At 68.7% G+C, this 44,419-nt stretch carries 41 protein-coding genes, 4 tRNA genes and 1 pseudogene; 31 read left to right on the forward strand and 15 right to left on the reverse strand.

The window, feature by feature from the left end; translation table 11 throughout:
- Positions 1-234: 234 nt before the first annotated feature.
- Entirely contained in the window at positions 235-1,257 is a 1,023-nt protein-coding gene (locus P2P98_RS15920; RefSeq protein ID WP_275801178.1) for a sugar-transfer associated ATP-grasp domain-containing protein, read from the reverse strand.
- Between the two features lie 45 nt (positions 1,258-1,302).
- Between P2P98_RS15920 and P2P98_RS15925 the strand changes: the two genes are divergently transcribed.
- A complete protein-coding gene (locus tag P2P98_RS15925) occupies positions 1,303-1,938 on the forward strand; it encodes an alanine racemase C-terminal domain-containing protein (protein WP_275801180.1) in 636 nt (211 codons plus the stop codon).
- The gene (locus P2P98_RS15930; RefSeq protein ID WP_275801182.1) at positions 1,935-2,975 is read left to right on the forward strand and encodes an alanine racemase; all 1,041 of its coding nucleotides are present in this window, start codon (positions 1,935-1,937) and stop codon (positions 2,973-2,975) included. Before P2P98_RS15925 ends, P2P98_RS15930 begins: the two co-directional genes overlap by 4 nt.
- A 63-nt stretch (positions 2,976-3,038) precedes the next feature.
- Here P2P98_RS15930 and P2P98_RS15935 read toward each other — a convergent pair whose 3' ends face one another.
- Positions 3,039-3,257 carry a hypothetical protein gene (locus P2P98_RS15935; protein WP_058595658.1) on the reverse strand — a complete coding sequence of 73 codons (219 nt, stop codon included), beginning with the start codon at positions 3,255-3,257 and terminating at the stop codon, positions 3,039-3,041.
- Between the two features lie 163 nt (positions 3,258-3,420).
- Here P2P98_RS15935 and P2P98_RS15940 point away from each other — a divergent pair, with 163 nt between their 5' ends.
- Complete coding sequence (locus P2P98_RS15940) at positions 3,421-5,493, forward strand: DNA topoisomerase IV subunit B (protein ID WP_275801234.1); 2,073 nt, start codon at positions 3,421-3,423, stop codon at positions 5,491-5,493.
- A 90-nt stretch (positions 5,494-5,583) separates the two neighbouring features.
- Here P2P98_RS15940 and P2P98_RS15945 read toward each other — a convergent pair whose 3' ends face one another.
- Positions 5,584-8,037 (reverse strand): DNA topoisomerase IV subunit A, encoded by a 2,454-nt coding sequence (locus tag P2P98_RS15945; RefSeq protein ID WP_275801185.1) that lies wholly within the window; start codon positions 8,035-8,037, stop codon positions 5,584-5,586.
- A 71-nt stretch (positions 8,038-8,108) separates the two neighbouring features.
- On the opposite strand from P2P98_RS15945, the gene P2P98_RS15950 reads away from it, so the two are divergent.
- Positions 8,109-9,236: a nucleotide pyrophosphatase/phosphodiesterase family protein gene (locus P2P98_RS15950; RefSeq protein WP_275801187.1), complete on the forward strand. Its 1,128-nt coding sequence runs from the start codon at positions 8,109-8,111 to the stop codon at positions 9,234-9,236.
- A gap of 6 nt (positions 9,237-9,242) precedes the next feature.
- On the opposite strand, the gene sepH is transcribed toward P2P98_RS15950, so the two are convergent.
- Entirely contained in the window at positions 9,243-10,298 is a 1,056-nt protein-coding gene (gene sepH / locus P2P98_RS15955; protein WP_275801189.1) for a septation protein SepH, read from the reverse strand.
- 221 nt (positions 10,299-10,519) lie between these two features.
- On the opposite strand from sepH, the gene P2P98_RS15960 reads away from it, so the two are divergent.
- On the forward strand, positions 10,520-10,813 hold the full coding sequence (locus tag P2P98_RS15960; RefSeq protein ID WP_013586557.1) for a DUF4193 domain-containing protein: 294 nt from the start codon (positions 10,520-10,522) through the stop codon (positions 10,811-10,813).
- Here the strand turns inward: P2P98_RS15960 and P2P98_RS15965 are convergent.
- On the reverse strand, positions 10,788-11,279 hold the full coding sequence (locus P2P98_RS15965; RefSeq protein ID WP_058614638.1) for a DUF3093 domain-containing protein: 492 nt from the start codon (positions 11,277-11,279) through the stop codon (positions 10,788-10,790). The two genes, P2P98_RS15960 and P2P98_RS15965, sit on opposite strands and share 26 nt — an antisense overlap.
- A gap of 12 nt (positions 11,280-11,291) precedes the next feature.
- On the opposite strand from P2P98_RS15965, the gene dut reads away from it, so the two are divergent.
- From dut to dxs, 5 genes are all read left to right on the forward strand, one after another.
- On the forward strand, positions 11,292-11,747 hold the full coding sequence (gene dut, locus P2P98_RS15970; RefSeq protein WP_058614637.1) for a dUTP diphosphatase: 456 nt from the start codon (positions 11,292-11,294) through the stop codon (positions 11,745-11,747).
- Complete coding sequence (locus P2P98_RS15975) at positions 11,744-12,373, forward strand: DUF3710 domain-containing protein (RefSeq protein WP_275801193.1); 630 nt, start codon at positions 11,744-11,746, stop codon at positions 12,371-12,373. The genes dut and P2P98_RS15975 overlap by 4 nt, the downstream gene beginning before the upstream one ends.
- Positions 12,370-13,137, forward strand: a complete 768-nt coding sequence (locus P2P98_RS15980) for a DUF3159 domain-containing protein (protein WP_275801195.1) — start codon at positions 12,370-12,372, stop codon at positions 13,135-13,137. The genes P2P98_RS15975 and P2P98_RS15980 overlap by 4 nt, the downstream gene beginning before the upstream one ends.
- 136 nt (positions 13,138-13,273) lie before the next feature.
- Complete coding sequence (locus P2P98_RS15985) at positions 13,274-16,114, forward strand: aconitate hydratase (RefSeq protein ID WP_275801197.1); 2,841 nt, start codon at positions 13,274-13,276, stop codon at positions 16,112-16,114.
- Positions 16,115-16,349: 235 nt separating this feature from the next.
- Positions 16,350-18,299 carry a 1-deoxy-D-xylulose-5-phosphate synthase gene (dxs, locus tag P2P98_RS15990; RefSeq protein ID WP_275801199.1) on the forward strand — a complete coding sequence of 650 codons (1,950 nt, stop codon included), beginning with the start codon at positions 16,350-16,352 and terminating at the stop codon, positions 18,297-18,299.
- Between the two features lie 330 nt (positions 18,300-18,629).
- Here the strand turns inward: dxs and P2P98_RS15995 are convergent, their stop codons facing one another.
- The 4 genes from P2P98_RS15995 to P2P98_RS16010 form a co-directional block, all read right to left on the reverse strand.
- Complete coding sequence (locus P2P98_RS15995; RefSeq protein ID WP_275801201.1) at positions 18,630-20,768, reverse strand: 3-hydroxyacyl-CoA dehydrogenase NAD-binding domain-containing protein; 2,139 nt, start codon at positions 20,766-20,768, stop codon at positions 18,630-18,632.
- The gene (locus P2P98_RS16000) at positions 20,765-21,973 is read right to left on the reverse strand and encodes a thiolase family protein (RefSeq protein ID WP_275801203.1); all 1,209 of its coding nucleotides are present in this window, start codon (positions 21,971-21,973) and stop codon (positions 20,765-20,767) included. Before P2P98_RS16000 ends, P2P98_RS15995 begins: the two co-directional genes overlap by 4 nt.
- Positions 21,974-22,044: 71 nt before the next feature.
- Positions 22,045-23,241, reverse strand: a complete 1,197-nt coding sequence (locus P2P98_RS16005; RefSeq protein ID WP_275801205.1) for an HRDC domain-containing protein — start codon at positions 23,239-23,241, stop codon at positions 22,045-22,047.
- Positions 23,234-23,830 (reverse strand): DUF3000 domain-containing protein, encoded by a 597-nt coding sequence (locus P2P98_RS16010; protein WP_081317253.1) that lies wholly within the window; start codon positions 23,828-23,830, stop codon positions 23,234-23,236. The genes P2P98_RS16005 and P2P98_RS16010 overlap by 8 nt, the downstream gene beginning before the upstream one ends.
- An 82-nt stretch (positions 23,831-23,912) precedes the next feature.
- Here P2P98_RS16010 and P2P98_RS16015 point away from each other — a divergent pair, with 82 nt between their 5' ends.
- Positions 23,913-25,085, forward strand: coding sequence for an alpha/beta fold hydrolase (locus tag P2P98_RS16015; RefSeq protein ID WP_275801208.1), 1,173 nt, complete (start codon positions 23,913-23,915; stop codon positions 25,083-25,085).
- A gap of 28 nt (positions 25,086-25,113) precedes the next feature.
- On the opposite strand, the gene P2P98_RS16020 is transcribed toward P2P98_RS16015, so the two are convergent.
- Both P2P98_RS16020 and P2P98_RS16025 read right to left on the reverse strand, forming a co-directional pair.
- Complete coding sequence (locus tag P2P98_RS16020; RefSeq protein ID WP_275801209.1) at positions 25,114-25,554, reverse strand: SufE family protein; 441 nt, start codon at positions 25,552-25,554, stop codon at positions 25,114-25,116.
- A 34-nt stretch (positions 25,555-25,588) separates the two neighbouring features.
- On the reverse strand, positions 25,589-26,491 hold the full coding sequence (locus tag P2P98_RS16025; protein ID WP_058595675.1) for a sulfurtransferase: 903 nt from the start codon (positions 26,489-26,491) through the stop codon (positions 25,589-25,591).
- Positions 26,492-26,611: 120 nt separating this feature from the next.
- Between P2P98_RS16025 and zapE the strand changes: the two genes are divergently transcribed.
- From zapE to P2P98_RS16070, 9 genes are all read left to right on the forward strand, one after another.
- Positions 26,612-27,649: a cell division protein ZapE gene (zapE, locus tag P2P98_RS16030; RefSeq protein ID WP_275801211.1), complete on the forward strand. Its 1,038-nt coding sequence runs from the start codon at positions 26,612-26,614 to the stop codon at positions 27,647-27,649.
- Positions 27,650-27,818: 169 nt separating this feature from the next.
- Positions 27,819-29,093, forward strand: coding sequence for an ammonium transporter (locus P2P98_RS16035; protein WP_058595677.1), 1,275 nt, complete (start codon positions 27,819-27,821; stop codon positions 29,091-29,093).
- Positions 29,094-29,216: 123 nt separating this feature from the next.
- Positions 29,217-29,726 carry a type II toxin-antitoxin system PemK/MazF family toxin gene (locus P2P98_RS16040; protein WP_275801212.1) on the forward strand — a complete coding sequence of 170 codons (510 nt, stop codon included), beginning with the start codon at positions 29,217-29,219 and terminating at the stop codon, positions 29,724-29,726.
- A gap of 22 nt (positions 29,727-29,748) precedes the next feature.
- Positions 29,749-30,264, forward strand: coding sequence for an ASCH domain-containing protein (locus P2P98_RS16045; RefSeq protein ID WP_275801213.1), 516 nt, complete (start codon positions 29,749-29,751; stop codon positions 30,262-30,264).
- Positions 30,265-30,437: 173 nt separating this feature from the next.
- Positions 30,438-31,490 carry an ATP-binding protein gene (locus P2P98_RS16050; protein ID WP_275801214.1) on the forward strand — a complete coding sequence of 351 codons (1,053 nt, stop codon included), beginning with the start codon at positions 30,438-30,440 and terminating at the stop codon, positions 31,488-31,490.
- Positions 31,487-32,131, forward strand: coding sequence for a response regulator transcription factor (locus tag P2P98_RS16055; RefSeq protein ID WP_275801215.1), 645 nt, complete (start codon positions 31,487-31,489; stop codon positions 32,129-32,131). The genes P2P98_RS16050 and P2P98_RS16055 overlap by 4 nt, the downstream gene beginning before the upstream one ends.
- 75 nt (positions 32,132-32,206) lie before the next feature.
- A complete protein-coding gene (locus P2P98_RS16060) occupies positions 32,207-32,944 on the forward strand; it encodes an ATP-binding cassette domain-containing protein (protein ID WP_275801216.1) in 738 nt (245 codons plus the stop codon).
- Entirely contained in the window at positions 32,941-33,705 is a 765-nt protein-coding gene (locus P2P98_RS16065) for an ABC transporter permease (RefSeq protein ID WP_275801217.1), read from the forward strand. The genes P2P98_RS16060 and P2P98_RS16065 overlap by 4 nt, the downstream gene beginning before the upstream one ends.
- A gap of 7 nt (positions 33,706-33,712) precedes the next feature.
- Positions 33,713-34,456, forward strand: a complete 744-nt coding sequence (locus P2P98_RS16070) for an ABC transporter permease (RefSeq protein WP_275801218.1) — start codon at positions 33,713-33,715, stop codon at positions 34,454-34,456.
- A gap of 114 nt (positions 34,457-34,570) precedes the next feature.
- Here P2P98_RS16070 and P2P98_RS16075 read toward each other — a convergent pair.
- Positions 34,571-34,646: transfer RNA gene (locus P2P98_RS16075), tRNA-Val, on the reverse strand.
- Between the two features lie 152 nt (positions 34,647-34,798).
- On the opposite strand from P2P98_RS16075, the gene P2P98_RS16080 reads away from it, so the two are divergent.
- The 7 genes from P2P98_RS16080 to P2P98_RS16110 all read left to right on the forward strand — a co-directional run bounded on the left by P2P98_RS16080 (position 34,799) and on the right by P2P98_RS16110 (position 37,065).
- Positions 34,799-34,870, forward strand: a tRNA-Gly gene (locus P2P98_RS16080).
- 65 nt (positions 34,871-34,935) lie between these two features.
- A tRNA-Cys gene (locus P2P98_RS16085) sits at positions 34,936-35,006 on the forward strand.
- Between the two features lie 27 nt (positions 35,007-35,033).
- Positions 35,034-35,105 (forward strand) — tRNA-Val (locus P2P98_RS16090).
- Positions 35,106-35,204: 99 nt separating this feature from the next.
- Positions 35,205-35,576, forward strand: coding sequence for a hypothetical protein (locus P2P98_RS16095; protein WP_275801219.1), 372 nt, complete (start codon positions 35,205-35,207; stop codon positions 35,574-35,576).
- Positions 35,577-35,641: 65 nt separating this feature from the next.
- A complete protein-coding gene (locus P2P98_RS16100; RefSeq protein ID WP_275801220.1) occupies positions 35,642-36,055 on the forward strand; it encodes a PPOX class F420-dependent oxidoreductase in 414 nt (137 codons plus the stop codon).
- 194 nt (positions 36,056-36,249) lie between these two features.
- Entirely contained in the window at positions 36,250-36,633 is a 384-nt protein-coding gene (locus P2P98_RS16105; RefSeq protein ID WP_275801221.1) for an ATP-dependent DNA ligase, read from the forward strand.
- A 39-nt stretch (positions 36,634-36,672) separates the two neighbouring features.
- Complete coding sequence (locus P2P98_RS16110; protein ID WP_275801223.1) at positions 36,673-37,065, forward strand: PPOX class F420-dependent oxidoreductase; 393 nt, start codon at positions 36,673-36,675, stop codon at positions 37,063-37,065.
- 3 nt (positions 37,066-37,068) lie between these two features.
- On the opposite strand, the gene P2P98_RS16115 is transcribed toward P2P98_RS16110, so the two are convergent.
- Entirely contained in the window at positions 37,069-38,220 is a 1,152-nt protein-coding gene (locus tag P2P98_RS16115) for an SLC13 family permease (protein ID WP_275801225.1), read from the reverse strand.
- An 82-nt stretch (positions 38,221-38,302) separates the two neighbouring features.
- Here P2P98_RS16115 and thrS point away from each other — a divergent pair, with 82 nt between their 5' ends.
- Both thrS and P2P98_RS16125 read left to right on the forward strand, forming a co-directional pair.
- Complete coding sequence (gene thrS, locus P2P98_RS16120) at positions 38,303-40,288, forward strand: threonine--tRNA ligase (RefSeq protein ID WP_275801227.1); 1,986 nt, start codon at positions 38,303-38,305, stop codon at positions 40,286-40,288.
- A 110-nt stretch (positions 40,289-40,398) separates the two neighbouring features.
- Positions 40,399-40,923 (forward strand): HIT domain-containing protein, encoded by a 525-nt coding sequence (locus P2P98_RS16125; RefSeq protein ID WP_275801236.1) that lies wholly within the window; start codon positions 40,399-40,401, stop codon positions 40,921-40,923.
- Positions 40,924-41,121: 198 nt separating this feature from the next.
- On the opposite strand, the gene pdxY is transcribed toward P2P98_RS16125, so the two are convergent.
- Both pdxY and P2P98_RS16135 read right to left on the reverse strand, forming a co-directional pair.
- Positions 41,122-41,976, reverse strand: a complete 855-nt coding sequence (pdxY, locus tag P2P98_RS16130) for a pyridoxal kinase PdxY (protein WP_275801229.1) — start codon at positions 41,974-41,976, stop codon at positions 41,122-41,124.
- Positions 41,973-43,313, reverse strand: a complete 1,341-nt coding sequence (locus tag P2P98_RS16135) for an aminotransferase class I/II-fold pyridoxal phosphate-dependent enzyme (protein ID WP_275801231.1) — start codon at positions 43,311-43,313, stop codon at positions 41,973-41,975. The genes pdxY and P2P98_RS16135 overlap by 4 nt, the downstream gene beginning before the upstream one ends.
- Before the next feature lie 118 nt (positions 43,314-43,431).
- Here P2P98_RS16135 and pdxS point away from each other — a divergent pair, with 118 nt between their 5' ends.
- Positions 43,432-44,316: a pyridoxal 5'-phosphate synthase lyase subunit PdxS gene (gene pdxS, locus P2P98_RS16140; protein ID WP_058595689.1), complete on the forward strand. Its 885-nt coding sequence runs from the start codon at positions 43,432-43,434 to the stop codon at positions 44,314-44,316.
- Positions 44,306-44,419: pseudogene (locus tag P2P98_RS16145) on the forward strand (pyridoxal 5'-phosphate synthase glutaminase subunit PdxT); the annotation flags it as partial. The gene pdxS and the pseudogene P2P98_RS16145, both read left to right, overlap by 11 nt.

Raw genomic sequence — 44,419 nt, forward strand, 5'->3', positions numbered from 1 at the left:
GTTGTGCGGCAACGACCCCTCCGACCGCCCATCTGCGGCGAACGAGCGGCTCGATGTAGTCACGCGCCCGGTGACTTGCCGCACATATGCGGCAACGGCCACCATGGGCGCCCTTCTGCGGCAAATGAGCGGGGGCTCGAGGTAGTCACGCGCGCGGCGACTTGCCGCAGTTGTGCGGCAACGGCCCCGCGAGGCCCACCCCCGTCGCGGGAGCGGGCCCCGCGGCATCCGGTGTCAGAAACCGATCGCGGCCCGATAACGCGGCTTGTGACCCGTGCGGATACCGGTGACGCTCGGCTTGTTCTCGTACACGCCCGCACCCCAGTTGCCCTCGACGAGCACGGGCCCGTCGGGGCCGACGACGATGTCCCACCCGACGTACTGCACCTGCGGCACGACGCGGGCGACCTGGTCGACGAATGCCCTGACCTCGTCGATCATCGGCAGCTGGAAGTCGGCGATGCGCACGCCCGAGTCGGGGTGCAGCTCGTGCACGTGCCCGTGCGAGTCGTAGCCGGCCCCGAGGGCGTGGCCGTTCTCGTCGAGCATCGTGTAGAAGCCGCCGAAGGTCATCTGGTCGCTGACCGCGCCGCGGCCGAACTTCTGCGCCATCGCCAGGATGTGCGTGGTCGACCCGTCGAAGAACGCCGTGACGCGGGTGGTGTTGACGGTGCCGGGGCAGACGGCCGCGAGGTCGTCGTGCTGGCGGATGACCTCTTCGACCAGGATCTCGCCGCGCTCCAGCAGACCGCGGTGGAACGCGTCCCAGTCCTCGACCTCGGCCGCGTGGTACCGGTGCACGCCGGTGCCGGCCTGACCGACCGGCTCCTTCGTCACGATGGTGCCCAGGCGCTCGGTGAAGGCGCGCAGGTCGTCGGCGTTGTCGGCATCCACGACCATCCACTCACGGCGCAGGAAATCGCTGAACCGGCGGTCGAACTCCACCTTGTCCTGGAAGATCCCGCGGTAGTCCGGGTGGTCGTACTTCTGCGAGATCTGATTCGACACCGGGTGCGTCATGTACGTCGCGCGTTCCGCGGGGGTGAGGATCGCGAAGTCGTAGTCGATGTAGTCCTGGAACCCGACGTTCTTCACTCCCGCCTGGTAGAGCATGTCGGCGACCACCAGCGGCAGGGACTTGCCGTGCTGCTCGGACGCTTCCTTCGCTCGCTCGACCACCGACCCGACGTCGATACGGCGGGCGCGTCCGGCGAGGTAGCGCAGACGGGTGACGGGGGAGAAGCCCTGCTTAGGCATGCACGCTCCGGGGTCGGGGATCACGGACCCCGTTAGTCTAGATGTGTGACCTCCACGCTCCCTGCTCGCGCGTCCGCCGCCGGGGGAGTCGCTCCGATCGCGTGGGTCTCCGAGGCTGCGTTGCGCCACAACGCACCCCTGGCCGTGGGTGGCGACGACGACGTTCTCGCCGCCGACGCGTGGGGTCACGGTGCCGAGTGGGTGGCATCCGTTCTCGCCGGACAAGGGATGGATGCCACGGCCCTCGACGCCCCGACCCTGTTCGGCCTGCCCGGAACGCACGCGCGGCCCGTGATGTCGCTCCGCGGCCGGGCGCTGGGCACGAAGCCCCTCCTCCGCGGCGAGGGCGTGTCGTACGGGTATACGCACCGCGCCCCGCGAGACACGACGGTCGCGTTGGTCACCGGGGGATACGCGCAGGGAGTCGTTCGCTCTCTCGGCAACGCCGTGACCGTGTCGATCGACGGACGGCGGCACCGCATCGTCGGTCGCGTGGCCATGGACGTCTCGGTCGTCGACATCGGCGAGACGACGATCGCTCGCGGAGCGGAGGTCGTGTTCTTCGGCGACCCCGCGATCGGCCAGCCTTCCCTCGAGGAATGGACGGATGCCACGGGCTGGACCGCGGCCGAGATCGTCGCCGCCGTGGGTGTCCGCGCCGAACGGCGAGTCGCCGCGTGAGCGCCGAGTACCGCGTCGACCTCGACGCCTTCACCCGAAACCTGCGTCGCGTGCGCGAGGCGGTGGCCCCGGCGCAGCACATGTTCGTCGTGAAGGACGACGCGTACGCGCACGGGCTCGACGTGCTCGTCCGTCGCGCCTGGAACGAGGGCGTGCGCTGGTTCGGAGCCTTCGACGTCATCACCGGCGCGGCGGTCCGGGCGGCGACGGGACCGGATGCGCGCATCTTCGTGTGGCTCATCGGCGGGGCCGATGACCTGGCCGCGGGGATCGCGGCCGACCTCGACCTGGGTATCGGAGACCAGGCGCTCCTCGACGACCTGGCCGCTCTCGACACCCGAGGCGTCGCCCGCGTGCACCTCAAGATCGACACGGGGCTCCACCGCAACGGCATCCGTCCGGAGGCGTGGGGCGCGGCTCTCGTCCAGACGTCCGCCCTCGTGGCCGCGGAGCGAGCCCGGTTCGAGGGCATCTGGTCGCATATCTCCGAAGCCTCGGATGCCGATGACGACGATGCCCGCGCGCTGTTCCTCTCCGCGCGGGAGGCGGCCCGCACCGCCGGCTTGGAGCCTCGCTTCTCGCACCTGGCCGCCAGTGCGGCGGGCTTCGCCCGTGGCGAGTTCCGCGAAGACCTGGTGCGCGTCGGCGCGTTCTCGTACGGCATCCGACCGGCGGGCGGGCCGGGGGAGACCGAGCTCGGGATCGAGCCGATCTCCACGCTCGTCGCGACCGTCACCGCGGTGGATCCGGAGCACGTGCGCCTCGATGTCGGGAGCCTGCACGGTCTGCCGAGCGCCCTGTCGGGCCGCTTCGACGTCGCGACGACCGCCGGTCCTCGCCGGGTCGAGGCGATCGGTCTCACCTCCCTCACCGTCGCGCCGTGGGACGCGGTCGTCGGCGAGACGGTCCCCGTCTTCGGCCGCGACGCACTGGCGAGCGCGACCGACCTCGCGGAGCTGATCGACACGATCGGCGAGGAGATCGCGCTCCGCGTTTCGCCCGTCGTCCCTCGCGTCTACGCGGGGCAGGTGGACTGACGGCACAGAAAAGGCCCCGTCCGCTCCTGTCGGAGCGAAACCGGGGCCCGTTCTGGGGGAGTCTCAGTCGGCGGCGTGGAGACGCGCGGTCTCGTCGTGCCACGAGGTGGCGACGCTGCGCAGCTTCTCTTCGTACTTGCGGCCGTGGTGCGCGCAGAACAGCAGCTCGCTGCCGTTGACCTCGGCAGCGATGTACGCCTGCGCGCCGCAGGAGTCACAGCGATCCGCCGCCGTCAGGCGGTGGTCGAGAACGGACGCTTCGGGTGCGGTCGTGGTGGTCATCTCGGGTGCCCTCCTCAAGTGGTCGTTGGGCGAGTCTCCATATACAACCACGCGGATGTTTCCCCTATGCCGCGGCTTGATCACATTTCGCTGTGCGCGTACGGTGACCCGACCGTGCTGTGTGTCTGGCAGGGGATGTCGGCGGCCCCGATTACGCTGGGAAATCGTGACGTCCGAGTACTCCGCCCATCATCTCCAGGTCCTCGAGGGCCTCGAAGCCGTCCGCAAGCGCCCGGGCATGTACATCGGCTCCACCGATTCGCGCGGTCTGATGCACTGCCTGTGGGAGATCATCGACAACTCGGTCGATGAAGCGCTCGCCGGTCACGGCAGCCGCATCGACATCGTCCTCCACGCCGACGGCAGCGTCGAAGTGCGCGACCGCGCCCGCGGCATCCCGGTCGACGTCGAGCCGCGGACCGGGCTCACCGGCGTCGAGGTCGTCTTCACCAAGCTCCATGCCGGTGGCAAGTTCGGTGGCGGTTCGTACGCGGCGTCCGGCGGTCTGCACGGTGTCGGCGCGTCCGTCGTGAATGCTCTGTCGGAGCGCCTCGACGTCGAGGTCGACCGCGGCGGCAAGACCTACGCCATGTCGTTCCACCGTGGCGAGCCCGGTCTCTTCGCCGGCGACACGCCCGACTCTGCCTTCACGCCGTTCGAGCGCAGCAGTGAGCTGCGCGTCGTCGGCAAAGCCCCCCGCGGTGTCACCGGTACGCGCATCCGTTACTGGGCCGACCGACAGATCTTCACCAAGGACGCGACGTTCGGCCTCGACGAACTCGTCCAGCGCGTGCGCCAGACGGCGTTCCTCGTGCCGGGACTCGAGATCGTCGTGCTCGACGAACGCGGTGACGAGAAGGTCGAGACGAGCTACCGCTTCGACGGCGGGATCTCGGAGTTCGCGGACTTCCTCGCCCCCGACGCGGCCGTGACCGACACCTGGCGCCTCACGGGCACCGGCACGTTCACCGAGACGGTTCCCGTGCTCCAGCCCGGCGGGTCGATGATCCCGACCGAGGTGCAGCGCGAGTGCGAGGTCGACATCGCGGTTCGGTGGGGCACCGGCTACGACACGACGACCCGGTCGTTCGTCAACATCATCGCCACGCCCAAGGGCGGGACGCACCAGCAGGGTTTCGAGCAGGGCCTCATGAAGGTGCTGCGCGCGCAGGTCGAGCAGAACGCGCGCAAGCTCAAGGTGGGCAACGACAAGATCGAGAAGGACGACCTTCTCGCCGGTCTCACGGCGGTGCTGACCGTCCGCCTCCCCGAGCCGCAGTTCGAGGGCCAGACCAAAGAGGTGCTGGGCACTCCCGCGGTGCGGCAGATCGTGGCATCCGTGGTCCAGAAAGAGCTCGCGGCTCGCTTCGCGTCGGCCAAGCGCGACGACAAGGCGCAGACGGCGCAGTTGCTCGAGAAGATCGTTTCCGAGATGAAGGCGCGCATCTCTGCGCGCACGCACAAAGAAACCCAGCGACGCAAGAACGCCCTCGAGTCGTCGTCGCTGCCGGCGAAGCTCGTCGACTGCCGGTCGAACGACGTCAACGACTCGGAGCTGTTCATCGTCGAGGGCGACTCCGCGCTCGGCACGGCGAAGCTCGCGCGCAACAGCGAGTACCAGGCTCTGCTGCCCATCCGCGGAAAGATCCTCAACACGCAGAAGGCGTCGATCAGCGACATGCTGTCGAATGCCGAGTGCGCCTCGATCATCCAGGTCATCGGGGCCGGATCCGGTCGCTCGTTCGATCTCAGCGCGGCCCGCTACGGCAAGATCATCCTGATGAGCGACGCCGACGTCGACGGCGCCCACATCCGCACACTGCTGCTGACACTGTTCTTCCGCTACATGCGCCCGCTCGTCGAAGAAGGGCGCGTGTATGCCGCCGTGCCGCCCCTGCATCGCGTCGTGGTGATGAACCCCGGCACCAAGCCCAACGAGACGATCTACACGTACAGCGAGCAGGAGCTGCACGGCCTCCTCACGAAGCTTCGGCGCAGCAACAAGCGGTGGCAGGAGCCCGTCCAGCGGTACAAGGGCCTCGGAGAGATGGATGCCGACCAGCTCGCGACCACCACGATGGACCGGGCGGGTCGCATGCTGCGCCGTGTCCAGGTCGAGCACATCGAGCAGGCCGCCGAGGTGTTCGACCTGCTCATGGGCAGCGACGTCGCTCCGCGCCGGGAGTTCATCATCGACTCGAGCGACCGGCTGGCACGCGAGCGCATCGACGTCTGATACCGAGACGCGCTGGCGGGTGCCGTCGGCCGGATCCGCACGACCGATCGAACCGCTTTCACGGCCCGCACCGGTGTGAGCAGCGAGACGTCAGCGGACCGAAGTCCCGATCGCGCCGATGACCGCCTCGAGATGCTGACCCGAGGCGTCGCGCTTCGCACCGCTGTCGGGCAGCGTGCGCACGGAGCCGTCGGAGCCGACCGCGCGCGGGTCTGTTCCGACCCAGGCGAGCACGAGGGCGTCCTCCCCGCGCAGAAGCCGCTGCGCGCGCACCCCACCCGTGGCGCGTCCCTTGGCGGGGTACTCGGTGAACGCCGAGACCTTCGCGCTGCCCGCGTCGGTTCCGGGAAGCGCGGCACTGGAGCCCGCGACGGTGACGACCACGGCGTCGAAAGCCGCGGCTCCGACGACCGAGAACGCGATGACGCGAGCGCCGTCGGAGAGGCGGATCCCCGCCATGCCACTCGCGGAGCGACCCTGCGGACGCACCGAGGACGCGTCGAAACGCAAGAGCTGCGCGTCGCTCGCGACGAAGACGAGCTCGGCGTTGTCGCCCGCCGGAGCGGCGCCCACGACGCGGTCTCCGTCACGGAGAGCGATGATCTCGATCTCGGGCTTGGTGCTGAGCTCGCTGGCCGCGACGCGCTTGACGACGCCCTGCTCGGTTCCCAGCGCGATGGTCGGTCCGTCGGTGAGCGGCACGAGCGCGATGACGCTCTCGCCCTTCGCCAGCGTGAGGTACTGCTCGACCTTGGTACCGGCCGCCAGCTGCACCGAGTTGGCGGGCACGGAGGGGAGGTCGACGGGGGAGAAGCGCACGAGGCGGCCGGTGGAGGTCACGGCGCCGATGTCGCCCCGCGTCGTCGTGTCGACAGCGGAGCGGATGGCGTCGTGCTTCGAACGGCGGGCGGGGGGGACCACGCCCCCCGCGGGAGCATCGGCGATGAGTTCGGCGCGGACCATCCGGCCGGTGGCCGACAGGAAGACCCGGCACGGCGCGTCGGCGATCTGCAGATCGGCGGCGGCTGCGGCTTTCGCCGAACGCGGCTGCACCGGTCCGCCGTTCAGAAGCAGCGTGCGACGCGGGGTTCCGTAGGCCTCGGCGGCCGCGTCGAGCTCTTTCGCGACCTGCTGACGGAGCAGCGTCTCGCTGCCGAGCAGCTCGACCAACTGGGCGATCTCGGCGTTCAACTGATCGCGCTCGGCCTCCAGTTCGATCCGCGAGAACTTCGTGAGACGGCGCAGGCGCAGCTCGAGGATGTACTCGGCCTGCGGGTGAGAGAGGTCGAAGACCTCTTGCAGCTTGGTTCGGGCCTGCTCGCCGTCGTCGGAGGAACGGATGACCTGGATGACCTCGTCGATGTCGAGGATCGCGATGAGCAGGCCCTCGACGAGGTGGAGACGCTCACGCTTACGGGCGAGCCGGTACTCGCTGCGGCGCGTGACGACGCGGATGCGGTGGTCGATGTAGACCCGCAGCATCTCGCGCAGGCCGAGGGTCTGCGGCTGCCCGTCGACGAGGGCGACGTTGTTGATGCCGAACGAGTCCTCGAGGGGCGTGAGGCGGTAGAGCTGCTCGAGGACGGCCTTGGGGTCGAAGCCCGTCTTGATGCCGATGACCAGGCGAAGACCGTTGTTGCGGTCCGTGAGGTCGGTGACGTCGGCGATGCCCGTGAGCTTCTTGGCCTGGACGGCGTCCTTGATCTTCTCGATGACCCGCTCGGGGCCGACGAGGTAGGGGAGCTCGGTGATGACGATGCCGGTCCGGCGGGGACCCAGCGACTCGATGGACGCCTTCGCGCGGGTGCGGAACGTTCCGCGTCCGTTCGTGTACGCGTCCTTGATGCCGTCGAGACCGACGATGATGCCGCCCGAGGGGAGGTCGGGGCCCGGGACGAACTCCATGAGCTCCTCGACCGTGGCATCCGGATTCTGCAGCAGGTGCGTCGCCGCGCCCACCACCTCGATCAGGTTGTGCGGCGCCATGTTCGTGGCCATGCCGACCGCGATGCCGGTCGCCCCGTTGACGAGGAGGTTCGGGAAAGCGGCCGGGAGCACCTCGGGCTGCTGGAACTGTCCGTCGTAGTTCGGGATGAAGTCCACGACGTCTTCGTCGAGATTCTCAGTGAGGGCCAGAGCCGGTGCGGCCAGTCGCGCCTCCGTGTACCGCGGCGCGGCAGGACCGTCGTCGAGCGAGCCGAAGTTGCCGTGGCCGTCGACGAGCGGCACCCGGAGCGAGAAGTGCTGCGCGAGACGCACGAGCGCGTCGTAGATGGGGGCGTCGCCGTGCGGGTGAAGCTTTCCCATCACCTCGCCGACGACACGGGCGCTCTTGACGTGCCCCCGGTCGGGCCGCAGGCCCATCTCGGCCATCTGGTAGAGGATGCGACGCTGCACCGGCTTCAGACCGTCGCGGGCATCGGGAAGAGCGCGCGAGTAGATCACCGAGTAGGCGTACTCGAGGAACGACCCCTGCATCTCGGCGGAGACATCGACATTCTCGATGCGCTCGGACACGGGGGAGGAAGAACGGGAATCGGGCATGGATGCGGCCTCGGGTCGGGCGGGCGTCACGTCAGGACGGGGATCGGGAGCTGTGTGGAAGACTTGCTCCGATGTCACTCAGCCTACCGGCGGACCCGCCGCGTTCCCGGAGCCTCACCGGTGTGGTGGAGCAGTCGCTCGCCGCCCTCGAGGGACGCTCGGACTGGTTTGCCCCCGCGCGCAGCGCGGTCGTCTTCGTCGTCGACGGTCTCGGCGCCCACAACCTCGCCGCCCGGCGAGGGCACGCGCGATTCCTCGGTTCGACCGGGGGTCGCCGCGACGTCGCGCGCACGGTCTTCCCCTCCACGACGGCGGCGGCCCTGACGAGCCTGCTCACCGGCACGGACCCGGGCACGCATGGGATCGTCGGGTATCGCGTCCGCATTCCCGGCACCGACGTGGCACCGAACCAACTGCACGGCTGGGAGACCGACGGTCTCGACCCGAGAGCCTGGCAGCGTAGCGAGCCGCTGTTCGAACGCGAGGTCGCGAGCGGTCGGCCCTGCTTCGTCGTGTCCCGACCGGAGTACACGGGTACGGGGTTCACCGCGGCCACCCTTCGCGGAGCCGAGTTCGTCGCGTCGAACGATCTCGCCGAGCGTGCCGCGACGGCGGCGGATCTGGCGGCGCGCCACCCCGGCGCGCTGGTCTATCTCTATGCGCCGGAGCTCGACACCGCCGGACACCGCGACGGTACCGAGTCCGATCGCTGGATCACGGCGCTCGAGCGCGTCGACGCCGCGGCCCAGTTGCTCGCGTCCGCCGCCGACGCGAGCACCGGCATCCTGATCACCGCCGATCACGGAATGGTCGACGTCCCCGCCCGTCGACACGTCCTCCTCGGCGACGGCGACCCGCTGGTCGACGGGGTCGCCCTCCTCGGCGGCGAACCGCGCATGTTGCACCTCTACGCGGAGCCCGGGCGAGAGGATGCCGTGGCCACGGCGTGGCGAGAGCGCGAGCACGCGCGGGCCTGGGTGCTCACCCGTGACGAGGCGATCGCGGCGGGCCTTTTCGGCGCCGTGGCGGATGACGTCCGCGAGCGGATCGGCGACGTCGTCGTCGCCGCGCGAGGGCGCTACGCCTACTACGACGACCGCGAGAACGACAAACGCCCGCAGAGCATGGTCGGACAGCACGGATCTCTCACCGACGAGGAGCGGACGGTCCCCCTCCTGCGCCTCGGCGCGTTCGCCTGAGCCCGCTCAGCTCTCGTCCGACCGCGCCCCGAACACGATCTCGTCCCACGAGGGCATCGACGGACGACCCTTGGCGCGGCGACCCGCGTCGTTGCCCGACGCCGAGGGGCCGGACGAAGAGGCGTTGTCGGGCTCGGGCGCCGACTCGACGGCCGGGTCGCTGTAGCCGGGTTCGACGGCGTCGAAGAGTGCGACCGGTGCTCCGACCGGGCGGGTGGCCGGCGCCTCGGGCGCGGTGGTTCCGGGCAGCGGCTCCCGCTGACCGCGCCGACGGCGAAGGGCCTCGAGAAGGTCGGCGGTCTCCGACGAGGTGACTGGCACGTCGGGTGCCCGCTTGATCGCGGCTGCCTGCACGGCTGCCGCCACGGGTCCGGTGGCCTCGACGCCCGGCTCGTCCTCGATGTCGATCTTCCGCGGGCCGAAGGAACCGCTGTCGAAGCGCGACTCGTCCTTCGGGAGAGGGCTGTCCAGGGCGCGCAGCCGCGGGATGAGTCCCTCGGGAAGCGACCCCTGCCGCGAGAGCTGGATCGCGTCGGCGTTCTGGGGCGAGAGCGTGCTGCGGCGGGGGTCGAAGCTCCAGCGGGCATCGTGGTCGATGCCGTTCGCCGTGAACTCGAGCTTGACCATCCAGCCCGACGATTCCTTCCAGCTGGTCCAGCGTTCCGCGGACGCGCCGGCCTCACCGAGCTTCGCGCGGACGGCGGTGCCGAAGGTGATGGGGGAGTCGTGTTCGAGAGCGCCCCCGAGAAGCACGGGCACGGCCAATGCCTGAGCCACGACGTGCTCGCGCTCGGCCAGCACCGGACCCTCGAATCGCTCCACGTCCTCGACGCGGGCGTTCAGCAGGGTCGCGACCTCGCGGGCGGTGAGGCCGGAGCGGATGTGCGCCTGGATCTCGCGCGGGCTGGGGCGGGGTCCACGGTCGTCGTCTTCACGGTCGCGACGGGCCCGACGCGCTTGCACGCGCATCACCTCGTCGAGGGCGAGAGCGAATCGTTCACCCGATTCGGTCGCGACGACGAGGACGTCATCTTCGGTTCCGATGACTTTGAGCTGCTCCATGCGAAACACCCCTCCGATCTGCGGTCGACGCCCATGCTGACACGGCCGTTCCCCGGTTCCGGGAATATCGCGGGCGCGCCGCGAGTTTCAGGCCTCGCCCGAAACGCAACCCGCCTCGCGAGCATTTGCTTATCGAGGTCGGGTCATGCAAACTATGGCCGCCCGATCGGGTACCCGACGGCGCACAGCACCACAATCACCGGAAGTAGAGACCAGCACGCATGGCCACCGATTACGACGCACCGCGCAAGACCGAGGACGACAGCGAGTCGATCGAGGCCCTCAAGGAGCGCGTGCCTGACAAGACGTCGGGATCGATCGACAACGAGGATGCCGACAACCCCTCGGGCTTCGAACTGCCCGGGGCCGATCTGTCCGACATCGAACTCGACGTCGTCGTCCTCCCGCCGCAGGAAGACGAGTTCACGTGCATGAACTGCTTCCTCGTCAAGCACCGCTCGCAGATCGACCACGAGAGCGGCAACGGCTTCATCTGCGCGGAGTGCGCAGCCTGAGCTGAGCACGCTGGATCGCCGCAACGAGGCGATCCGGCGTTCGGGTGGATACCACCCACGAAGGAGTCGGATCCTCGGGGTCGGTCACGGGAACCGTGACGACCCCGTCGATGCCGCCCCGGATCACATGCCACGCCCGATGGTCGAGACCACTCCCTCGGGCCGTGCGAGCGGCATCGCCCTCGACGCCGAACGGCTCGCCGAGCATCTCGACAGGAATGTGCGCGCGGCCGGCGTGCAGCTCTCCCTCACGGATCTCCACGACAGGGGAGATCGCCAGGAGGCCGACCACGATCGCGACCGACACGACCAGCCCGATGAACAGGGCGAGGGTCGTGTTCAGAGGCGAGAAGACGACGGCGGCCATGGGGCCGCAGACCGCGGCGGCGACCAGCGCCCACAGCGACGGGCTGAGGCGCTCTCGGTACTCGACTCCGGTGCGGATGCCGCACCCCCTCTTCTGCATTACCCTCGTGGGGTGACCGAAACGGTGGATGTCCTCATTGTCGCATCCGAGCCTCCGGTCTTCGCCCACCCGGGCGACGCCGGAGCCGACCTGACCTCCGCGGAGGCCGTGCGTCTCGAACCCGGTCGACGCGCGCTCGTGTCCACCGGGGTCCGCATAGCGCTGCCCGAGGGTTACGCGGCGTTCGTCGTCCCGCGCAGCGGACTGGCCGCCAAGCACGGCATCACGATCGTCAACTCTCCGGGGACGATCGATGCGGGCTATCGCGGCGAGATCAAGGTCGCCCTCCTCAACACAGACCTCGACGAGGCCTACGACATCTCCGTGGGCGACCGCATCGCCCAGCTCATCGTGATGCCCGTCCCGCCCGTGCGCTTCGTCCCCGTCGACGACCTGCCCGACAGTGTGCGCGGCGAGGGCGGATTCGGATCGAGCGGATACCAGAACCTTCAAGGGAGCACCCGATGACCGACGACGCTCAGCCCACCTCCGAAACCGACGACGCCGCCCTCGAGGTGGCGATCTCCGCGAAAAGCGCTCCCGCTGATCGCGAAAGCAGCGGGCCGTTCGACGAGGCGGAGGCGAACCCGGTTCGCCCGTACATCGATCTCGGCGGCATCAAGATCCTTCCGCGCGAAGGCCTGAACCTCCGGCTCGAGGTCGAGGAGCAGACGAAGCGGATCGTGGCCGTCGGCCTCGATTACGCCGACTCCACCCTGCAGGTGCAGCCGTTCGCCGCCCCCCGCACGAGCGGGCTGTGGGGCGAGACGCGCGAACAGATCCGTCAGCAGGTCAAGCAGCAGGGCGGTCGCGTCGAGGAGCGCGAGGGCCCTCTGGGTCCCGAACTGCTCGCCGAGGTCCCGGTCATGGGTGGCGCCGAAGGCGCGGGCAAGCGCCTCGCGCGCTTCGTCGGCGTCGACGGTCCGCGGTGGTTCCTGCGCGGCGTCATCGGGGGAGCGGCCACGATCGACGTCGAAGCCGCGGCGGCCGTCGAAGATCTCTACCGATCGATCGTCGTGGTGCGGGGCGGTTCGCCCATGCCCCCGCGCGACCTGATCCCCCTCCGGATGCCGGCGACCCCCGGCACGGCATGAGCGACGACGCCGTACGCCCGACGCGCGAGGGCGAGAACGTTCCCCTCGAACCGCCCGCCGCGGCCGACAGCCTGAGCGCCGCGCTCGGCAACGCCGCTCGACGCGCGGGCCTGGATCCGTCTGCTCACGCGTCGACCGGCTCGGCCGTGTGGTCCGCGATGGGCGGGTGGCGCGGCATCCTGGAATCGGTCCTGCCATCGCTGGCGTTCGTCGTGCTCTTCACGGTCACCATCGATCCGACGACGCGCCAGGGGAACCTGTGGCTCAGCCTCGGCGTGTCGGTGGGCATCGCCCTGGTCTTCACAATCGCGCGACTGATCGCGAAGTCGCCGCCGAGCGCCGCCATCGGCGGCCTACTCGCGACCGTGGCGGCGGCCGTCCTCGCGCTCGTCACGGGCCGGGGCCAGGACAACTTCGTGTTCGGGTTCTTCACGAACGGCGCGTACGGCACCGCGTTCCTGGTCTCCGCCCTGGTGGGCTGGCCGCTCATCGGTCTGGCGGCGGGCTACCTGACGGGGGAGGGCACCAGCTGGCGCGCCGACCGTCGCAAACGCCGGACCTACGTGTGGCTGTCGATCGCCTGGGCCGCCCTGTTCGCGGCGCGCCTCATCGTGCAGCTGCCGCTGTACTTCGCCGGCGACGTCGTGGCGCTCGGCACGCTGAAGATCGTGATGGGCCTGCCGCTGTTCGCGCCGATGCTCGCCGTGACCTGGCTCACGGTCCGCGCCCTGGGGCCTGCTCGCTCCGTTGCGCGCGAAGACTGATACATTTATCTTGATATCAAGATAAATACCCGTCTTCAGCGCGGTTAGGTCGGCCTTCCTGGCAGCGATCGGGCGGCGCGGGGAAGATGGGATTCGCGGGCTGACGCCTGCGCATTCGCCGACGAAGGAGACGATCGTGTCCACGGTTGACAGCTTCGGTGCCAAGAGCACCCTGACGGTCGGCAGCACCGACTACGAGATCTTCCGCATCGACACGGTCGCCGGTCACGAGAAGCTCCCGTTCAGCCTCAAGGTGCTGCTCGAGAACCTTCTCCGCACCGAGGATGGCGCCAACGTCACCAAGGAGCAGATCGAGGCGCTCGGTTCGTGGGTGCCCACGGCCGACCCCGACACCGAGATCCAGTTCACGCCCGCCCGCGTGGTCATGCAGGACTTCACCGGGGTGCCCTGCATCGTCGACTTGGCCACCATGCGCGAGGCCGTCACCGCCCTCGGCGGCGACCCCAACAAGATCAACCCGCTCTCGCCCGCCGAGATGGTCATCGACCACTCGGTCATCGCCGACCTGTTCGGCAGCGAGAACGCCCTCGAGCGCAACGTCGAGATCGAGTACGAGCGCAACGGCGAGCGGTACCAGTTCCTCCGCTGGGGCCAGACGGCGTTCGACGACTTCAAGGTCGTCCCCCCGGGCACCGGCATCGTGCATCAGGTCAACATCGAGCACCTGGCCAAGGTCATCTACGACCGCACCGTCGACGGCGTGCTCCGCGCGTACCCCGACACCTGCGTCGGCACCGACTCCCACACCACGATGGTCAACGGCCTGGGCGTGCTCGGCTGGGGCGTGGGCGGTATCGAGGCCGAGGCGGCCATGCTCGGTCAGCCCGTGTCGATGCTGATCCCGCGCGTCGTCGGCTTCAAGCTCTCTGGCGAGATCCCCGCCGGTGTCACCGCGACCGACGTCGTCCTCACGATCACCGACATGCTCCGCAAGCACGGCGTCGTCGGCAAGTTCGTCGAGTTCTACGGCGAGGGCGTGGCCTCCGTGCCGCTCGCGAACCGCGCCACCATCGGCAACATGAGCCCCGAGTTCGGCTCGACCGCGGCGATGTTCCCGATCGACGACGTCACCCTCGACTACCTGCGCCTGACCGGTCGCGACGAGCAGACCGTCGCACTCGTCGAGGCGTACGCCAAGGAGCAGAAGCTCTGGCACGACCCCGACCGTGAGCTGGTCTTCAGCGAGTACATGGAGCTCGACCTCTCGACGGTCGTCCCCTCGATCGCCGGCCCGAAGCGTCCCCAGGACCGCATCCTGCTCTCCGAGGCCAAGTCGCAGTTCGAGAAGGACATCCTGAACTACGCGGATGCCTCGGTCTCGGACTCGATCGTCGACCTCGAGGTCGACGGCACCTTCCCGGCATCCGACCCGGGCGCCGTCCCGGGCGAAGAGACCGAGGACGTCACCGGCAGCGATGTGCTCATCTCCTCCGGCCACCCGGTGAACGCGTCGAACCCGGTCAAGGTCACCACCCCCGATGGGCAGTCGTACCTGCTCGACAACGGCGCCGTGACGCTCGCGGCGATCACGTCGTGCACGAACACGTCGAACCCGTCGGTCATGATCGCGGCGGGCCTGCTCGCCAAGAACGCCGTCGACAAGGGCCTGAAGCGCAAGCCGTGGGTCAAGACGACGCTCGGCCCGGGTTCCAAGGTCGTCACCGACTACTACGAGAAGTCCGGTCTCGACAAGGCGCTCGAGGGCCTCGACTTCTACACCGTCGGCTATGGCTGCACGATCTGCATCGGCAACTCGGGACCGCTCATCGAAGAGGTCTCCGAGGCCATCAACGAGAACGACCTCGCCGTGACGGCTGTCCTCTCAGGTAACCGCAACTTCGAGGGTCGCATCAGCCCCGACGTGAAGATGAACTACCTGGCCTCCCCGCCGCTGGTGGTCGCCTACGCTCTCGCCGGCTCGATGAACTTCGACTTCGAGACCGACGCACTGGGCAAGGACCAGAACGGGAACGACGTCTTCCTGAAGGACATCTGGCCCGCTCCCGACCAGGTGCAGACCATCATCGACGCGTCGATCTCGCGCGAGCAGTTCATCCAGCAATACGCCACGGTCTTCGAGGGCGATGAGCGCTGGAAGAACCTGCCCACCCCGACCGGCCCGGTCTTCGAATGGGATGCCGACTCGACCTACGTCCGCAAGGCGCCCTACTTCGACGGCATGTCGATGGAGCCCTCGCCGGTCACCGACATCACCGGCGCGCGCGTCATGGCGACCCTCGGGGACTCGGTCACGACCGACCACATCAGCCCGGCCGGAAACATCAAGGCGGGCACCCCCGCCGCGCAGTACCTCACCGAGCACGGCGTCGCCCAGAAGGACTTCAACTCCTACGGGTCGCGCCGTGGCAACCACGAGGTCATGATCCGCGGCACGTTCGCCAACATCCGCCTGAAGAACGAGATGGTCGCCGCCGTCAACGACGGCCAGATCATCGAGGGTGGCTACACCCGCGACTTCACGCAGGAGGGCGGCCCTCAGGCGTACATCTACGACGCGAGCCAGAACTACCAGGCTCAGGGCACCCCGCTGGTGATCTTCGGCGGCAAGGAGTACGGCTCGGGTTCGTCGCGCGACTGGGCGGCCAAGGGCACCAACCTCCTCGGCGTGAAGGCCGTCATCACCGAGAGCTTCGAGCGCATCCACCGCTCCAACCTCATCGGTATGGGCGTCGTGCCGCTGCAGTTCCCGGCCGGCGAGAGCTGGAAGTCGCTGGGCCTCGACGGCACCGAGATCGTCTCGATCGAGGGCCTCGAGCAGCTCAACGAGGGCGTCACGCCGAAGACCGTCAAGGTCACCGCCGAGCCGAGCGAGTTCTCGCCCGAGGGCAAGCAGACCGTCACCTTCGACGCCGTGGTCCGCATCGACACCCCCGGTGAGGCCGACTACTACCGCAACGGCGGCATCCTGCAGTACGTGCTGCGTTCGCTGGTCTGACCCACCGCGCGCCGGCCAGGAGCGCCCACCCCGAACCTTCGGGGTGGGCGCTCTTCGCATCCGTCGGGCTCGGCGCCCGCGAACCGGACCGCGACGACGGCGACCGCCCTCCGCCGCTCATCGTCGAGAGAGCATGCGGACCCCGGGCGCAAGCCGTTGCCGGGCCCCCACCAGCCCCCGAGACTAGAATCAACACGTTCGCGCGTTCCCGCGCGCACCGCACGAGAGGAGTCTTATGGCTCTCCTACCCGGCATTCACGGCCCCCGTGACCTCGACGACCTGAGCACCGACGACTTGCGCCAACTGGCCGCGGAGGTCCGTGCCTTCCTCGTCGAGAACGTCTCGCGGACCGGCGGACATCTCGGTCCGAACCTCGGCGTCGTCGAGCTGACGATCGCCCTCCACAAGGTGTTCGACTCTCCGGCCGATCCGATCATCTTCGACACGGGGCACCAGTCCTACGTGCACAAGATGCTCACCGGTCGTCAGGACTTCGCGAACCTGCGCTCGCGCGGCGGCCTCGCCGGATACCCGCAACGATCCGAGAGCGAACACGACATCGTCGAGTCCTCCCACGCCTCCAGCTCACTCAGCTGGGCCGACGGCGTCTCACGGGCCTTCAGTCGCACGGGGCGCCGCGATCGTCACGTCGTCGCCGTCGTCGGTGACGGCGCGCTCACGGGTGGCATGACGTGGGAGGCGCTGAACAACATCAGCGACGACAACGATCGCAACCTCGTCATCGTCGTCAACGACAACGGCCGTTCGTACGCGCCGACAATCGGAGGGATGGCGCGCTACCTCAACCGTGTGCGCACGAACGACGCCTATCGCACGCTGCACCGCGGCTCCGACACCCTGTTCCGCCGTCTGGGGCCCGCCGCTCGCGCGGTCTACCGCGGCGTCCGCGGCGGCACCCACGGCTTCCTCTCGCGCTTCACCAACAACGAGGCGCTCTACAGCAACCTCGACATCAAGTACCTCGGCCCGATCGACGGCCACGACTTCGAGTCGCTCATCGAGACGCTCGAGCTCGCCAAGTCCTACGGCGCTCCCGTGATCGTCCACGCGATCACCGACAAGGGCAGCGGCTATGCGCCCGCCATGAGCGACGAGGCCGATCAGTTCCACGCCGTGGGCAAGATCGACCCGGTCACGGGTGAGGCCGTGGGCTCCGGCGGTGGTACGCAGTGGACCGATGTGTTCGCCGAAGAGCTGGTCGCGGTGGGCGCCGAGCGCGAAGACGTGATCGCCATGACCGCCGCAATGCTGCGCCCGACCGGCCTGCAGCAGTTCGCCGAACGCTTCCCCGAGCGGGTGTACGACGTCGGCATCGCCGAGCAGCACGCGGTCGCATCGGCCGCGGGTCTGGCCTTCGGCGGCCTGCACCCCGTCGTCGCGATCTACGCCACGTTCATGAACCGGGCTTTCGACCAGGTCATGATGGACGTCGCCCTGCACAAGGCGGGCGTCACGTTCGTGCTGGACCGCGCGGGGGTCACCGGCCCGGACGGCCCGAGCCATCACGGCATCTGGGACCTCGCTATGCTGCAGCTCGTCCCCGGTATCCGCATCGCCGCGCCGCGCGACGCGGCTCGCCTGCGCGAGGAGTTCCGCGAGGCCACGGCCATCGAGGACGCTCCCACGGTCGTGCGGTACCCCAAGGGCAAGGTCAACGCCGACGTCGAGGCGATCGAGCGCATGCACGACGGTGTCGACGTGCTCAGCCGAGGCTCGAGCCCCGACGTCCTCCTCGTCGGTATCGGCCCGATGGTGCACCTGGCTCTCGAGGTCGCGGAGCGGCTGAAGGCGCAGGGCATCGGCGCGACCGTCATCGACCCGCGCTGGGCCATTCCCGTGCAGCCGTCGATCGTCGACCTCGCGCGCGAACACCGTCTCGTCATCACCATCGAAGACGGCATCCGCGTCGGTGGAGTGGGCACCCGCGTGCGCCAGGTCCTGCGCGAGGCCGGTGTCGACACGGCGGTCGACGAGCTCGGCATCCCGGACGAGTTCATCGACCACGCCACGCGCGAGCAGATCCTCGAGGATGCCGGTCTTACCGCATCCAAGATCGCCCACGATGTCGTGGCGCAGGTGCTCGGCACGCGCATCCCGATGGCGCGGCAGACGCCCACCGGCTCGATCCCCACGATCGAGGAGTGGGAGAAGTCGCGCCCGTAGGCGCGTGAGCGACCGCGAACAGGCCGGGATGCCGATATCCCGGCCTGTTCTGCATATTCGGCACCCATCGCGGTCACCAGGACAGGGGAGGCGACGAGAACAGGCTGCAACCTCAGCAAACGGCCTGTCCTCGTCGCACGGCCTGTCCTCGTGGTCGTGCCGCGGGCGCGCCTCGCGCACCCTCGCAGCCACGAGAACAGGAAAGGCGACGGAAACAGGCTGAAACCGCAGCAGACACCCTGTCCTCGTCGCTCAGCCTGTCCTCGTGACGGCCGCACGAACGACGACGGCGCCGCCCCCGCGGGGACGACGCCGTCGTGACAGAACGCCTCAGGCTCCGATGCCGCGGATGGGCGGGTGGTGGAACGTGTCGCCGAAGGCGCGTTCCGAGGCCCCCTCGCGGTCGAGGTAGGGCGAGGCCCCGCCGTCGATGAAGGGCCAGCCCGCGCCGAGGATGAGGCACAGGTCGATGTCCTGCACCTCGGGGACTACGCCCTCGTCGAGCATGATCTTGATCTCCTGCGCGAGGCCGTCCTGCACGCGGGCGAGGATCGTCTCGGGCGCGACGGGCGTCTTGCCGGTGACGAGAACCTTCTGTGCGGCCTTGGTCCAGCCGGTGACGCGGCCGCCCTTGTCCTTCTCGACGACCTCCGGGAGCGCCGCAAGCTCGTGGAAGTTCTCGGACGCGAAGAACCGCTCCGGGAAGGCGCCGGCCATGGTGTCCTGTACGTGGGCCGCGACTTTCCAGCCGACCAGGTCAATGAGCTGGAATGGTCCCATCGGCAGCCCGAGCGGCGCGAACGCCTTCTCCACCACCGTGATCGGGGTGCCCTCGTACACCGCCCGCGCGGCCTCACCCATGACCTTGGCCAGCAGCCGGTTCACGACGAACCCGGGCGCGTCGGCGGTGAGCACGGCGTTCTTGCCGAGCCCCTTCGCGACGACGAACGCCGTCGACAGGGCGGCGTCGGAGGTGGCATCCGTCTTCACGACCTCGATGAGCGGCATGACCGCGACGGGGTTGAAGAAGTGGAAGCCGACGAGCCGCTCCGGGTTCTGCAGCACCGAGCCGATCTCGGCGACCGAGAGCGACGAGGTGTTGGTGGCGAGGATCGCGTCTTCCGCGACGATCTTCTCGATGGCCGAGAACACCTCTTGCTTGACCCCGACCTCTTCGAACACGGCCTCGATCACGAAGTCGCAGTCCGCGAACTCCGAGCGGTCGGTCGTGCCGTGCACGAGGGCGCGCAGCTGGTTGGCGGTGTCGCCGTCGAGCCGGCCCTTCGCCTCGAGCTTGCCGATCTCCTCCCGGATGGATGCCACGCCCTTGTCGACGCGACCCTGGTCGAGGTCGGTGATGACGACGGGCACCCGCAGCTTCCGCACGAACAGCAGAGCGAACTGCGACGCCATGAGTCCCGCGCCGATGACACCGACCTTCGTGACCTTCTTCGCCAAGGCCTTGTCGGGAGCCCCGACCGGACGCTTCGCGCGCTTCTGCACGAGGTCGAAGGCATACATGGATGCCGCGAACTGATCGCCCGTGATGAGGTCGGCAAGCGCCTCGTCCTCGCGGGCGAACCCCTCGGCCTTCGTGCCGCTCTTGGCCTTGTCGAGCAGGTCGAGCGCGACGTAGGGAGAGCGGGGCACGGTGCCGATCTTGGACTCGAGCATGCCGCGCGCCATCTTGATCGCGATCGGCCACTTGGTCAGGCGCTCGAGCTTGCCGGGCTCGTTCTTGCGCTCGACGCGGACGCGACCGGTGAGCACGCCGTCCGCCCACCGCAGCGAGTCCTCCAGGTAGGAGGCCGCCGGGAAGATGGCATCCATGATCCCCAGGTCGAACGCCTGCTGGGGCTTGAGCATGCGGTTCTGCTTGAGCGGGTTCGAGATGACGACCTCGAGCGCGTTCTCGATGCCGATGAGGTTCGGCAGCAGATAGGCGCCTCCCCAGCCGGGGATGATCCCGAGGAACACCTCGGGCAGCGCGATCGCCGCGGCCGACGCGTCGACCGTGCGGTACGTCGAGTTCAGCGCGATCTCGAGACCGCCGCCCAACGCGAGCCCGTTGACGAACGCGAACGACGGGACGCCGAGGTCGGACAGCGAGCCGATGACCTGGTGCCCGCGCTGCGCGATGAGACGGGCGACGTCCTTCGACGGCAGCTTGGCGACGTCGGACAGGTCGGCACCGGCGGCGAGGATGTACTGCTTGCCGGTGATCGCCACGGCGTGGATCTCGCCCGCCGCCGCACGATGCTTCAGGGTCGCGAGGGTTTCGCCGAGCTCGGCGAGCGTCGCCGGCCCCAGCGTGTTCGGACGCGTGTGGTCGCGGCCGTTGTCGAGCGTGATGAGAGCGAGGACGTTGCCCGAGGGCAGCCGCACATCACGGACGGGGGAGTGGGTCACCACCTCGTCACCGGTGAGAGCGTCGAGAGGGCTGAAGTCGATCGAGGTGTAGTCGGTCACTTGCGCTTCTTCTTTCCGTCGAAGAACGGGTTCTCCCAGATGACGGAGCCGCCCTGGCCGAGGCCCACGCACATGGCGGTGAGGCCGTAGCGCACGTCGGGACGCTCGGCGAACTGCGCGGCGAGCTGGATCATGAGACGGACTCCGGATGCCGCGAGCGGGTGGCCGACGGCGATCGCACCGCCCCAGGGGTTAACGCGCGGGTCGTCGTCGGCGATGCCGAAGTGATCGAGCAGCGAGATCACCTGGATGGCGAACGCCTCGTTCAGCTCGAACAGGCCGATGTCGTCGATCGTGAGCCCGGCCTTCTTGAGGGCCTTCTCGGTCGAGGGGATGGGGCCGATGCCCATGATCTCGGGCTCGACGCCGGCGAACGCGAACGACACCATCCGCATCTTCGGGGTGAGACCGAACTCCTTCACGGCGTCAGCACCCGCGAGCAGGCTGATCGTGGCGCCGTCGGTGAGGGGCGACGAGGTGCCGGCGGTGACGCGGCCGTGCGGGCGGAACGGCGTCTTCAGCGTCGCGAGACCCTCGACAGTGGTCTCGGGGCGGCGACCCTCGTCCTCGGTCGCGAGACCCCAGGCGCCGTCGGCATCCTTCACCGCCACCGGCACGAGGTCGGGCTGGATCTTCCCGGCCTCGTAGGCGGCCTGCACCTTGTGCTGGCTCGCTGCACCGTAGCGGTCGGCGCGCTCCTTGGTGAGGTGCGGGAACCGGTCGTGGATGCGCTCCGCCGTCACGCCCATGTTGAGCGCGCCCGGGTCGACGAGCTTCTCGGCCACGAAGCGCGGGTTGGGGTCGACGTTTCCCCCGATGGGGTGACGACCCATGTGCTCGACGCCGCCCGCGAGAGCGAGGTCGTACATGCCGACGCCGATCGAGGCACCCATCGTGGTGACGCTGGTCATGGCGCCGGCGCACATGCGCTCGACCGCGAGACCCGGCACCGTCATCGGGAGCCCCGCGAGGATCGCCGCGGTGCGACCGAGGGTCAAACCCTGGTCACCGGTCTGCGACGTCGCGGCGATCGCCACGTCGTCGATGCGGTCCTTCGGCACGTCGCCGTTGCGCTCCATCAACCCGATGATCGCTTTGACGACCAGGTCGTCCGCGCGGGTGTTCCAGTACATGCCCTTCTCGCCGGCGCGCCCGAAGGGGGTGCGCATTCCGTCGACGAAGAAGACGTCCGTCATCTCGGCCACTCTGCCTCCAAAGTTTGGGATGACCCCAGCCTAGGAAGGCGGATTCCCCGCGAGGAATCGGTTGTCCGAACCTACGAATCCGCGCCAGACCCGTCGTCGTCGACTTTGAGGGAAGCTACAAAGCTATCCGCGATCACCTGTGCGGTCTGGTCAATCTGCCAGGGTCGCGCACCGAGTTCGGCGAGAGCCGCCCCGATGGTCTCGACGGTCACCTCGGCGGGCGGAGCCCAGGCCACCCGACGAAGCGTCTCGGGGGTGAGGAGGTTCTCGGTCGGCATCCGCAACTCTTCGGCGCGCGCCTCGACGGCGGGTCGCGCCGCCTTCAGACGACGATCGGCCTCGGGGTTGCGATCGACCCACGCGCGGGGCGGCGGAAGCGTGTCGCTGGGGACACGGTCCGGCGGCAACTCGGTGTCTTCGCGGCCCGCCACGATGGCGTTCCACCACCGATCGAGCTGAGTACGGCTGGCCCGCCCGTTGAACTCCTTGACGCCGGCGAGCGCCTGCTTGCTCGCGGGATCCGCGAGCACGGCGGCCACAAGTGCGCGGTCGGGCACGAGTCGGCCGGGGGCGACGTCCTGCTCGCGGGCGTACTCCTCGCGGGCCCACCAGAGCGCACGGGCCACCGCGAGAGCTCGGCGACCGCGCACCGTGTGGAGCCCGCTCATACGCCGCCACGGGTCTTCGCGCGGCGGCTTGGGCAGGCGGTCGAGGACGGCCTGGAACTCCTGCCGCGCGAACTCGGTCTTCTGCTGCTCGTCGAGCTCGGCCACCAGCACGTCCCGGACGTCGATGAGGTGCTCGACGTCGAGGGCGGCATACTCGAGCCAGGATGCCGGGAGTGGACGGGTCGACCAGTCCGCCGCCGAGTGGGCCTTGGCCAACGTGATGCCCAGCGTCTGCTCGACGACAGCGCCGAGACCGACGCGCTCGTGTCCGAGCAGTCGCGCGCCCAGCTCGGTGTCGAAGATGCGCGGGGGCTCGAGACCACGCTCGCGCAGCGACGGCAGGTCCTGACTGGCCGCGTGGAACACCCACTCGATGTCTGCGATCGCGGCCTGCAGCGGCGAGAAGTCCTCGATCGTCGACGGGTCGAAGAGGAAGACGCCCGCCTCCCGACGGAACACCTGGATGAGGTACGCGCGCTGCGAGTAGCGGAATCCCGATGCACGCTCGACGTCGACCGCGACCGGACCGGTACCCGCAGCGAGGCGATCGGATGCCGACGCCAGTCCGGCGGCATCCTCGATGACGTTGTACTCAACCACGGGTGGGCCTCCGGGCTCCGAAGACGGCGACGCCCTCCGACCCCGGGGGGAGGCCGGCCAGCATGCACACGAGTTCCGCCCACGCGTCGAGATGGGGGCGGATGGGACCACGCGGCGACCATGACGCGCGAAGTTCGATCTGCGACCCCTCGCCCTGGGACGCGAGGGCCCCGAAACCGGTCGAGAGGGTCTTGGTGGCGGTGCCCGATTCGGAGTGCCGTTCGGCGCCGCGCGAGTCGAGAGCATCGATGAGCCACGACCACGCCACTTGGGCGAGGAGGGGATCGATGCCGATCTCGGGCTCCAGCGGCGCCTGCGCGAAGCACACCACGCGCCACGCGCCGCCCCACGCATCGGGTTCGTCCGGATCGTGCAGCAGGATGAAACGCCCCGTGCCGAAAGGCGAGTCGGTCGAGTGTTCCTCCGGACGGACATCGCCCGCCAACGCCAGGGAGTGGGGCGCCAGGCCGGCAGGGGAGGGGATCTCGCGCACGACGAAATCGTCACGGAACGTGGCGGCGCGCACCTCCTCCATCGCCCGGGCGAAAGGGGTCGACGCCTCGGGTGAGCCCAGGTCAGTCACGGCCACAGACTAGAGTGAGGCCTCGATGAACGCTCCCAGGCGCGCCGCGCGGCCCGGCCCCTCGCGACGAACCGTATCGATCGCACGCGTGGGGATCGCGACTCTCGCGATGGCCTTCGGGGCGAGCCTCACCGCATTGAGTGCCGTCTCGCTCCGCATGGCTCGTACCGTCATCACACCCGCGGGTCGAGTTCCCAACACGCGGATCGTCTCGCTCGACACCGCCGCGCAGACGGTCACGCTCGACCGCACCGATGACACCGCCCTACCGGGACGGTACGGGCTCTTCACCGTTGGAACCACCGACTATCTGCGGCTGGGGTCGGTGGTCGCCGACGACGGCGCAACCGTCACCCGGAAACTCCTCACCCAGGTCGCCGCCGACGACAGCATCGCCGCCGAGGCGGCTTTCAGCGGCTGGTACTACGACGAACCCGATCAGCTCCGACTGCCGTACCGGTCGGTGCAGATCGAGACCCCCGTCGGGGCCTGCCCCGCGTGGGAGTTCCCCGCCGACGAGGAGTCCGGCGGGGAGGAGTCCAGCGACGAGGGGTCCGGTGTCTGGGTCATCCAGGTCCACGGTCGAGGGACGACGCGCGCCGAGACGCTTCGCGCCATCCCGGTCTTCCACGCCCTCGGTATCACGGCTCTCGCGGTGTCGTACCGCAACGACGGGGAGGCGCCGCAGAGCGCGAGCGGCACCTACGCGCTCGGCGCGACCGAGTGGCGCGACGTCGATGCCGCGATCGAGTACGCCGCGGCGCACGGGGCGCGACGCGTCATCCTCATGGGGTGGTCGATGGGCGGCGCGATGTGCCTCCAGACCGAAGCCTTCTCGACGCATCGAGACCTGATCGCGGGACTCGTCCTGGAATCACCCGTCGTCGACTGGCGCACGGTTCTGCGCTATCAGAGCCGTCTCCTCAAGCTGCCCCGCCCGGTCCTCGGTCTGACGGAGCGCATCCTCGACTCCGCTTGGGGTGCCCGCCTGGTCCGCGGCGAGGCCATCCCCCTCGACCGTCTCGACCGTGTCGCCCACGCGGACGACCTGCGGCATCCGGTCCTGATCCTCCACAGCGACGATGACGGCTTCGTGCCCAGCGACGCTTCGCACGCCCTCGCGGAGGCTCGCCCCGACCTCGTCACGATGGAGACGTTCGAGGTGGCGCGCCACACGAAGCTGTGGAACTACGACGAGACGCGCTTCACCCGCGTGATCCAGGACTGGGTACGGCGGCAGGGACTCGCGTCCGAAGAGTGACGGATGCCGCCGTGCTCAGGCACAGCGTTCAGGCACCCCGCTTGGCGGCGACCTGACGCTTCGCGCGCATGAGCATGCCCGTCATGCCCGCGATCCGCAGCGGGCTGACCGCTCGGGTGAGGCCGATGCTCTGCGGGAAGTCGTCGGGAACGGCGAGGACCTCGTCGGCCGACAGCCCGGTCAGTCCCTGCGCCAGGATGCTCGCGAAACCGCGCGTCGTCGGGGCCTCGGCGGGTGCCGTGGCGTGCATCGCGACGCGATCAGCGTCGTCGACCGTGACGATGATGTACACCGGCGACTGGCACTCTGCCACCCGCTCCTGCAGCTCGGGGTGATCGGCGTACTCGGCCGGCACCGCGGGGAGCTCCTGCGAGAACTCCAGCAGGAGCTGCAGCCGGTCGGGCTCGTCGAGCTCGAGGAACTCGTCGCGGATCTCGGCCAGGCGGGCGGGGAGGGTGTTCTCGGACATCTCCGTCATCCTCCCACGCCCGCGAACGCCGGGCTCAGCGCGAGGGCACCTCGCCGGGCTCCGATCCCGAGACGATCGGCACACGCACGGCGCTGCCCCACTCGGTCCACGAGCCGTCGTAGTTGCGGACGTCCTCGAAGCCGAGGAGGTGCTTCAGCACGAACCAGGTGTGACTCGAGCGCTCGCCGATGCGGCAGTACGCCACGATCTTGTCGCCGTCCTTCAGGCCCGCGCCGTCGCGGTAGATGGCATCCAGCTCTTCGCGCGACTTGAAGCCGCCGTCTTCGGCGACGGCCTTGGCCCACGGCACGCTCTGGGCGCTCGGGATGTGACCCGCGCGGAGAGCCCCCTCTTCGGGGTACGCCGGAGCGGAGGTGCGCTCGCCCGAGTACTCCTCGGGGGAGCGCACATCGATGAGCGGGTTGCCGAGGTGCGCGAGCACGTCGTCCTTGTAAGCGCGGATCAATGCGTCGTCGCGCTCGACGATCGGGTACTCGACCGGCTCGCGGGTGGTCGGCTCGGTCGTGAGAGGGCGCCCCTCGGCGATCCACTTGTCGCGGCCGCCGTCGAGGAGGCGAACGTCTTCGTGCCCGAAGAGCGAGAACACCCACAGCGCGTACGCGGCCCACCAGTTGTTCTTGTCGCCGTAGATGACAACCGTGTCGTCGCGCGCGATGCCCTTCTTGCTCAGCAGCTTCGCGAAGCCCTCGCCGTCGAGGTAGTCGCGCACGACGGGATCATTGAGCTCGGTGTGCCAGTCGACCTTGACCGCACCGGGGATGTGCCCGGTCTCGTAGAGGAGCACGTCCTCATCGGACTCGACGACGACCAGACCCGGTTGCCCGAGCCGCTGCTCGAGCCACTCGCCGGTCACGAGACGGCCGGGCTCGGCGTAGTCGGCGAACTTGGGGGAGCTGGTGTCGAACTCGACGGTCACGGGAGATCTCCTCGGTCGGGGCAGGGGGTGCGGCGGCATAGGGTGGACACCGCACCATCGACCCTAGATCCGCGGCATGGGGCACGCACCCATCCCGTAAGACTCGGACACAGGACGGCCATGACCTCCACTCCCGCCACGACCGGCCTCATCCACCTGACGGAGCGCGAGCCCGCCGTCACCGGTGCCGAGATGGTGAACGCCCTCGTCCCGCCGCCGCAGTTCGACGGCGCGACCTTCGAGTCGTATCGGGCCGACGATGCCTACCCCTCGCAGCAGGAGGCCAAAGAACTCCTTCAGGCGTTCGCCGGAAAGCAGTCGAGCCCGGCGAAGAAGGGCGGGTTCTTCCGTCGCGCCGAGAAGGTCGCGCCGGTCAAGCCCGGGGTCTACCTCGACGGCGGCTTCGGCGTCGGCAAGACGCACCTGCTCGCGTCGATCTACCACGCGATGCCGGCCCGCCGGAAGTACTTCGGATCGTTCATCGAATACACCGCACTCGTCGGCGTGCTCGGCTACGCCAAGGCCGTGGAACTGTTCCGCGGGAGCGATCTTCTCTGCATCGACGAGTTCGAGCTCGACGACCCGGGCGACACGATGGTCATGACGCGACTGCTCGGGGAGCTCGTGGCATCCGGAACCCGTCTGGCGGCGACGTCGAACACCCCGCCCAACGCCCTCGGCGAGGGACGCTTCGCGGCGCAGGACTTCCTGCGCGAGATCCAGTCGATGGCGGACAGCTTCCGGACCATCCGCATCGACGGGACCGACTTCCGTCAGCGTGCGATCGACGGCGAGGCGAAGGTGCTCGGCGACGACGAGTACCGTCAGGCGATGGATGCCGCGGCCTCAGCCGGAGTGGCATCCGATGATGCGTTCTCCGACCTCGTCGGTCACCTGGCCCGCGTGCACCCCTCGCGTTTCATCCGACTGATCGACGGGGTCGACACGATCGGGCTGCGCGACGTGCAGGTTCTGCACGACCAGTCGGCCGCCCTCCGTCTGGTCGCGTTCATCGACCGCGCGTACGACGCGCAGATCCCGATCCGGGCAACCGGCGTCCCGCTGAACACGGTCTTCAGCGACGAGATGCTCGCGGGCGGGTACCGCAAGAAGTACTTGCGCGCCACGTCGCGGCTCGTCGCCCTTACACACTCGTGATCCAGCGTCCTCATCTGCGCCTCTCGGCCGCGCGAAACGCGATGTTTACGTGAGGCCGATCTCCGTAACGTCCCCGTAACACCTCTCGAACGGAGATGGAAACCGGGGCTGGGAACACTGGGGGGACCCGACGCTACACCTGCGTCCCTGCAGAGAGGTTTCCTCCGAGATGGATCAAGGCAACACCGCATTCATCCTGCTAGCAGCCGCCCTCGTGCTGCTCATGACGCCAGGACTCGCATTCTTCTACGGCGGTCTCGTCAAGGCCAAGAGCGTTATCAGCATGATGATGATGAGCTTCGGCGCGATGGGCCTGATCGGCGTGCTGTGGGTGCTCTACGGCTACGCGATCGCCTTCCCGGCGACCGACGCCGGCGTCACCCAGCTTCCCTGGATGATCGACTGGAACGAGTTCGGTCTCGCCAGCGTCCTCGAGACGCCTGAGGGCGCCGCGTACCCGCCGCTGGCCTTCGTCGCCTTCCAGGCCACCTTCGCCATCATCACCGTCGCCCTGGTTTCGGGCGCCATCGCCGATCGCGCCAAGTTCGGCGCCTGGATGATCTTCGCCTTCGTGTGGTCGACGGTCGTCTACTTCCCCGTCGCCAGCTGGGTTTTCAACTTCGGTCTCGCCGAGGACGGCTCGTTCTCCTACGGCGGCTGGATCACCCACGGTATGCAGGACGTGTTCGGCGTCGGTGCGATCGACTTCGCCGGTGGTACCGCGGTCCACATCAACGCCGGTGCCGCCGCCCTCGCCCTCGCTCTGGTCCTCGGCAAGCGCGTCGGCTTCCAGAAGGGCGCCCACGTCCCCCACAACCCGCCGTTCGTGCTCCTGGGCGCCGGTCTGCTGTGGTTCGGCTGGTTCGGCTTCAACGCGGGCTCCGAGCTCGCCGCTGACGGCACCGCCGCCCTGGCCTTCGTCAACACGATCGCCGCTCCCGCAGCAGCCCTGCTCAGCTGGCTGATCGTCGAGAAGATCAAGGACGGCAAGCCCACCTCCGTGGGTGCCGCGTCGGGCGCCGTCGCCGGTCTCGTCGCGATCACCCCGGCGTGCGCCGCACTGACGCCGATCTGGGCCATCGTGCTGGGTCTCGTCGCCGGTGCCGTCTGCGCCCTCGCGATCGAGCTGAAGTTCAAGCTCGGCTTCGACGACTCGCTCGACGTGGTCGGCATCCACCTCGTCGGCGGTCTGCTCGGAACGCTGTACCTCGGCATCTTCGCCAACACCACCGGCCTCATCTACAGCGGCTCGCTGAACCAGCTGCTGGTGCAGGCGATCGCCGCCCTCGCAGTCCTGGTGTACTCGTTCGTTCTCGCCTTCGTCATCGGCTTCGCGATCGAGAAGACGATCGGCTTCCGCGTCAAGAACGAGGACGAGATCGCCGGTATCGACACCGTGGTTCACGGTGAAGAGGGCTACGTCCTGACCGACGCTCGCGCCTGAGCATCCTCACCCCGGACGGGGCGTCACCGATTCGTCGGTGGCGCCCCGTCTCTCGTTTTCGCCCCGCGCTGCCGTGCGCTGCGCTCCGTCGGATTCGAGTCCGCGGATGCCTAGGGTGGGGGAATGGGAACCACCTCTCGTCTCGTGTCGGCTTTCCTCGGGATGTTCCGCTCGACGGCACCGGCCAGGCCGGCCTCTGCGCCCGCACGAGCCGTCACGGCGCCAGCCGACGCCCAGACGCTCGAAATCGAGCCGCCGCGCCGCCTCACGATCTCGTACGCCCCGCAGCGCGACAATGCGCCGGACGGGGGAGAGATCGTCTGGACGTGGGTGCCGTACGAAGAGCGCGACGGGCAAGGCAAGGATCGTCCCGTCCTCGTCATCGGACGGGCGGATGCCACCCGCTCGTACGCCGTACGGCTGACCAGCAAGCCGCACGACGGCGATCGGCAGTACCTGTCCCTCGGCACGGGGGAGTGGGACCCGCAGCGGCGTCCCTCGTGGGTCGACATCGAGCAGCTGTACCTCGTGCACGATGCCGGCATGCGTCGAGAAGCCGCAGCCCTGGATCGGGGGCGCTTCGACACGGTCGCGGCCGCGCTGACAGCCCGCTACGGGTGGAAGCGCGGCTGACCACGGCTGTCAGGATGGGTGAATGAGCACCATTTCACCCATCGTCGTCGACACCGCCGCCGCGGCTCGGATGTGGCAGCAGTACGCCGACGCCCATCCCGACGCCGTCGCCGCCTGCCCCGAGTACACCGTCGAGCACTTCGGTGACTCCGAGAGACTGGCCGACGAGTTGCTCGCGCACGTTCTCGAGGGGGAGAAGCGTGCGACCTCGTCGCTCATCGCGGAGTACATCGCCGAGGGACAACCCCTCCCGCGCATCGGATCGCACTGGATCGCCTGCGACGGCCGAGGCGCGCCCCGAGCCATCCTGCGGACGACCGAGATGCGTCTGGGCGTCTTCGAGAGCGCGGACGCGCGATTCGCGTTCGACGAGGGCGAGGACGACCGGTCCCTCGAGAGCTGGCGGGAGGAGCATCGTCGATACTGGACGCGTATCTCCGCAGCGCTCGGGCGGGAGTGGTCGGAGAAGGACGACGAGATCGTGTTCGAGCGCTTCACGGTGGCGTGGCCGCCGGAGCACAGGGACGGCGGGCATTGATCGACCGCGTCGTCGCGGAGCGCGCGGAGGCCCTGGGCGAACCGCGAGAACGCCGATGGAGAGGAGCGGGGTCGGTGGGTGGGAGTCGTCATCGCCGCGGTTCACGCTCGCGCGGGTTTTCCGGCACTCGGTTGCGGAGGGGCCTTCTGACGGGCCTGATCCTCGGACTCACCGTGTTCCTGGGACTCTGGTTGACGGTCACGCCGGAGGATCTCGCCGCACGATGGACTCAGCTCGCTTTGGGCGCTACCGCGGTGGTCGGTGTGATGGCCGGTTCGCGCCTGCCGTTTCTCGGAGTGGTCGTGACGGCTGCCGCGACAGCATGCGGATGGACCCTCCACGTCACTGCCGATCCGTTCATGTTGACGGGATTCGCGGTGTTCCGACTGGCGGAGAAGCGCGGAGGACGCAGGTTCCCGTGGTGGATGTTCGCCGGCGTCGTCCTCGTGGTGCTCACCTCGGCGTTCCTCGGTACGGAGGGCGTCGAGGATCGTTTCCGCGGGATGGTGTTGAGCGCTGTCGTGTTGTGCGTCGCGTGGGTGCTCGGCGTGCGGACACGAGAGGTCAGGGAGGAAGCGACGGCTCGGTCGCGCGCCGAGGAGCGTCTTCGCGTGGCGCGCGACGTACACGATGTGCTGTCTCACTCCCTCGGAACGATCGGGGTGCAAGCGGGAGTCGCCGCCCATGTGAGCACTCTCGGCACCGAGCAACTGCGTGAGGTGCTGCGGGGGATCGAGGGTGATGCGAGAGCCTCTCTGTTTCAGTTGAAAGGCCTCCTGCAGAGGGAGCGAACCGGCACCGAGGCGGAGAATGTCACCTCGAGTCCGCTGTCGACAGCGCTCGCACGTCTTGCGATGTCTGCTGAGCGGGCCGGTATCTCCGTCCGTATCGACTCCGACGAAACGATCGATGGGCTCCCGTCCGATGTACGTACGACGGTGCTCAGAGTTGTCCAAGAAGCGGTGACGAACGTCATCCGGCACGCGGCGGCGTCCCTCGCCGTCGTGAGGCTTCACGTGTCCTCGGAGTCGGTGACGGTGGGGATTCAGGACGATGGACATGGCGCTCCGCGCACGTTCCAGCCCGGTCACGGTTTGGCGGGTATGCGCGAGAGGATCGAGCTCCTGGGTGGGACGGTGGACTTCGCCTCCTCGACGTCGGGCTTCACGGTGTCGGCGACCATTCCGCTAGTGGGAACTCCGAGCAGACCGCAAGGACGAATGTGATCAGGGTGCTCATCGCGGACGATGAACCGTCGATCCGCTCATCGCTTCGAATGCTGGTCGACAGCGAGGCCGGCATGGAGGTGGTTGGCGAGGCTACAGACGGCACGGACGCGGTCGAGCGTGCGGCAAGTCTGCATCCGGATGTCGTCTTGATGGACGTGCAGATGCCGCGGATGACCGGGCTGGAAGCGACCCGCGTCCTCGCCGGGGAGCCCGACGGGCCGCGGGTGATCGTGCTGACGATGTTCGATCTCGATGAGTACGTGTACGAGGCACTCCGGGCCGGCGCCTCAGGGTTCCTGCTGAAGAACAGTCCGCCCGGCGAGGTGCTGCACGCAGTACGCGTGACACACGAGGGCAATGCGCTGCTCGCCCCGGAAGTGACGAAGCGGTTGATCGGACGTTTCGCCCCCGTGCGCGAGGACCACCGACTCAGCCACCTCACGGCGCGGGAGCGCGAGACGCTGGCTCTCATCGGGCAGGGCAGATCGAACGCCGAGATCGCGGATGACCTGTTCGTCACCGTAACGACCGTGCGCACCTACGTGAGCCGGATTCTGACGAAACTCCAGGCCCGGGACCGGGCGGGGCTCGTCGTCATCGCTTACGAGAACGGCATTGTGACCCCGGCATCCACGTGATCCGATGACCCGAAGCCCGCGATTGTCAACTCTCGCAGACTGACGCCGGCACGCCGGCCCAGTTGGCTGGGAGGCATGATCGAAGTCAGTCACCTGGTCAAGCGTCACGGCTCACGCACCGTGGTCGACGATGTCAGTTTCACCGCTCTTCCGGGGCGGGTCACCGGCTGTCTCGGACCCAACGGCGCGGGGAAGAGCTCGACGCTGCGGGTCTTGCTCGGATTGGATCGTGCGACCAGCGGCACCGCGCTGATCGATGGTCGGCCGTATCGATCGCTGGAACGTCCGTTGTGGACGGTGGGAGCGATGCTCGACGGCCCCGGCGCGAACACGGGCCGCACCGCGAAGGCGCACCTGACCTGGGTGGCGCAGTCGAACGCCATCCCCACCCGACGAGTGGACGAGGTACTGGAACTCACCGGACTGCGGGATGCCGCGAAAATGCGAATCCGCGGATTCTCGCTCGGCATGGGGCGACGCCTCGGCATCGCCACAGCCCTCCTCGGCGACCCTGACGTGCTCGTGCTGGACGAGCCCACAAACGGACTCGATCCCGACGGCATCCGTTGGACAAGGCGCTTTCTGCGCCTCCTCGCCGACGATGGCAAGGCTGTGTTGGTGTCGAGTCACCTGATGAGCGAGATGCAGGACACCGCCGACGATGTCGTGATCATCGCTCGCGGCCGCGTTCTCGCAACGGGCAGCACAGCAGAGGTCATCGGCACGCACCGCACCCTGGAAGACGCGTTCTTCGAGCTCACGGACAAGCACACCGACTACCGGGCCGGAGACGTGGACGGGGCGACGGCATGAACGGTCTCCTACCCCTCGTGCGTTCCGAAGCCACCAAACTTCGCACCGGCCGCGCAACGTGGATTCTCGGGGCCGCAGCCGTCCTCGGCAGCTGGCCGATGGCCTGGGCCAACGCGGCGACCGCCGTCGGGGTGGCGTCCGATGACCCACGCCTCTTCTCTTCCGAACCGATCCCTCTCGCGTTCCAGGGGTTCGAGATGGCCGGGTTCGGGTATGTCCTCGTCGTCGTCCTCTCCGCGCTGTGGGCCGGAAGCGAGTACGGCGGCAATCAACAGATTCGCACGACGCTGCTGGCCACCCCACAGCGGTTGCGCGTGTTCGCAACGAAGACGCTGCTGCTCGCGATCACGGTCGCGGCGATCGCCTTCTCGACCATGTGGGGCACTCTGGTGATCACGCACCTCGTGGGAGAGACCGGTGTCGATCCGTGGACGTTGAACCCGGCGATCTGGGCGAACCTCGGCGGCGTCACCGTCGCATGGACGCTCACCGCGCTGACGGCCTTCGCCGTCGGCGTGCTCGCCCGCACTGTCATCCTGCCGCTCATCCTCGTCGTCCCGCTCGTCATCGGGGTCGGTGACTTCCTCACCGTGTTCTGGGCCGGCGCGAAGTATCTCCCCGTTGCCGCGGGTGCCGCTCTTTCCTCGAACCCCGCGACCGGCACATACCTCGACCCGCCCTTGGGCGGCATCGTCCAAGCCGGATGGGCAACGGTGCTGCTCACCGCAGCAGCGGTCTCGTTCGTGCGCCGAGACCTGTGAGGCACAGGTGATCCACACGCTCCGCGCCGAATGGACCAAGGCGCTCACTCTTCGAAGCATTCAAGGCACGATCGCTGCCGCGCTCCTCGTCCCCCCTGTCCTCGCGTTCGCCTCTGCGCTCGCCGTCGACGGCGAAGCGCCAACAACGGCGTCGTTCCCCATCGAGTCTCACGGGTTCGAGACCGCCGGGTTCGGACAGCCGCTGATCATTCTGCTCGCAGCTCTCGTGGCCGGAACCGAGTACATCGACGCACAGCTCGCCACCACTCTGACGGCCACACCCCGGCGGGGGCGTGTGCTCGCGGCGAAGTTCATCGTGACCGCGGCAGCGGCGGTGGCTGTCGGCATCGTCGCCACGAGCGCTGCCGTGCTCCTCGAACACGCGGCACTCGGTGAACACGGTCTTTCCGTCAGTGAGTTCACGGCGGGCATGGGGTGGAACCTGGTCGGCGTTGCCGTGAACTATGCGCTGATCGGGCTCATCGCCGCAGCCGTCACCGTCCTGGCCCGCACGTTCATCGTGACGCTCGTCGTACTCGTGCCTCTGGTTCTCGGGCTGACGATCTCTTGGCTGGGCCCCGTTCCGGCGTTGAGATTTCTGCCCGATCTCGCCGGACTGCAGCTCCTCACCGGCTACCCGGGAGTCGGACTCCTCGACCCGATACCCGGGGCAGTCGTCATGGCAGCCTGGGCAGCGTTGCTCTGCATCGCGTCGTGGCTCGTCTTCCGTAGGCGCGACACCACGGGCTGAGACCCGCGCCAGCAGCCCACCACCCGGGCGGGGCCGAGTGCACACGCACGAGGTCGATCTCGCCGACGAAGAAGGCCCGAAATCTCCGCGTTCCGCGTGATTCCGGGCCTCCAGTGGTGGGCGATACCAGACTCGAACTGATGACCTCTTCCGTGTGAAGGAAGCGCGCTACCAACTGCGCCAATCGCCCGCATCCCGAACGGGACTCATCGATCGTACCGGATGCCACGACGTGCTCCGAACCACGCCGTCGAGACACACCCGGGGCGCGCCTGGTTTTGCACCCGTGCCCAGATCGGGTAATGTCTTACGAGTGCTCGGGGCAAGCCCCGAAAACGAAATGCGGATGTAGCGCAGTGGTAGCGCATCACCTTGCCAAGGTGAGGGTCGCGAGTTCGAATCTCGTCATCCGCTCGAGTGAAGGGATCTTCGTCAGGGAAACCGACGAGAGATCACGACACGTGGGTCGAACCACACACGGTGGCGTGGCCGAGCGGCTAGGCACCGGCCTGCAAAGCCGTTTACACGGGTTCGAATCCCGTCGCCACCTCGCTTCATAACTGAACAGCCTGTATAGGCGCGATTGGCGCAGCGGTAGCGCGCTTCCCTGACACGGAAGAGGTCACTGGTTCGATCCCAGTATCGCGCACCGAATGAAACCCCCGGTTCCGCCGGGGGTTTTCTCGTTCCCGCTGCTGTCGCTCGCGCGACAGCGGCGATGTCGGCGGGTCATGGCATCCTGTCTTCTATGGAGGAGCTTCAGGATTCGCCCCCGCGTCGATCGCGTGAGCAGCTCGAAGAGTGGGTGCAGGAGTTCAAAAATCAGGGCCACATCGTGGCGGGGGCCCTTCGAGTCGCCCAGCAAGAAGACGCCGACGGTCAAGACACCGGGCTCGTCGTGATGAGCCTGCGCAATGCGAAGGCGTCGATCTACATGCAGCCGCGCGGCTACGACGACCCCGTGTGGGAAGCGACGCTCACGGGGCGCCCCGAAGATCTCACGCTCTCGATCCACGACATTGCTTCGCTCGCGGCCGAGCTCGTGATCGCCGGCAACCTCTGTTCGTTCCTCCAGTGGAAGTCGCTCGAGTGGGACCGCCAGAGCGGAACGCACGGCTGATCCGTATCGAGCCCGTGCGCCGCAAGTCCCCCACGCCGGCCCGCCACGGCGGCTAGCGTGTTCGCATGACCGTTCCCGACACGCACTGGCGTGAGATCGCCGCGTCGCCGTTCGTCTCGCTCGGAACCTTCCGTCGCAACGGCGCCGAGGTCGCCGTCCCCGTCTGGATCGCTCGTGACGGTGACGAACTCGTCGTCACGAGCGAACGCAACACCGGCAAGGTCAAGCGCCTCCGCAACGACCCGCGCGTCACCGTGCGCCCGTGCAGCCGCATGGGATCGGTCGAACCGGATGCCATCACCGTCGCGGCGCACGGACGAGTCGCCGGCCCCGCGACCGATGACCCGCGCGCGGACTCGGCACTGCGTCGGAAGTACGGTCTGCAGTACCGCGCGATCCTCGGATTCGAGGCGCTGGTGCGCAAGATCCAGCGACGTCCGGGCGACCGGGTGATCCTCCGCATCAGTCGCGGAGACTGACGCTCCGTCGGGACGTCGCGGGCCGCCACACGCCGCAGGGTGTACCCGAACCGCAGTCTCGCGCAAGGGGGTTTGCTGTTCTCGCCGAGTCGCGAAAGGTTGCTGGAAAGCGGCTGGCACCCCCGGCATCCGCGTCCCCCTTCTTCTCGCCGGAAGATGCGCGGTGCGACGAGGTGCCGGCGACGAGGTTGTGCATGGGCAAGTTCATCTACGACGGCACCACGAAGATGGAGTTCGAGGACCGGCTCCTGGCGCACCTGCAGGCGGTCATCATGGCCAAGGTCCGACGGGGAGAGAGCTTCCCGTTCACCTGGAAGGACGACATCAGCACCGGAGGCGGGCGCACGACCGTGTACATCCACCCGAACGTCTCGCTGGTGTTCAAGTACCACGGCAGTCGCACCCCGCAGTTGAGCGCACCGTGGCTGCACGCTCTGACGTACAACGCCAACTCGGGTCGCGGGCTCTACGTCATCCCGGAGCCCGAGGAGTTCACGCCGCGAGAGAGCATGCAGCGGGAGGAGATGGTCTTCCGCGAGGTGCCGAACGAACCGATGGCCTCGGATGCGCACTCCTGACCGGGAATGTCGACCCCCGCGGCGCGGGTTGACGCTCTCATGAGCGACTGGATCGAGACCAAGCCCTTCTTCGAGACGACGGCGGTGGCCCACCTGGCGACACTCATGCGCGACGGCTCTCCGCATTCGACCCCGCTCTGGGTGGGGGTGGACGGCGAGCGGCTGATGTTCTTCACCGAGATCGACGCCCTGAAGGACCGGAACCTGCGCCGCGATCCGCGCGTGGCGATCTCGGTGACCGGCGCCGACAACCCGTACTCGATGGCGTTCGTCCGCGGGGAGGCCGTCGAGCGATTGGAGGGTGACGAGGCTCTGCCGTACGTCGACCGCATCTCGCATCTGTACGAGGGACGCCCCTACGGAATGCGGGAGGGCCTCGCCGTGTGGTTCATCGAACCGCGTAAGGCGTGGTCTCGCACCTACGAGGACTGAGCCTCACAGCGCGAGAGGGAGCACCCCCAGCACGAGGATGAGCGGGGCGATCACCGCGCCGAGCACGATGAAGCGCCCCCACTTCACCTCGACGCCGGCCGCGACCAGACGATCGTGCCAGAGGAGGGTCGCGAGAGACGCCCACGGCGTCACGATCGGCCCCGCATTCACACCGATGAGCAGCGCTGCAAGGCGCGCGGGGGAGCCCGCGACCGATTCGAGCGCAAGGTAGGCGGGAAGGTTGTTGATCCCGTTCGCTGCCAGAGCGCCCACGCCGGCGACCTGCCAGAGCGACACGAGGTCGTCCCCGGTGCCGGCCAGGACCGAGGTGACGCGGCCGATGCCCAGCGCCTCCAGCGCGCCGACGGCCAAAAACAGCCCGCCGGCGAACACCAGCAGCGACCACGGCACGAGACGGATGCCGAGAGCCCGCGGCGCGCGCCACGCGAACGCCGCCACGAGGACGATCGCGGCGCCGACCGCCGGCATCCACGGTTCCAGGCCGACCACCAGCAGCGGAAGCAGGGCGACCGTCACCACGGCCGAGACGCGCAGGAGGATCGGATCGGAGACAGTGGGGAAGGCGGCATCCGGGTAGGTCTTCGGGAGACGGCGGAGGAACACCAGCGTCAGCACCGAGACCGAGACGGCGATCGCGATCAGCGCCGACGGCCCGAGCAGAGCGAGGAAGGCGACCGGGTCGTGTCCACCCCCGAGGGCTTCGGATGCCAACAGGTTGGTGAGGTTCGACACCGGGAGCACGAGCGAGGCGGTGTTCGCGAGCACGACGGTCACGAAGGCGAAGGGGAGCGGGTCGAGCTTGCGCGCCACGGCCATCGAGACCACGACCGGCGTCAGCAGCACCGCTGTCGTGTCGAGCGAGAGGAACGCCGTGGCGACCGTCGCGAGCGCCACGACGAGCACCCACAGCCACACCGTGCGACCGCGCGCGACACGGGCCAGGCGGGCGGCCACGACGTCGAAGAGTCCGGCTTTGGATGCCAGCTCCGCCACGATCGTGACGGCGACGACGAACAGCAGGATCGGCCAGACGCGGTCGGCGACGGCGAGGGCGTCATCCGCGGGGAAGACGCCGGTGAGCAGCGCGATGATCCCGAGGATCCAGAGCACGCCGCCGATGATGGCCAAAGTCACCGCTCCACTATGAGGCACGCCGGGTGCCATCGAGGTCACGCCCGCCCGGTAGCCTGGAACAGACCCTTTCAGGAGATGTGCTGTGACTGATTTTCCCGCCGATGGCTTCGCCCTCTTCCCCGACCGATCGGTTGTCGCCCTGCGCGTCAACGGCGAGCTGAAAGACCTCGCCACGACCGTCACGGCCGACGACGAGGTGGAGCCCGTCACGATCGACAGCGCCGACGGTCTGTCGATCCTGCGGCACTCGACGGCGCACGTGCTCGCGCAGGCGGTGCAGCGCGTCAAGCCGCAGGCGAACCTGGGGATCGGCCCGCCCGTCACCGATGGCTTCTACTACGACTTCCAGGTCGACGAGCCCTTCACCCCGGAAGACCTCAAGGTCATCAAGAAGGAGATGGAGCGGATCGTCCGCGAGAACCAGCGGTTCGTCCGCCGCGTGGTCACCGACGACGAGGCCCGTGCGGAGCTCGTCGACGAGCCGTTCAAGCTCGAGCTCATCGGACTCAAGGGCGGCTCCGCCGAGGCCGCGGAGGGCGCGAACGTCGAGGTCGGCGCCGGCGAGCTGACGATCTACGACAACGTCACCCGCGACGGCGAGACCGCGTGGAAAGACCTCTGCCGCGGACCCCATGTGCCCGGCACGCGCCTCATCGGCAACGGGTGGGACCTCACCCGCATCGCCGGCGCCTACTGGCGCGGCAGCGAGAAGAACCCGCAGCTGCAGCGCATCTACGGCACCGCGTGGCCCACGAAGGACGAGCTGCGTGCGTATCAGCACCGCCTCGAGGAGGCCGCGAAGCGCGACCACCGCAAGCTCGGCAAGGAGCTCGACCTCTTCTCGTTCCCCGACGAGATCGGTCCGGGACTCTCGGTGTTCCACCCCAAGGGCGGCATCATCCGCTACGAGATCGAACGCTACATGCGCGAGCGCCTGCTCGCCAGCGGGTACGAGGTCGTCAACACCCCGCACATCACCAAGGGCGACCTGTTCATGACGAGCGGGCACCTGCAGTGGTACGCCGACGGCATGTACCCGCCGATGGTGCTCGACGAGGTGGTGGATGCTGACGGGCACGTGTCGCGCGAGGGCCAGGAGTACTACCTGAAGCCCATGAACTGCCCCTTCCACAACCTGATCTTCCGCTCGCGCGGACGCAGCTACCGCGAGCTGCCCCTGCGCCTGAGCGAGTTCGGGTCGGTGTACCGCTACGAGAAGAGCGGCACGCTGTCGGGCCTCACCCGTGTGCGCGGCATGACCCAGGACGACACGCACATCTACGTGACCGCCGAACAGGTGAAGGGCGAGCTCACCCACAGCCTCGACTTCGTGCTGCAGACCTTGCGCGACTACGGCCTGAACGACTTCTACCTCGAGCTGTCGACCAAGGAGGAGGGCAACCCGAAGTTCATCGGCGACGACTCCCTCTGGGTCGAGGCCACCGAGACGTTGCGCGAAGTCGCCGAGGCGTCGGGCCTCGAGCTCGTGCCCGACCCGGGCGGGGCGGCGTTCTACGGCCCGAAGATCTCGGTGCAGGCGCGCGACGCCATCGGCCGCACCTGGCAGATGTCGACGATCCAGCTCGACTTCAACCAGCCCGAACGATTCGAGCTCGAGTACACCGGTCCCGACGGCGAGAAGCACCGTCCCGTCATGATCCACCGCGCCCTCTTCGGCTCGGTCGAGCGCTTCTTCGCGATCCTGCTCGAGCACTACGCCGGCGCATTCCCCGTGTGGCTCGCACCCGTGCAGGTCGTGGCCGTTCCGGTGGCCGCCGAGTACGGCGACTACCTGCAGAGCATCGTCGCCGACCTCAAGACCAAGGGCGTGCGCGCCGAGGCCGATCACAGCGACGACCGCATGCAGAAGAAGATCCGCACGCACACCACGCAGAAGGTGCCGCTCATGCTGATCGCCGGCGAGCAGGACCGCTCGAACGGCACGGTCTCGTTCCGGTTCCGTGATGGGACGCAGCTCAATGGCATCCCGGTCGACGAGGCCGTCGCGCGCATCACCGGCGCCATCGCGGCTCGCACGCTCGTGAACACCGCGGAGGATCTCGCGTGACGAGCGATCCGGATGCCGTGGCGGCGGGCTCGTCGCCCTCGTCCGGCGCCACGCCCGCCAGGGAGCAGCCTGCCGTCACCGCATCCGGACCCGCGACCACCGACGCCGAGCTGGTCGACGCCGCGACGCTTCCGGGAGTGCCGGACGAGTTCCAGCGACTGTGGACCCCGCACCGCATGGCGTACATCTCGGCTGGTCGCGAGCCGATGGAGCAGAACTGCCCCTTCTGCGCGGCGCCCGGCAAGTCCGACGAGGACGGCCTGATCGTCGCGCGCGGGAAGACCGCCTACGTACTGCTCAACCTCTTCCCGTACAACTCGGGTCACCTGCTGGTGTGCCCGTACCGTCACATCGCCACGTACGACCAGGCGACCGACGAAGAGGTGGCCGAGATCGGCGCGCTGACTCAGCGCGGGATGCGCGTTCTGCGCGCGGTGTCGCGGTGCGACGGCTTCAACCTCGGCATGAACCAGGGCGCGATCGCGGGGGCCGGTGTCGACGCGCACCTGCACCAGCACATCGTGCCCCGGTGGGCCTCGGACGCGAACTTCTTCCCGATCATCGCCAAGACGAAAGCCCTGCCGCAGCTCCTCGGCGACGTGCGCCGCACGGTCGCGGACGCCTGGGCCGACTGAGCGCACCCTGGCACTGCCGCACACGCCCGCGGGCACCTGCTGACGTCGTTTGCCGCTGATGCGCGCTTACCGGCGCTCACCTCGTCCATCTGCGTCAAACGAAACGACGCCCGCCCGCCTGTTTGCCTCGGATGGTCACGAGCGTCGCGCAGCACCGACGATCTTCGGCAAACGAATCCCGGCGGCCAACGCGGAACCTCAGCGCACCTGGCGGACCGAGAACTGCAGGCGCGGGTGGGCGTAGGCCTCCTGCGACTCGATGAGACGCAGTTCGCGCGAACCCGACTCGTACGTGTTCGTCAGCAGATCGAAGACGCTGGATGCCGTGCGGGCCAGCGCGTCGGCCGCGTCGCCGCCGCTGCGACGGTAGTGCGCCGTGAACAGCGCTGCGGTCACGTCGCCGGACCCGTTGGCCTTCATCGGGATGAGCGGCGTCTGCACGATCCAGGCGCCATTGTCGTCGACGACCATCATCTCGATCGTGTCGGCCTCGCGGTCCGGACGCTCGACGCTCGTCACGAGGATCGTTCGCGGCCCGCGAGCGCGCAGCGCATCAGCCGAGGCGAGGGTCGAGTCGATGCTCCCCGGTTCGGTGCCGGTGAGGAAACCGAGCTCGAACTGGTTCGGGGTGAGGATGTCCGCGACGGGGACGACGCGCTCACGCAGGAGCTCGGGGATCGCGGGGGCCACGAAGCATCCCGACTTGGCGTTGCCCATGACCGGGTCGCAGGCGTAGACGGCATCCGGATTCGCCTTCTTCACCCGCGCGACGGTGTCGATGATCACGTCGGCGATGCCCTCGCCACCCTGGTACCCCGAGAGGACGACGTCGATCTCGGGGAAGACGCCGCGCTCCTCGATGCCCGTGATCACCGCGGCGACGTCGTCGGGGGAGATCAGCGGACCGCGCCATGCCCCGTACCCGGTGTGGTTCGAGAAGTTGACCGTGTAGACGGGGAGAACCTCGACGCCGATGCGCTGGAGGGGGAACACCGCGGCGGAGTTGCCGACATGCCCGTACGCGACGGCGGACTGGATCGAGAGAACCTTCATGCCTCGATCCTTCCACCTCGAGCGGGCGGTCGACGCGTTCCCGCAGCGGCGGCGATGTCATCGGCCAGTGTCCGGGCCGCGGTGTCGTCGAGGTCGTGCACCGTCAGCCGCAGGAACGACCCGGACGGACCGGAGGAGAGGAAGAACGGATCCCCCTCACGAACGAGCCAGCCTCGGCGCATGAGGTCGTCGCGCACCGTGGCCGCGGGAACGGGGAGGGGCACCCAGAGGTTGAGTCCGTCGCCCGGGGCGACCGGCAGTCCACGTTCGGTCAGCGCGGCGGCGAACGCCGCGTTGCGGTCGGCGTAGTGGACTGCGGCGCGCTCGATGTCGGCGCGGACGCCGTCGTCGGTGACGAGCGCGTGCGTCATGCGCTGGAGGATGTGGCTCACCCATGTCGTCCCGGGCGTGAGCCGCACGGCGAGTCCGTCGGCGGTGTCGGGATCGGATGCCGTCACCGCGAGGCACGTGTCCGGCCCCAGGAACTTCGACATCGAGCGGATGCGCGCCCACCGGCGCTGCCCCGACCCGATGACGGAGTGGAGCGGGGCGCGGGAGAGGAGCGAAAAATGATCGTCCTCGATCACGAGGACGTACGGGTGCGCGGCCAGCACGTCGCGGAGGGCCGCCGCGCGCTCGGCGCTGAGACTCGCGCCGGTCGGGTTGTGGGCGCGAGGCGTCACGATCACGGCTCTCACGCCGGCGTCGAGCGCGGCGCGGAGTCCCTCGACGGTCATACCGTCGGCATCCACCTCCACCGGGATCGCGCGATATCCTCCCGTCCGCACCGTGTGCAGCGCGGAGAGGAAGCACGGGTCTTCGAGCGCCACCGCATCGTCTCGCTGCAGCGCCTGCGCGAGGAGCCGCTCGATCGCATCGCTCGCGCCGCTGGTGACCGTGATGCGCAGATCGTCATGGGGGAGCTGGTCCGCCATCCAGTCACGCGCCCAGGCCTCGAGCCCCGGGTCGATGACAGGCTCGCCGTACAGCACGGGGCGGGTCGAGCGGACGAGGGCGTTCGTGGGATCGGGGATGAGCGCCGGGTCGGGGTTGCCTGTCCCGACGTCGCGCAGCACCGTGTCCGGCGCGTAACCCTCCTGTGCGACGGTCGTGCGGTCGGCTACGCGCGTGCCCCCGCGCCCGCGCGCTTCGACGAGGCCCGCCTGCGAGAGCTGCCGATAAGCCGCGACGACGGTGTTGCGGTTGACGCCGAGGTCGGCCGCGACGGTCCGGACAGACGGCAGGAGCGTTCCCGGCGCGAGTTCTCCGCGTTCGATGCGCTCACGCAGATCCGTGGCGATCTCGGATGCCGACCGGCCGGTGATGTCGATGGTCATGTGCCCCCTCGGTCATGAACCACCCTATGGCCTGAGACATGCTACGTTTTGGCCTAAGCCAAAAGAAGCGCGACTCGACGCGCCGCACATCGCGCCCCGAGCGCGGAACGGAGTGGATATGACCGACACCGGAACCTCACGCGTCAAGCGCGGCCTCGCCGAGATGCTCAAGGGCGGCGTCATCATGGACGTCGTCACCGCCGAGCAGGCCCGCATCGCCGAAGACGCCGGCGCCGTCGCGGTCATGGCGCTCGAGCGCGTGCCCGCCGACATCCGCGCGCAGGGCGGTGTGGCACGCATGAGCGACCCCGACCTGATCGACGACATCATCGCGTCGGTGTCGATCCCGGTCATGGCGAAGGCCCGCATCGGCCACTTCGTCGAGGCGCAGATCCTGCAGGAACTCGGTGTCGACTACATCGACGAGTCCGAGGTGCTCTCGCCCGCCGACTACGTGAACCACATCGACAAGTGGAACTTCACCGTGCCGTTCGTCTGCGGAGCGACGGGCCTCGGCGAGGCGCTGCGCCGCATCACCGAGGGCGCCGCCATGATCCGGTCGAAGGGCGAGGCCGGCACCGGCGACGTCTCCGAGGCGACCAAGCACATCCGCACGATCACGGGCGAGATCAACGCGCTCCGCGCCAAGACGAAGGACGAGCTGTACGTCGCAGCCAAGGAGCTGCAGGCCCCGTACGAGCTCGTCGCCGAGATCGCCGAGACCGGGAAGCTGCCCGTCGTCCTGTTCACCGCCGGGGGAGTGGCCACCCCCGCCGACGCGGCCATGATGATGCAGCTCGGCGCCGACGGCGTGTTCGTGGGCTCGGGCATCTTCAAGTCGGGCAATCCCGCCGAGCGCGCCGCCGCGATCGTCAAGGCGACCACCTTCCACGACGACCCCAAGATCGTGGCCGAGGCCTCGCGCGGACTCGGCGAGGCGATGGTCGGCATCAACGTCGCCGACCTCCCCGCTCCGCACCGCCTGGCCGAGCGTGGCTGGTAACAGCCCCCGCGTCGGCGTCCTCGCCCTGCAGGGCGATGTGCGCGAGCACCTCGCCGTGCTGACGGCCCTCGGTGCCGACGCGCGACCCGTGCGTCGACCCGAG

The organism is Microbacterium sp. Kw_RZR3 (assembly GCF_029222405.1).
GTDB lineage: Bacteria > Actinomycetota > Actinomycetes > Actinomycetales > Microbacteriaceae > Microbacterium.

Bases quoted from the DNA above. Each gene is read 5' to 3' on its own strand.
- P2P98_RS15965 (WP_058614638.1), bottom strand. From the start codon at position 11,279: ATGCAGAAGAGGGGGTGCGGCATCCGCACCGGAGTCGAGTACCGAGAG.
- P2P98_RS15980 (WP_275801195.1), top strand. From the start codon at position 12,370: ATGAGCGACGACGCCGTACGCCCGACGCGCGAGGGCGAGAACGTTCCC.
- P2P98_RS16040 (WP_275801212.1), top strand. From the start codon at position 29,217: ATGGGAACCACCTCTCGTCTCGTGTCGGCTTTCCTCGGGATGTTCCGC.
- P2P98_RS16020 (WP_275801209.1), bottom strand. From the start codon at position 25,554: ATGTCCGAGAACACCCTCCCCGCCCGCCTGGCCGAGATCCGCGACGAG.
- zapE (WP_275801211.1), top strand. From the start codon at position 26,612: ATGACCTCCACTCCCGCCACGACCGGCCTCATCCACCTGACGGAGCGC.
- P2P98_RS16065 (WP_275801217.1), top strand. From the start codon at position 32,941: ATGAACGGTCTCCTACCCCTCGTGCGTTCCGAAGCCACCAAACTTCGC.
- P2P98_RS16100 (WP_275801220.1), top strand. From the start codon at position 35,642: ATGACCGTTCCCGACACGCACTGGCGTGAGATCGCCGCGTCGCCGTTC.
- pdxY (WP_275801229.1), bottom strand. From the start codon at position 41,976: ATGAAGGTTCTCTCGATCCAGTCCGCCGTCGCGTACGGGCATGTCGGC.
- P2P98_RS15975 (WP_275801193.1), top strand. From the start codon at position 11,744: ATGACCGACGACGCTCAGCCCACCTCCGAAACCGACGACGCCGCCCTC.
- P2P98_RS15960 (WP_013586557.1), top strand. From the start codon at position 10,520: ATGGCCACCGATTACGACGCACCGCGCAAGACCGAGGACGACAGCGAG.
- P2P98_RS15945 (WP_275801185.1), bottom strand. From the start codon at position 8,037: ATGCCCGATTCCCGTTCTTCCTCCCCCGTGTCCGAGCGCATCGAGAAT.
- P2P98_RS16035 (WP_058595677.1), top strand. From the start codon at position 27,819: ATGGATCAAGGCAACACCGCATTCATCCTGCTAGCAGCCGCCCTCGTG.
- P2P98_RS16060 (WP_275801216.1), top strand. From the start codon at position 32,207: ATGATCGAAGTCAGTCACCTGGTCAAGCGTCACGGCTCACGCACCGTG.
- P2P98_RS16045 (WP_275801213.1), top strand. From the start codon at position 29,749: ATGAGCACCATTTCACCCATCGTCGTCGACACCGCCGCCGCGGCTCGG.
- P2P98_RS15950 (WP_275801187.1), top strand. From the start codon at position 8,109: ATGTCACTCAGCCTACCGGCGGACCCGCCGCGTTCCCGGAGCCTCACC.
- sepH (WP_275801189.1), bottom strand. From the start codon at position 10,298: ATGGAGCAGCTCAAAGTCATCGGAACCGAAGATGACGTCCTCGTCGTC.
- P2P98_RS16135 (WP_275801231.1), bottom strand. From the start codon at position 43,313: ATGACCATCGACATCACCGGCCGGTCGGCATCCGAGATCGCCACGGAT.
- dxs (WP_275801199.1), top strand. From the start codon at position 16,350: ATGGCTCTCCTACCCGGCATTCACGGCCCCCGTGACCTCGACGACCTG.
- P2P98_RS15935 (WP_058595658.1), bottom strand. From the start codon at position 3,257: ATGACCACCACGACCGCACCCGAAGCGTCCGTTCTCGACCACCGCCTG.
- P2P98_RS16095 (WP_275801219.1), top strand. From the start codon at position 35,205: ATGGAGGAGCTTCAGGATTCGCCCCCGCGTCGATCGCGTGAGCAGCTC.
- P2P98_RS15920 (WP_275801178.1), bottom strand. From the start codon at position 1,257: ATGCCTAAGCAGGGCTTCTCCCCCGTCACCCGTCTGCGCTACCTCGCC.
- P2P98_RS16110 (WP_275801223.1), top strand. From the start codon at position 36,673: ATGAGCGACTGGATCGAGACCAAGCCCTTCTTCGAGACGACGGCGGTG.
- P2P98_RS16105 (WP_275801221.1), top strand. From the start codon at position 36,250: ATGGGCAAGTTCATCTACGACGGCACCACGAAGATGGAGTTCGAGGAC.
- pdxS (WP_058595689.1), top strand. From the start codon at position 43,432: ATGACCGACACCGGAACCTCACGCGTCAAGCGCGGCCTCGCCGAGATG.